Here is a 57,671-nt window from a genome sequence, read left to right as displayed (position 1 = left end):
GCCGTGAAGCCAACGATCGGGGCTATCACCACATCTTATCCTAGCTGCGTTGCGGCGCAGACAGGAAGCTGGTGCGCAGCGAACCTTCCAGCTGCCCACCGGCCGACGGCCCATGTCTCGAGATGCGAGGTGCCTGCGCGACCACACCTCCTTCGTTTAAGCGATGACTCTGCGGTGGCTTCCAGCGCCAATGGAGAACCGCTAGAGCATCCGTGTTGGTCAAGTAAGGGATGGCGCCCATTTCCGGTCGTCCCTGAGGAGCACGTTTGCGAGAATAATCAGCTTTCGCATGATGGGGGTGATAGCGACCTTCGCGGCTTTGCGGACGGCTTTGATGCGGTCGTATTTTGCCGTGAGATCGGGATTGCACCGCATGGCAACGAGAGCCGGCATGTAGAGTGCCTAGCGGACATTGGCCCGGCCGCCGCGGATGAAGGCGCGTCCGGTCCGCTTCCCGGAGCAGCAAGCTCGTGTTCCACGATTTGCGCTGACATTGCATGGCGAAAAGATCTATGCATGCGCATTGGACACGTCGTTCGCTCCACGCCGGCCGGGTAGCTGGGCGCGCCACATGGCTTCGGGTCCCGTCCACGAACGGCTGCTGGAGGATTGAAGGGTTTGCATAGGCTATCTTGTTGTGCAATCGAGGCGAACAACGACTGCAAACCCAACGAAGTCGGATGCATTTTGCGGAGCATTCCAAATGGGGACGAATGAGCTGAGCTGGAATCTCCTGCGCAGTTTTTGCATCATCGCTGAAGAGAGGAGCATCACCGGCGCCGCGAAACGTCTTCGAATGAGCCAGCCCTCCGTGAGCCTTGCGCTGCAAAAACTCGAGGATCAACTCGACTGCAAGCTCGTCTTCCGCGACCCTCGCCATTTTGCGCTGACATTACGTGGCGAACAGATTTATCAGGAATGTTCGGAGATGTCCCGGTGCGTTGACCGAATCGGCATTCTCTCTCGGGACGGGAGCAATGACGAATTCGGGGAGCTGAAACTCAGCATGGTTACTCGGCTACAGTCCACGCTTGTAGACGAAGCACTCCGGCTGTATCACCAGCGATACCCGTCGGTCACATGGCATATCGACATCAAAACCTCGCTCGACATCGTGCGACAGATTTCAATGGACAAGGCTGGCATCGGCATCTGTCTTTTGACAAAAAAAATGCCGACGCTGCGATGCCGCCACTTATTCCGCGAAGATTTTGGCATATTTTGTGGCGCCGAACACCCTCTATTCGGAGTTCAGGAGGTGGATGTCCGCAGGCTTCAACAAGAGCCCTTCATTGCCTTCGATTGCACCAATGATGGGAGCGGATTCGAGCCGATGATCTTTCTGCGAGAAGGCCTTGGTCTTGGACGTCGGGTTAGCGGATGGAGCCACGAGCTCGACGAGGTGCGCCGAATGCTGATATCGGGTCTGGGCATAGGCCTTCTGCCCGTTCTCACCGCCCACGACGACGTGGCCCAGGGGCGACTGTGGCCGTTGCGGCTGTTCGATGAGCCGCTCGGCGCGGATGTCTACCTCATCTCCTCCAACTTGAGCGCGCTGACCCCTCCGGAACAAAAATTTGCTGACCTGATTGACGAGCTTCTGGGCCTTTATCCCGAGATGTCCTGAAAGTGTGGCACCCAGCATTGCATCATCGAGCGTCCCATCAATCGGCTAGATGCCGTAATGGGCCGGCCTTCGCGAGCATAGCCAGGTTGGGTGGCTGTCCCTCAGAATGATGGTGTTGAAACGGAGTCCGAGCGATCGGCTCCAAGCATCATGAGAGGAACAGCCAGGAACATATGTGGGAATCGATGTCTCTCTGGAAGAGAGCAGCGTGTGCATTGTGGACACGACCGGAACGATCGTGCGCGAGATCAACATCGCCAGCGAGCCCGAGGCACTGGTCGCTATTTCGACGAACTGGAATTATCTGTCGGCCGCATTGGGCTCGAGGCCGGGCAATTGTCGCAATGGCTACATGCCGGACTTGTGGCCGCCGGACACGATGCGGTTTTGCTCGAGACGCGGCACGTGAAGGCGGCGCTCTCGGCAATGACGGTGAAGACCGACCGGAAGATGCACGCGGGATCGCCCAACTGCTGCGGATGGGATGGTACCGCCCGGTTCATGCCAAATCGGTGACTTGCAAGGATACCCGAGCCCTTCTTGTTGGACGCAAGCTTCTGCAAGGCAAGCTCCTCGACGTTGAACTGAGCATCCGTGGGATCTTGTGCGGTTACGGGCTGAAGGTCGGAGAGGTCAGTCGTGGAAAGTTTGAGGCGCGCATCCGGGAACTGACAGCAGGGCACGTCGCTCTGGAGATTGTGATCGGTGCGATGCTGGCGGCGCGGACGGCGTTGTGGGGGAGCGGGAAAAAAGCCCCCAGCTTTTTCCCGCTCCCTCCGGAACGGGAGAGCGCGACAGGTTTCTGGTAGGTCGGCTCATTGCAGCATTTCGTGTGGATCTTCTCCGCTCCGCCGTCCGAAATCTCTTCGTCTTGTATGGACGGCCCCTCTTAGGCAAGAGGCAATTAGCAGATACGGCGCAAGTCTGGAGCGGTCATGTATTCGGCCTTTTGATGCGGTCGCGTTGTTGACCGCTGGCCCTCAAGGGTTACGCGGATCGGGTTCCAATCATCCCAGCGCGCTTTTGGTATCGCGATGACGAAGGCGGAGTGTCCCGACCCAGGTCCTGACCATTTTGCCGTACTGCCTTTTGCTCCTACGCTGTTAAGGGCCTTCGATTGCGGCTTAAGCCGCAGCCGGTGCCCTGTATTCCTGTTCCGAGCTCAGCATCGCCCAGATGATGCGGGCGGTCTTGGCCGCCTGGGCGACGACCGCGACCCTGACCGGCCGCCTGGCCAATAGGCCACGGATCCAGGGCGAGCCTTTGTCGGGCTTGGCCCTGACCTGACGCAGCCAGGAACTGGCGCCGAGAATGAGCAGTCGTCGCAAGCTCGCATCGCCGGCGCGGCTGATATGGCCTGTCAATTTGTGCTTGCCGCCCGTGTCATGGTTCTTGCGGGTCAGGCCCACCCAGGCGGTGAAGTCTCTGGCCGAGGCGAACTGACAGCCATCGCCGATGGCCGCGATGGTCGCATGTGCCGTGATCGGGCCGACGCTCGGAACCTTGATCAGCCGCAGGGCTGCCCGATTTTGCCGGACCTGAGCCAGGATCTGCTTGTCCAGCTTGCCGATCTCGCCATCCAGCGCCCGCCATTGTCCGGCCAGAGGCACCAGGCAGGCCAACAACGCCGCGGGGATGGCTTCTCCTGCGTCTCAATGCGCTGCAGCAGGTTCTCGATGCCCGCAGCTCCCTTGGCGCTCATCAGACCCATCTCGTAGAGCAGCCCGCGAATGGCGTTGACCAGTTGCGTGCGCTGGCGCACCAGAAGGTCACGCGTGCGATGCAGGGCTCGGGCACATTGCTGTTCGACCGTCTTGACCGGCACGAAACGCATGCTCGGCCGGCTCACCGCCTCGCAACAGCCTTCCGCGTCGCGGGCATCGTTCTTGTTGCGCCTGACATAGGGCTTTACATAGGCCGGCGGCATCAGCTTGACCTCATGGCCGACCGCGCTGAGCGTGCGGGCCCAATAATGGGCCGAGCCACAGGCCTCCATGCCGATCAGCGCCGGCGGCTGGGCGGCGAAAAACTTCACCACTTGCGCACGCTGCAATTGGCGCTGTACCACCACCCGCCCAGTCGTATCCACCCCGTGCACCTGGAACACATTCTTGGCCAAATCGATTCCAAATCTGATAGCTTGCATGTCGGACGGTCTCCTCCGCTGGGGTTAATCACAGCCCAGTTTGGCACATTCGATGCCGCAAGGGGCCGTCCACCCATCATCCCAGACCAACCGCTCGGCAGCACAAATTCGGATCCGTCGACGCCAAGCCATGGCCGTCTGAAAAGTGCGGTATCGGCCTCGCGCGGCCCCATCATGCGTAAGCCTGATGCTGCAAATGCGGCATAGTGACGCTATATCAATGCAAAGATTGAAGCTTCGACCAATATCTGATCATCACCTTTAGCGAGCAGAAGCTGCGTGCTCGGCGCTCTAATACTTTTCAAACGCGACCATTTTCATGACCCAGCGGCTGACGCCGCCTTTGTCGTTGCGATGGATGAACATCTTTCGGATCGACGTCTCGAGGTTTCTGCGCTCGATGGGGGACAGGAAGGCAATGTCGAGCTGGCGCGAGTGCTCGAACGTCTCGACTACGGCAGCGGTCGGGTTACAGGAAGGCAATCTTGCGGCAGTTAGGGGCGTGAAATGCAGATCCTCGATGATGTAAAAGCCGCCCGGTTCGACGATAGGAAAAAGCTTTGCTAGAGCAAGCTGCTGATGGTAGGCGGCGTGCGAGGCATCATCGATGATGATCCTTACGGGCGGCAGTGAGCCGGCAAGGCGTTCCAGAGCTGCCGGATCCCCCATGTCCAGCTGCTCGAAACGAAAGCGTTCTATCTTGAAAGCACTGAAATCTGAAATGTCGCAGCCGACGATGTTAGCTTTCGGAAAGAACTCCAACCACGTCTTGATCGACGGTATGTCTTCCACCTTGCGAGTAAGCAGTTCTTTGGGATCGTCACAGTCGTCGCGCTGCAGTCCAATCTCGACCATCGTGAAAGGTTCGTGCCGGAATTCCTCGAACAGAAATGAGTAAAAGCTGGTGTAGCCATGGGCGTGGTAAACCTCATCGCCCTTGTCAGTTCCGAGCGTATTGGCCAGTTTCGTCAAATTTCGAATGTTCATTGTAAATCGCCTTTTCTGCACCACCGCCGCACGGAACCAATATTGTCGGCTGGCACTGTCGTTACGAAGATTCGACGGAGCGAGCCATGGCGCTGACCCTTGACCAGGTGACGCGTTCAAAACGCGTGCCAAACGCCCAGTGCTGATTTGTCTTGGTTATCCCGTCTGGCACGTGTCGCGTGCCGGACAGAATGTCGTAGCTCCGACATCGGATAGCAGGCGTTCCATCTGGATGTCGTACTGCTTAAGCCTGCAGCCGATCTGGCGCCCGACGACAGGCCATGGTGCTTATGACCATCCGCAACGGCCGCGAACAAACATGTCAGCCGACCTTCAGCGCCGCGCCGTCAGCTTAACTTGTGCCATTTCTCCCGAGACAGCATTGCCTCGGCAGAGACCGGCGGCTGGTCCGGGATGTGATATTGGCGGCGCCTGCCGGTGGTCGCGACCCGGAAGATCAGATCAACATCGGCCCGATAGACCTCACCATCGGCCGCATCGATCAGAACAGGAGTTCGCTGATTGTACGGAATGATCGAAAAGCTGCGAGCCTGTTGGGGGTTTAGCCCGACCGTCGATAGGAACGTCGCCCTGGTCGAAGCCTTTGTGAATGCTCCACCGCCTTTCTTGATATACTCCATCCACATCTCGTCCGTTACGTTGCCGCTCGTGGTAACCCAATAGCCCCTCGCCCACAGATGCTGGCCCCAGTAGCGCCTACGCAATATCGCAAACTCGCTCAGCAGCTTGTGCGAGCTGCGCCCTTTCAGGTGCTGCACGGCGCGCGCCACCGACAGGCTCGGCGGGATCGACACGAGCATATGTACATGGTCTCGGTTGATCGACCCGGCATGAACAACCATCTAGTTGTGAGCTTTCGGGAGGTTGTCCATTCGGACCGGACCGAGGAGACTGGAGTTGCCAGGCTTCAGCATCCACCGGAGGGTCCGAATGAACATCCACAAGAATGCCCGTCTCACGCCGCTGCGTCGAGAGGAGATGGCGCTGTTGGTGATAGAAGGCGCTTTTTCCAAAGCCCATGCGGCGCGCGTCTATGGCGTGTCGGCGAAGATCGTGGCGCGCTAGGTCGGAGCGTTATAAGACCGAAGGGCGGGCCGGCATGGTCGACCGCTCGTCTCGGCCCATCGTCATGCCGGGCCTGACCGAACAGGCCGTGGCCGAGCGCTTCGTCGACCTGGCGCCGGAACATGGCTTGTCGATAACGAGGGTCCCCCAAATCATCGAGAGGGCCGATCGGCTCGTGGGCGGCGGCATCGTGCGGTTTCGTACAGCCCTTGTGGCACATGGTCTGGACAAGACCCTGTTCGACGAGATCACCCGCCAGCTCAAGGTCAAAGCGATCCGTGTGAAGACCGGCACGCTTGTCGATGCGACGATCATCGCCTCGGCCAGTGAGGATGATGCAGAGGGCCATTGGGTCCAGCATAAGGGCCGGCCAGCGGTTCATGGCTTCAAAGCCCATGTCGGCGCCGACGCTGACACGGCTCTGGTCGAGGAGATCGCAGTCACGCCTGCCAACATCAACGATGGCAAGGCCGGTCCTGATGCTCTGCCGGACGATCCCGGCGAGGTGTTTGCCGATAGCGCTTATCGAGGCAACCATTTCGGCCATCTGGCGCAGGAGCCGATAATCCTGGATGTGCCGCAACAGCTCGTCGGCCCATCACGGCGCTGACGAAGGAGGAGTTTGTAACAGCAGCGTGGGACGTCGTCGGCCGCAAAGTCAGCAAGACACAGATCCTAACGGACATTTACGTGCTTGCCGGGGTCGGAAAGGCACGGAGGAAGGCGAAAAGCCAATCGCTGCGGCTGTTCCCCCGGAAGCGATCTATGTCGGGAAAATGCATCGGCAGGTAGTGCATCAGGATATGGTCCTGGATCTCGGTCTCGGCCCTGGCGATCGCTTCATGGGTCTTCGACGGCTCTTGCAGGTCGTTGATGCCGGCGCTCAGCGGATCAGGGTAGGCCTGTGTCGCCTGGATCCTGAGCATGTTCAGGATCGCCTGGCATCCTTTGGATCGTTCTTGTCCCAGCCGTTGTGCAACGCTTCTCGTGTTCGGGCCAGCGCCAGCGACGACACGAGCCGCACCTCAAAACCGGCTTCAGCCAGGCGCCATGCTATCGGCCGGTGACAGTTCCCGTCGCGTCAAAGGCGCAGACCACAGGGCGGCGCACGCCTGCAGCATTTCGATCAGATGGTCGTGCTCAGCAACGGGTGTTGAGGACCAAAAGCCGACGCCGGCGCTTGTGGCTTGGTGCTTCGATCAGACTTCATTGCGCACCTTGGCAATGTCGATCGCCACCAGCACCGCGGCGGCGGGTGTAGAATCTAAAGTGGGCATGGTCGGTACCTCCGGAATGGGTTGTGTACATTCACATTCTAGAGAAACTTTGACTAGCCATGGCCGTCTCAACAGCCGTGCGTGCGCGCCTGCAGCGAAAAGCTGCGCGCACCGCTCTCTTGGTCGCCGCCGATCCTTCATCCGTAGGCGCTATGGCAGAGAGTTCACCTCGAACGCCCTTCTCGCCTGGGCCGACCGGAAGGGCGTTGGAAGCTGCCGAAATCATCAAACGCTGGGCGAAAAGCTTGAATATGGTTTGGTGGCCGCCTTCATCGGTGCCGGCCTGTGGCGGCGCGCCGGCTATGCCGATGGCGTACGCTGCTGGCATCGCCAAGGAACTGCGGGTCAGTTCCTTGGCGAGGGCGAAATGACACGCCATACGAATGCCCCAGTCGGTGGCAGACATACTCCAAAACCCGCCGTGCTTGGCGTCTGAGTTGGTAACGGTGTGCCGTGCCGTGGCGGACGACCACATCATCAGGTGATTTCTACATAAACTTAACGCACGCAACGCTGCTGCGATTTGCCGATGTGCCATGGCGGTCGGACCAGGCCCCGACTCTGTCAGGTTTGTCGGATTCGGCACAAAAGAGCTATTTAACCATTCTCTTGTGCCGCTCAGCCTAAACGTCTGAAAAGCAACGAAAAAAGTCTTCCTTGACTCGATCAGCCGGCTGGCATGAATTTTGGAACGTTCATTGATGTGTTGCGCGACGCCAGTGCTTGCACATCAAGTGAGAAGTTCTCCCCCAGGAAGATTACGCTCGCGCGAAGGAGATACCATATGCAGCATATACTGGAGCGATTAACCGCCAAGATAAGGCAAACCAATGGTGACCAACAGTCTTCCGACAAGTTCCGTTTGGAAAATCTGTTGGGTCATGACCCGTTTGGCGAGATCTTGACGCGTCTTCCCGGAGACGACCTCTACCCTGACGCGATGGTAGGCGGGGGTAGTCTGACAGGAAAGACCACCCAACGGCGCAAACCGGAGGATTGCCTGCTCCCGAGCAACATGCGTGATACTCACCACAGGACGAAAATCAATGTTCACGAGATTCTCACAATTCTTGACGATTTTGGGGATTCAGTAAAGGTACTCTCGCTTGACTGTTTCGATACGTTGCTATGGCGCAAGACAGCGACACCTAAGGACGTTTTTGCCGTGCTGGCCGATAATCCCGTCGCGCGAAGGTTAGGGATAGCTCCTCACCAACGCGTTAGCGCTGCTGCGCGTGCGTATCGAGCGAAGCCATTAGAGAACGGATCGAGGGAGATCGATCTCGGTGATATCTATCGGTTTTTTACATCGCTTTCTGGTGAGGAACGGGAGCTATTGGCCGAGGCGGAAATCCGAACTGAAATGGATGTTTGTTTTGCATTCTCACCGTACGTAGAACTGATCAGGCTGGCAAACGCCCGTGGTATCAAAATTATCATCGTGAGCGATACGTATTTGCGCGAAGATGAGTTACGGCGCCTCTTGGCTCGGCATTTGCCTGAGGACGTTATGCAGTCAATTAGCAAGATTTACTGCTCTGTCGATTATGGGACGTCGAAGAGCGATGCCCTTTTTCCAATTGTAATCAAGGATTGTGGCGTGCCCGCATCGCAACTACTCCACATCGGCGATAATGATGTAGCCGATGCGCAAGCGCCACGGAAATTGGGAGTACGTGCGCTGCATTTCCTGCAGTTTGATCGTGAGGTCGAAAACTTCTTGCGCCTACAGCACGCGGCATCATCGTTGATTGTACTCGATCAGGCAGCACCGGAATCAGTTGTTCTGCCATGCTATAGTCCATTTCGACCAATTTTTTCTGTAGCGAACCTGAAGCCGTACTCGCCTGAGACGCTGATCGGCTACATGTCGTTTGGCCCGGTGCTATACGCCTATGCCCGTTTTCTTATGGACGAGGTGGAGGCACTAAAACAGCAGGGCAAGCGAGTAAAAGTCTTCTTTCTGTTGCGTGACGCTTATCTTCTTTCGGCTGCGTGTGAGGCCTATGCGCGCGAGCCCGTCGGCAAACTGGTACGAATCCGCAAATTTCTTGCTATTGCGGCCTCTTTCAAAACCCGCGCCGATGTCGATTATTACATCAGCGATATCGAACACCAAGTTGACGATTTCCATACCACTGCAAAACAGCTTCTGCTTCCGCCGGAAGTGACTGAATTATTAATACGGATCGCCAATCAATCTGCCGAGCCGAAAACGGCATTCCATCAGTTGCTGCGCGACGACGATGTGTTGGAGTTGATATTCAAGAACTCCTCTGATTTGCGTGCCCGCTTAATGCGATATATATCAAAGGAGCTGGAGGTAGAGGAAGGCGATACCATTATTTTGGCGGACCAAGGCATTTACGGCAGAACGCAGGAATATTTGACTCGGACATTCAAAGAAGAATTGAAGGTGGAAATACTTGGACGCTATCTGGTGGGTTCCGACGAACCTTACCGCCCTGCGAACGGAAAAGCACTTATTACTACGTCTTGTTGGAAATATGATCTATTTGAGCAATGTTGCATCCTAAAGGAAGGAATGGTTGTAGACTATGATTTGGACGGCGAGCCAGTTCTCGATGAGATCAAACTTAGCGAGAGGCAGTACGATAAGGTTGCCAAAGTTCAAGATGAATGCTTGCGGTTCATCAACGATGCGAGATTGTTTTTTACGAAGTCTGGTGTGACGCACGAGTTGTCTATTTTGCAGCGGGCCGCCCACGCAGCTCTATTTCGTCATGGCTACATGCCTACCGAAGCGGAGTTGGAATATTTCAAGGGCTTCCAGAACGACAAGTTTATGGGGCCTGATGGCACGAAGACGCTCTATGATCTAGACAGTGCTTGGAAGAATGTAAGGTGCCTGCCCTCACCTTATCGGCTGGGTGCATTTGAAGCGCGCAGCTTGGGGCTTGACTTCGCCTTCAGCGGTCTGGTGCAAAAACGATTTCAACTTGATCTAAGACCAGAAGATATGAATGTGCGGTTTTCACCTCTGAAAGTCTCGATAGGGAGCATACGAGAGTCCAAGGTCTTCTTGCTTAGAGCGCACCATCTGCATGACGGATATTTCTCCATTATGCTGCCATATGAAAGCGGCACCAGTTTGAAAATGCTTCTGGGAGAGCGCTACGTATGGTTGCAGATAGAGGGTATACGACTTTTAGATAACGCAAGAAGGGTGTGTAGTGATGTGTCGAGCTCTCTCGATCTGGAAGAAATCAACCGGGAGGGAGAGATTTACCAGTGCCTGTCACAGGCAAGTGTCGCGACAATATGTCCCGTTGATTTGCAGCAGTTCAAAACGCCTCATTACTATCATGTGATCTTTCGCCCATTGGTTTTGAGGGCATCTGATCCGCCGCGAAGGCTAGGCGCCTCGCAGTAACGCGGAAAGATGGTGCCGCCGGCGCGCGAGGCCGGCATTGTTGCGGGTCGCCGTCATGCCGTAGTGGCCACACAGTTCCTCGTAGCGGCGGGTCAGGTCTTCCCGGGCGTGAGCGGATGCGCCGCTCCAGTGTCCGGCGAATGCCGGCCCCAAGTTCGGGATGACGCCGGATCATCTCGTCGAAGATGGCGACGGATCGAAGGTTGGGCGCCGCTTGCAACATCGGCACGACCTCGGCACCGAAAATATCGCCGAGCGGATCAGGACGGCGTCGTTCCCGCGGCGTCTTCCTTTGTGACGGCCGCCTCGAATCCTTCTCGAGGCGATAGGCCGTGGCGATGCTGATCGACGCCTTCGCCGCCGCGACGGCCGTCGTATTGGTCTGACGGAACTTCATGAAAAGCCTCATCTGGTGATCGGTTACGTGGCGGCCGGGCACAAAGTGATTCCTCCCCAATAGGAAAAACCACCGGCATACCCGGCCGACCGTGATCACCAGACAAACGCCCCCCGAAAGGAACGTGCCGCCGGCGGATTGAAACTCCAGTCGGGCTACGCCCTCCCTGCGTTCCAATCCGCCGGCATTCTCATCCTGATTGGGATCTTCCGCATATTTGGTGCAGGGGCGGCGTTCCCTTGGTTGCCCCGTCTGTTTCTACGGTCGTTAGGCGGCTGCCAGCAGCCTGTTTCTCAGCAGCGCATACCCGGAGCGCCCATACATCTGGCGTTTGATGGTCTTGAGACGGTTGATATGTCCCTCGACGGGACTGGTGCTCCAGGGCTGAGTGATGGCGGCCCGAACAGCCGCAATGTCACGGCCGATGCCTGCTGCAAGGGAAGCCAGTTCGCTGTCCGTGGCTTCCTCGATCCATTGCTCGAGGACAGCATCATCGTTACCGCGTATCAGTGCAGCGAAACGTCGAGCCAGGTCACCCGCCTTCAAGAGCTCCGGCGCGCAGTCATAGAGATGGCCCAAGAATTGCTCGGTCTGCTCATCGAGCAAAGTCGGGTCTTCGCTCAGCAGCCATGCACAGTTTCGGCGCGACGGCGACCGCCATCGCGCATTTGGCGGAGCGGCCGATGAGCACTGGTGGCGGGCGGCCGTCCACCTGTAGACGGTCGCCTTGCTGCCTGCAAAGCCGCGGCGCTTGATTTCGCTCCACAGGTGCAACCCGTTGCGTTGGCCTTCCTGCCAGCGTCCTTCGAGATACTCCTGGAAAGGATCCATGAGAACCGAGCGCGCGGGCGGGCGCCGGTGCTCGGGCTCCCCGCCCGCTGCAAGCCAGCGCTCGACCGTTCTCACGCTCATGCCGGTCCGGGGCGCGATCTGTCGTGGCGACATGCCGGTCGTCCGCAAATCAAGGACTTCAGCATAGAGTTCACTGCGCTGATGCGGCGCGACCGGCGCAGGCCATCAAGCTTCGGGGAAGTCTCCACTGATGGTTCCGGATTGGCGTCGTCATCGCCACTCATCTCGGCCATCATCGCCTTTCCGGCGGCACTGACCGCTTTGCGATGGCGGCCGAGGGCCAGACGCAACGCTTCGCCCAGGTTCTGGAGAAGATGCCAGCGGTCGGCGACCTGCGTTGCATCGGGAGCATCGCGACGGGCGCCGTCAGCATAAACGCCGGCGCGATCGCGAGCGATGACTTCGATGCCAGGATGACGTTTCAGCCATGACGCGACCGTGTTGGCATTTCGGTCCGGCAACAGATCGAGCACGCGGTTGCGCTCCAGATCGCAGATGATCGTTCCGTAGCGCTGCCCCTTGCGCCAGGCCCAGTCGTCGATGCCGACCACCCGCGGCGCGGCCGGCGGCTCGAACCCGGCTGCGCGGATCATCCGCAGCAGCGTGTCGCCGCTTACCGGCATGGCCAGTTTGCGCGACAGGCGCGAGCCGGATTCGCCACCGACCGCGAAGCCAATCGCCAGATGGCTCTCGCCGAGGCGGGCGGTGCGTCTCGCTCTCGGCTGCACCGTTTCCGGCAATCGTTCCGTAAAGATCCGCTGACCGCATTGCGGATCGGCGCAACGGAACCGCCTGGCGTGAAGCCGGATTTCGACAACCCGTCCCTGCCACGGCAGATCAGCCACCCGGCGCATGTAGTGGCTGTGGACGCGGCCGGTTCGGCAGCCGCAGGAGGGACAGCACGATTCTGTCGCCTTCGGCCGGGCTACAAGCACCACCTTGTCGGCCCGTGGAGGAAATTGGACAATCGAAAGCTCGGTCGAGACCAGAGAGCGGAAGGCATGGAGCACGGGCGAATCACCGGCGTCGACTGCGATTCCGACTCTATGGACTCATTCGCACCGCCCGTGAATCCCGGCACCTGCACCAAATATGCGGAAGATCCCCAGATTGATGGTGTGGAACGGCCCCGCTACCGACAGCATCTAAGTGCTAAACGTGGTCGTTGCGAGCAACGCCACAAGGAAGGGAGCCGTTCCGTGAAGCAGGTTAGCACCATCGGCCTGGATTTGGCCAAGAACGTTTTTCAAATTCATGGCGCCGACGCCGAAGGCGCGCCGATTTTCAATCGCAAACTGCGTCGAGCCGAGCTGCTGGGCTTTTTCGAAAAGCTTCCGCCGTGTTTGGTTGGTTTGGAGGCGTGCGGCGGTTCGCATTATTGGGCGCGCGAGATCGCGGCGCTCGGTCACGACGTGCGTTTGATCCCGCCGATTTATGATGTCGCGCTACAAATGCCCTTGCGCGGCGCGCCGCGGTGGCCGGCCGAGGCGGCGCTGATTGGCCATGAACTCCTCCCAGTCAATATAACCAGGGTGTGCGTCTTTGATGCAAACCTCCCAGTCGTCAATGGCCACCTTCGAGGTTGCGCGGTGCGAACCCGGACCTTGGCGGACCGCATTTATTCGGCGCCGGCCGTAGATATATGCGCCGGCATAGGCTGGGTTGTGCAAAATATGATGGACGCGGGCGATGGTGGCGTCTCGCCATACCAACTCATGGGGTCCCGGCCCGCGGAGCGGCCGCACAGGTATGCGTAGGTCGTGCGTGCGCAGATAACGGATGACGCGCCGTGCGGTCTGAAGCTCCGTAAATTTGTCGAAGACCAGACACAGTCGAGCCTGCACCTCTTCATCAGGATTGAGAACGATCTGGCCTGAGCGGTTGTACGCCAAGCCACCTGGCAGCGGTATGCGAAGCTCGCCTTGCGCCGCCTTCTGCCGCTCCCCTTGATGCAGGCGGATGCGGATCTGGTGCAACTCTGCTTCGCTCATGATCCCCGAGAGCCCTAACAGCAGCCGGTCGTGATAAGCGCAGGGATCGTAGAGGCGCTCGCCATCAGCGATGATAACGCCGAACAATGAACACAACTCGAGGAGTTGATGCCAATCTCGGTTATTGCGTGCCAATCGAGATGCATCGAGGCTGACCACCAGACCCGCGTTGCCGAGCCCGATCTAGGCGATGAGCCGTTGGAAGGCGCTCGACTTGGCCGTTTCCCGATTTTCCAAGATCCTCATCGATGACGACGACACGATCCGGCGGCCAGCCCAATCTGACGGCTCGGTCTGCCAAGCTGTACTGAAGTTCGGTGCTTTCCTGATGGTGGCGCACTTGGTTTATCGAGGATTGGCGTACATAAACGTAAGCGAACTTTGAACGCCGGACGGCCGTGAGCCGCTCGTCAGAATTACCCGGGACGGCCAACATCAAACCGTTCCCTCACCGCCGGCGCGGTCGGCGGCATCCGGCGGATCAGAGTCGCAAGCATCTGCGCAAGTTGGTGCTGACATACCGGTGGGAGATCGTTCCAAAGGCTGGGCGAGTCTCGCTTGATCCTTACCAGTGGAACGCTGGCCTCCGGAAGAGATACCGCCATCCGAAGTGCTAATGCATGAGCAACCATTGCAACTCGCTATTGAGTTACCGAAGGTGATTCGCACATAATACACTAAAGCAACCAAAGTTCTAACGGATATTAACTTTTCAGTCGCGCCACGATGTTCATCATCATCGATAGCGCGCGACAAATCCGTCGCTGATCGGCGGATATTGCGTAACCGCCCATCCGGCAGGCGGATGACAACAAAGGCAGGTCCGCGCCCCGACCGAAGTGATGCCACCTCAAACCGCTGTCCACAGAGCGCGTGTCGACGGTCAACCACCGTGATGTGAGACACCAGCCAATCAATGACAGGGGCATCCTGCTCTGCTTGGGTCGCCGACAACATCGTGCCAGGCGGTGGAGGATGACCGCAAGCTTGCGGGCGACCGCCACTTTGGCCTTCTTCATTCCGGCGCGTCGGGCGATCCGCATCGCCCAGCTTTTGAGCTGTGTGCAGCCCTTGAGCGGCTTCACCAGCATGATGTGGGCGGCCTCATAGAGCGCCGTCGTACCGCAGCATCGCCGATCTTGCTGATGCGATGAGCGCGACGATCGGACCGACCCCCCGGCGTCGACATCAACCGCCTGGCTCTGGCATCGAGGCGCACCAGCGCGCGAACCTTTTTCTCGAAAGCCTGGAACCCGCGCAAGATCACGGCGTGCACCGAAAGCAGTCCCGCGGCGACCATCTTCAGGTTCGCATGGCCGACCACCAGCTCGTTGATGCTTCGGGCAAAGCCGCGCGGCGTCGTCTTGCCGCCCTTTAGCCCGAAGCCACGCAAAATGCTGCGCACACTGTTCTCGACGTCTCTCAGCTTCGATTGGATGAGCTTGCGCCCGCACCTCTTGTGCTGCCAGCGCCGCGTAGAGCCATGCGACAGCGGGCCGGCCTCCAGCCCGATCCGCACAAGGTCAAAGCCGAGCGAGGCAAACCAGGCGATCAATGCCTCCGGCTCGCTGGCCACCTTGCTCTCGCGAACGATCTTGCCGCTTGCATCGACAACGCACACGCTAATTTGCCCCACTGGTTAGGTGGGGTATAGCGGGAATCTCTCCGCCAGCGTCAACACTCGTTCGGCAATGTTTACGTCGATTTCCAGCCCTTGGCCTGGATTCGCTGCAAGTCGATCTAAAACGTTGGCAATGATCTCTGCCAGTTCAGATGCTTCCGGATCAGCCATTCCACGAGCTGCAATTGCGGACGTTCCCATCCGGAGCCCCGAGGTGACATTCGGTGGCTCCCTGTCTTGTGGCACAAGATTGCGGTTCGTTGTCACGCCATGAGCTTCCAATGCCTTCTGCGCGGCATCGCCTGTCAGCCCACGCGTTCTGAGGTCAACCATCGTGAATGGCGTATCTGTCCCCCCTGTGACGATTTTGAACCCACGTGCGCTCAAGCCGTTCGCCAGAGTTCGCGCGCAGCTCAGTACCCGTCTAGCGTATTCGGTAAACTCGGGCTTAAGGGCCTCACCGAAACAGACGGCCTTGCCAGCAATAACGTCGGGCAACGGCCCGCCTTGAATGCCGGGGAATACCGCTGAATCGATTTTCTTACCAAAAGCCGCGTCGCGAGACATTATCAGGCCTCCCCTCGGCCCGCGTAGATTTTTGTTGGTCGTTGTGGTTACCAGGTCGATGTGAGGAAACGGGCTCGGATACTCTTTTGCAGCTATCAATCCGGAAAAGTGGGATACATCGGCGAGTGTGACTGCGCCAACCTCCGCAGCGATTCTTGATACCTTAGGAAAATCGATAGCACGAGGATAGGATGAGCCGCCTACAATAATCAGCTTGGGACGGTGCTCGCGAGCGAGCTGTTCCATCGTATCGTAGTCGATGAACCCCTCAGGTGTTGTCCCGTATGATATTGTCTTGAACCAGCGACCGGACAAGTTGGACTTGAACCCGTGGCTCAAGTGCCCCCCCGAGGAGAGGTCCATACTCAACACTGTGTCTCCGGGTGTGAGTAAAGCAAAGTACACTGCCTGGTTAGCTTGGCTACCGGAATGGGGCTGCACATTTGCATGTCCTGCACCGAACATCGCCTTGGCTCGCTCTATGGCAAGGCGTTCGATGGCATCGACGTTTTCGACACCAGCATGATACCGTTTTCCCGGATAGCCCTCAACGGTGGTGAATACCACCATCGATGCCATCGCTTCACGGACCGCGTTACTCATGTAATTCTTCGGGGCGATCAATTCTACCTGACTTCGTTGCCTCGACTCGTCTGCTGAGATTAAAGGTGCCAGTTCAGGATCTGCCTGGGCCAGGGGCTCCTCAAAAAACCATCTCTTTGCTTTCATGCAGAAGTCTCCTTTGGACCTGGTAAGGACGCGCCAATGTTGTAGTAGGGCGAATTCCGCAGATTTTCCTTGGACAGCGGGTACAGATCGCTTGGAAGCAGGTAATCAATCAGCGCCTGCTCGTTCCGGTCAGGCGATCCGGGCTGCCCATAGGCGCAAAGCGCCATTACCTTGCCGGCGTCTTCGAAGCGCAAGTGTTCTTTGGGAAAGGTGAATTTCTGATCGGCGGCCAACGCATAGAGAAGAGCATACCCGCTACCTGGAGCCGTTATTACCCTTCCCAAACGAGCTACCTACAGTCGCTCATCGACCTCATAGAAATCGCCGATGTCACCTTCGCAAATCAGGGCATAACAAGGCATTCCCAGGGGAACGGCGACATGCCGTAGGATCCCCAGAGATGGGAGCGTTCGTGCGTTGAGGAATAGAAATGCACCTTCCTGCCGAAGATAGATGTCTCGCCGACAATCCCCGATCCGTTGCCAAGGCCATAGTAGCCTGCCGCAACGGGGCTGTGGCCCGGGATTTCCGTGATCGACCAGCCACTCACGGCAATCACATCCGGAATGGCGTGCAAGCGGCCAGCGGCGTCGAGGACCGCTGATGGAGTGATGGTCGAATATCTGGGAAGCTATCCTTCTCAGCCTCGTATGAATAGATGAGTTCGGCTGCTGACGCATCCAGTGCTGCAATTGCGCCGTCATGGCCCGGCTTAAACGACATTATTCTCATGTTGGATGAGCTCCTACAGAATGAAGACTACCGGAGATATTGCGGGAAAACTTTGACCAAGCCAGGCGCTTTTCGCCTCTTGCGGCACCAACGCCTCAAGGCAGGCTAGCAAATTGATCGCCAGAAGATCGCCGTATATAAAAACGCTTCTTCCTTGCAATAACTCTCTCGCATCCGTGTAGCAAGTTCGGTCTTATCTTGAAACCCCGGCGATAGTAAATTTTTGCGATTGTAGGCAAAATACTTGTAAAGATATATGACATTAATATTTCCATTCAATGGAACGTTGCGTCAACTGCTTCTGGCGAGCACGTTTCACTCTGTTGGTGGTCTGGGGCCGCCGCGATCGTGGTAGTCAGCCAGTCGAAGATCGGGCGTGTGGCGGCGCGGGAACGGCGTCATTAACAATTTGCTGCGCGACAAGACATGCCCGAGCATTGCACCACTTCAGTTTGCGCCGGTCGAGAAGCTCGTGGAGGGGACGCTCGCCGATCACACGAGACGACTCACTGACTCACTGGGCAGTCCGCGCGGCTGTGAAGGCGGGCGGGCATCGCGGGCGTAAGGTGGTGAATATCTGACACAACCATACTTCGCGTGTCGCTTTCGCCAAGTCATGCCCAATGAGCGCGAGGAGAGCGCTGTCGATGGCTCCGCCGCTGTAATGGCATAGACGACGTGGCAGTATCGGCTCAAAACCAGTCGGCATCGAGCACCCAGTATGCAGGGCTTCAACGTCGCTACCGGCCACAGCCGGTGCGGCGGGTCCCCGTCAGTTGACTTGAACTGGCCGAGGACGACACCGCAGAGTGGAAACGGTGCCTGACCCAGCTGTAATACATGGTTCCCCAGCCGATCGCTTTCGAACCCGGGCTTGCAATTAATCAGTCCTAACTCTTGAAGATCGCAGTGCAGAGGGCACATTCAAGTATCGTCTTGCGCACCCGGCGGCGACGCGCATCAGCACTTCCGGAGCATAAGCGTCAGCGGCCGCCGCGAGATCATTCACGGTGAAACTCTCACCCAGCAATTCGACCGAGACGGTCGGAAGACAAACTGCCTCAGGAACGTCCGTTATGTCAATCGCGGTGGAGTCCATCGACGTTCTTCCGACCAGAGGAGCCGAATATCCAGCAAACCGGACGGATATCTTGTTTCCGCAGGCCCATGGAAGGCCATGCTTGTAACCGATACCCAAGATCGCTATGCGGCTGTCTCGAACCGTACGAAATGTCGCGCCATAACCGACCGCCTCACCCTTGGGCACATTGCGCACATCGAGTATATTTGCCTGAAGTTTTACGACGGGCATAAGAGGGTTCGGTTGAACGCCGGCGTTGTTGAGACCAAAAAGCGCTGAACCCACCCGGACGATATCGAAATGAAAATTCTTTCCGAGCCAAACACCGGCGGATGCGGCTAGACTGCAACGGGCAGGTTTAAGCAGATTGGAGATCGCCCGAAAGCGATTACTCTGCAACACATTCATTGCGTCGGCAACGCGATCGCTACAAGCGAGGTGACTGAGGACGACTGAGGGGGGGTGCCGCTTAAAAGTGCCGGAAAGATAATTTCTGCGTACGTCGTCAAAAGTAAGCCCGAAGCGAGAGAAGCCGGTTTCGACATTGAGAAAATATGTTTGCGCCTCGCCCGCAGCGCTAATAGCACCCAGTTCACCGGAGTTATTCACTACAGGTGTAATCCGGCTGGATCTATAGTGTTTCCTCAACGTCGTAAATTGATCGCAGAGAACCGCAACCGTCGCGCCTATCTTGGAACTTCTTATGGCCATCGCTTCGTGGAGATCTCCAACAAAAAAAAGATCGCATCCGGCGGCGGCCAACGTCCTTGTGACCTCGATAATACCAAGCCCGTAGGCGTCATTTTTAACGACTGCTGCCACCCTTACATGTGGTCCGACCATGGCCGACACAGTCTGGAAATTTGCCTGAACTGCCGCCAGATTGACTTCTAGCACAGCATCCGCGCGCTGCGGGATGGACAACATCTTTTACCCCCTTCTGCAGGTTGATCGAGAAGCATCGCATTCTTTTATTGGTTTTATTGGTTGCGATCCGAAGTAGAACACGGGCGAGCAACAACTTTTGCGGCGCCCGCTTGGCCAATGTATTAAAAGTTCGCCTTCCGCAGTGCGGCTGGTGACTAGGAAGGGGATCGTCATTGCGAGTACTTCCCTCTAGCTGGGATCGCGTGCTAGCGGGCAAGTCATGCAACGGCCGCCACCTCGTCCACGGCTGAGTTCTGCGCCCTCGACCGTTATCACTTCAACGCCAGCGCGACTCAGCAATGAATTCGTGTTGACGTTGCGGTCGTAGGTAACGACAACGCCCGGCTCGACCGCAATTACGTTATTTGCGTCGGACCATTGCTCTCGCTCCGCTTCATAGTGATCGCCGCCGGTAGGCACTATTCGGAGAGCCTTAATTCCTAGGGCCTTGGCCACCACAGACAAGAAGGGTTCATCCTCTTCGGTGACATCGACCGTATCCTCAGAATTGCCCGGGCGGAGAGTGAACGTTCGCAGCCCCTCCACCACGGGCGGGTAAATCGTCACCAGGTCTCGGTCGCAGAAGGTGAAGATGGTGTCGAGATGCATGAAGCTACGGTCCCGGGGCATCAGAGCCGCAATAACGCGAGTGATTTTGTCGACCTTGAACAAAGCGCGCGCCAATGCCTCGACGGCCTGCGGCGTGGTCCTCTCACCCATACCGATTAGAACAACACCGTCACCAATTGGCATCACATCCCCCCCTCAAGACTGAGCGCACCGTTGGTTCGATCAGGCAACAGGCGTGTGAAGCTAGCGTCGCGAAATCGAGGATGGAAGCGATAGACTGCCTCAACGTTTTCTGCCTCAGGCCGTCTAGCGCGCCAATACAGGGGGTTGATTGAGACGCCGCCATAGATCCAGCATGAACTGTCACGCGTAAAAAGCTGGTTCGGTAAAGGAGGTAGAACGAAATCCTCGGGCTTTAATGTTCGCCCAGTCAGCCCGTGCGGCTTAAAGTCAAGATCCTCACGCGCGATCCCGCCAATGAGCAAGGCTGCGAGTTGACTTGGCGGCATCTCGTCAAGCCAGCTCCGCAACTCATTGGCGAAATCCAGGCCGACGGCTGAAGGACAGACGCGTCGATTTAGGAGCCAGCCGCGGGCGTCGGACAACGCCAAAGTTTCCGACAGCAGGTCGCCCAAAGAACGAACGACGACACCGCGCTCACGAAATTTTTCCACGAAGGCATCGTGCTCCTGTTGCGCACGCTCGACCCAAATCACATCATCGAAGAGGAAGCCCTTGCAGTTCTTCGGTGTAAGGCGGCGGAGGCTAAGGTCTGGTCGATGAACAAGGACCTCGCGTAGCCGGCCAACTTCTGAATGAACCCCTAAGGTCGTCATATGGCCGTCCTGACTGCCAGTGGCCAGCGAATAGCTTTCAAATGAAATCGTTTGCGTGGACATAGGCGGCTCCGTTGATGTGCGAATGAGTAATCCTCCGCCTGCAACAAGTATGCCGACCAAAGACGACTTATGATCAAGAGGTTGACTGTCGCGTCCGGCAGGTAGGCTCACAGGTTTGTCCGACTCCCTACAAAGGGTAAGACCGTATGTCCGCTTCTGCCGGTGAGGTGGCTCGCATTGCACTGCGCGTCCGAGGGTTGCTTCTAGATTCGGTAAGTCAAGCGCTTCTCGAGCTTTCCGCTTCGCCGGCTTCTGAGGTCTTTCGCAGGGCCTCGTTTCTCTGCGGGATCGGCGCTCGGCCGTCGCCTTGATGGAGATCAGAAGAATTGGCGTCCTGATCGTTGTGATGTGACCGGTACTGCAACCCTCGCGAACTCACCTCATTCATCGTCCCGCGAAGGACGCTTTTCCACCGACTGGTGGAACCTTATGGGGTAATCCTTGTCACGCTCGCTCTGCGGTCATGTTTCATCTCCGTGTTCTACCGTCGCCGACATGGTTTCGGCTTGGCCGGCGCGCATATGGTCGGGGCGTACGACCAAGGCTTTCAGCATGATATCTTGTCGCGTCCAACGAAACTCGTGCCGTCGCGCCAAATGCGACGCGTGATCACCGCCAGCCGGCGAGCCAACCCGACAATGGCCTTCTGTCGGCCGCGCTGCCTGGCAACGTTCATCGCGCGAGCCCTCACCCACGACCATTTCGTCACGCGCGTCACCAGTGTCTGCGTGGCTTCATAAAGCAGCGTTCGCATCATGCCGTAGCCGCAGCGGGATATCCGGACGATGCGGCGGGCGCGTGGCTGAGGGAGGGATCGCACCTCGATACGGCTACGATCACTGGGGCGCGGGTGTTCGTCGACGGGCGCGCGGCGGCTGTTCTGGCGGGCGATCTGGCGCAGCCGATCGCCGAGGGCGCATTCTTCACAGAAGACATCGTAGCGGATCTGACGGAGCTTGCGCAGGGCCACCCGGGCAGCCTAAACGAGATCGGCCGGACCGTTTTCAAATCCACCGGCCTTTCGCAAGAAGACCTAGAGCACGTCCTGTGATCGATGAATCGATTGTGATGTGACGGCGGCCTTGGCAGATGATTCAACATCCACTTTGGTGAGGTGGATGATGGGAAGATCACTGAGCGAGGATCTCCGGCTGCGGGTCCTGAAGGCGTCTGACGCGGCATGTCGGCCCGGCAGGCTGCGGCGCGGTTTGGGGTCGGGATATCAGTGCGATCCGCTGGATCGCGCGGGCGAAGATCGGCGAACTGGCGCCGCGGCCGCAAGGCCGCCGCCGCGCGTCCAGCCTCGATGCGCATGAAGCCTTCATCGTCGGGCTGATCAATGAGCGCAAGGACATCACGTTGAACGAGATGGTAGAGCGGCTGGAAGGCGAGCGGTCGGGTGCGGATCAGCCGCAGCGCCTTGAGCGCATGGCTTCGCGGCCACGGATGGACGTTCAAAAAAGTCCGCACACGCACTGGAGCAGGACCGCCCCGACATCCTGAAGCGCCGCCGCGCCTGGTTCGACGGCCAACTCGATCTCGATCCGGCGAAGCTCGTCTTCATTGACGAGAGTGTGCTGCAGAGCAGCAGAAGGAGTTCAATATGAACTAAGACCGTAGTGTAAAGCTGCGTGGATGATGGGACGGCCCTCCGAGATCGGCTTTCAGGAGCAGGTCTCAAACCAGTCCAAGCTGCTGCGGTAAAGAGCCGTGGTGGTGAGCGTTGGATGAAAAGTTCGGACGAGATCCGAGCAGGTGGGTGTCCGAAAGACGAACGAAAGTGAACCCTTCGAAGACGCGTCGTTATGAACGTAAGTGTCGCCGAAACCAGGACCGTTTCGTCATCCTGGGACAAGTCCGCCAGATGCCTGATGACTGGGCGGGCGGCGACCGGCGTAGAGGGGGCGTGAGTCGGACACAGGCATTTGCGCGGAACTGCAGGAACCAGGCTCCTGATGCAAAGGGAGAAGCTCAAGCGGGCCAAACCCGTAAGGCGAGAGTACCGATGCAGGAGACTGGGGCGGACCGACCCGTATGAGCGTTGAGGGCCCTGTAATGGAGCCGGAGCAAAGGGGTCGGATCAGGTGGTCGTATTGTTTGAAACAACTGGAAACAGGATGACTTCGATAGGTACGACAGACAAGCCGTTTCGAATTGCGAAACGACAAGTGTACGAAGCTTACAAAGCGGTCAAAGCCAACCATGGTGCAGCCGGGGTGGACGGGCAGACCTTGGAGATGTTCGAGAAGGACCTTGCAAGGAAACCTCTACAAGGTCTGGAATCGGATGTCCTCAGGGACGTACTTCCCACCGCCGGTTCGCGCTGTCTCCATTCCGAAGAAGAGTGGAGGTGAAAGGGTTTTGGGTGTGCCCACCGTCAGCGACCGGATCGCGCAGATGGTGGTCAAGCAGATGATTGAGCCGGATTTGGACCCCCTCTTTCTTCCAGACTCCTACGGCTACAGGCCGGGAAAATCGGCTCTGGATGCAGTTGGCGTCACGCGTCAGCGATGCTGGAAGCATGACTGGGTTCTGGAATTCGACGTCAAAGGGCTGTTTGACAATCTTCCGCACGATCTCCTGCTGAAGGCGGTCAGAAAGCACGTCACATGCAAGTGGGCTCTGCTCTACATCGAAAGATGGCTGGCAGCGCCGATGCAGAAGAACGGGGAAGTCGTGGAGCGCACACGCGGTACCCCGCAAGGGGGCGTTGTTGGCCCGATCTTGTCGAATCTCTTCATGCACTATGCATTTGATCTGTGGATGACCCGGACGCATCCTGACCTTCCATGGTGTCGATATGCGGACGATGGCCTTGTGCATTGCCGCAATGAGCAGCAGGCAGAAGCCCTCAAGGCGGAGCTTGGTGCTCGACTGGCAGCATGCGGGCTTCAAATGCATCCGACAAAGACCAAAATCGTCTACTGCAAAGACCAAAGGCGCAGGGGGGAATACCCGAATGTCGTGTTCGACTTCCTCGGGTATCAGTTCCGGCCGCGACGCGTGGCGAACACACGGCGAGATGAGTTCTTCTGTGGTTACACGCCTGCGGCCAGCCCAACGGCAATTAAGTCGATGCGGGCCACGATCAAAAGCTTGAACATCCCGCGGCAGACGCCGGGGACGCTGGCTGAAATCGCCCAACGGCTCAATCCACTCCTTCGCGGATGGATAGCCTATTATGGCCGCTACAGCCGTTCGGCCCTGTCCACTCTGGCTGATTACGTCAACCGGAAGCTCAGGGCGTGGATCATGCGTAAGTTCAAGCGCTTTCAGTCCCATAAGACGCGTGCCAGCCTCTTCGTGAGAAAGCTGGCGTGGGAAAATCCAGGACTGTTTGTGCACTGGAAGGCGATCGGAACGAATACGTTTGCCTGATGGGAGCGGTGTGAACCGAGAGGTTCACGCACCGTTCTGCGAGAGGCCGGCAGGTGAAATCCCTCCGGCCTACTCACCCGGGCTGTCGACCAAGATGGCCCGTCTGCGGGGACGTGCGCCATGCGGTGAGCGCTGCCGGGCCGGCGTGCCGCACGGCCATTGGAAGACGACCACCTTCACCGGCGCGCTGAGGTTGGCGGGTATGACCGCACCATTCGTCTACGACGGTGCCATGAACGGCAGTGTGTTCCTTGCCTATGTCGATCAGGTCCTGGTCCCGACCCTGGCGCCGGGCGACGTCGTCGTGATGGACAACCTGCCGGCGCACAAGGCGGCAGGCGTGCGAGAGGCAATCGAACAGGTCGGCGCCAAGCTCTTGTTCCTGCCGCCATACTCGCCCGACTTCAATCCGATCGAAAACGCCTTCTCAAAACTCAAGGCTCTCATGCGCGCCAAAGCCGAGAGAACCATCAACGCCCTGTGGGACGCCGTCGGTTCGATCCTCGACCAGTTCACACCAGCTGAATGCGCAAACTACTTCAAGGCCGCAGGATATGACCCAGATTAAACAGGATGTGCTCTAGCCGCCGCGATGAAGGTCATTCGACGTTGATGAGACGCTCGATGATGCATTGCTGGGTGCCACACCTTCAGGTCATCCCCGGATGAAGGCCCAGCAGCTCGTCAATCAGGTCAGCAAATTTTTGTTCCGGAGGGGTCAGCGCGCTCAAGTTGGAGGAGATGAGGTAGACATCCGCGCCGAGCGGCTCATCGAACAGCCGCAACGGCCACAGTCGCCCCTGGGCCACGTCGTCGTGGGCGGTGAGAACGGGCAAAAGGCCTATGCCCAGACCCGATATCAGCATTCGGCGCACCTCGTTGAGCTCGCGGCTCCATCCGCTAACCCGACGTCCAAGACCAAGGCCTTCTCGCAGAAAGATCATCGGCTCGAATCCGCTCCCATCATTGGCGCAATCGAAGGCGATGAAGGGCTCTTGTTGAAGCCTGCGGACATCCACCTCCTGAACTCCGAATAGAGGGTGTTCGGCGCCACAAAATATGCCAAAATCTTCGCGGAATAAGTGGCGGCATCGCAGCGTCGGCATTTTTTTTGTCAAAAGACAGATGCCGATGCCAGCCTTGTCCATTGAAATCTGTCGCACGATGTCGAGCGAGGTTTTGATGTCGATATGCCATGTGACCGACGGGTATCGCTGGTGATACAGCCGGAGTGCTTCGTCTACAAGCGTGGACTGTAGCCGAGTAACCATGCTGAGTTTCAGCTCCCCGAATTCGTCATTGCTCCCGTCCCGAGAGAGAATGCCGATTCGGTCAACGCACCGGGACATCTCCGAACATTCCTGATAAATCTGTTCGCCACGTAATGTCAGCGCAAAATGGCGAGGGTCGCGGAAGACGAGCTTGCAGTCGAGTTGATCCTCGAGTTTTTTCAACTCAAGGCTCACGGAGGGCAGGCTCATGTGAAGACGTTTTGCGGCGCCGGTGATGCTCCTCTCTTCAGCGATGATGCAAAAACTGCGCAAGAGGTTCCAGCTCAGGTTTTGGCCGCCCAGATTGCCCAAGAGGGCGCCTGGTTTGTCTCCTGGGCGTTCACACCCACCCCGCCATTGAGACAATTTCAAGATGTCCAACATGGCCGGGGGATGCCAATTCCGAAGCAGCGCAGGTGGGCGACATGGAGGATTTGATTTATCAGGCTTGAGTAACTGTGTCCGGCGGTCATTGCGGCTGTAGCAAAAGTAGAGTGGATGTTGAGCCCCGGCAGCGGGTTAATCTCCAGGACGAACGGCTGGCCCGCGCGATCGATCCGGACGTCGACGCGGGCATAGTCCCGGCACTGGCACGCACGGAAGGATGCAACCGAAATATCCTGCACCAAAGTCGCAAGGCCGCTCCCAATTTCCGCCGGGCAAACTTTCGGCCGGCTCGCGGCCGCCTGGTACTTCGCTTCCCAAGTATAAATACCAGTTTCGCCGAGCTCGATCTCCACCGAGGGAAATACCTCGAGCTCTCCGTTTCCAAGCAGCGCAACGCAGATTTCACGACCGTCAATGTATTCTTCCACGAGCGCATCCTGCGCATACTGCGTGACGACCGCTTCCACAGCCTGACCCAACTGAGCGGGCTCATGTACGAGCTGTAATCCGAAGCTGTTGTCTTCGTGGTGACACGGTGCTCGCCATGAGTGCCCTCCGGTGGCATGAATCGCTCGAGCGTAGCGAGCAGTGTTTTGTCGCCTTCGCACAGCAGCGTCTCGTGGCCGACCTCGTGCAGTGCCGACCGCCACGCTACTAATTGTGCCCGAGACCACGCTTCTAGTTGTGCCCCAATTCGGCCATGGCTGCGGCGGCTTCGGACAAGGCTGACCGAAGCGGTTGATCACGTCCGTAGAATCAACGTCCGTCACCATGGCTACCCGCATGAGCTACTCCTTGGATTTGTCCGCTATCAGTTCATTGGCTCGGAACATCTGATTGATGGAGGTTGATGGCTAAACTCCGCGCCTTCTCGGTGCAATGCAATCGGCGTGCCACCGTGTTAAAACAAAGAGGAAGCCTGTTTTTCGCGCCGGGCTGTCGCGGCTCAGTGTGTCGTGTCTCAGACAAGACCTCTTCAATCGGATATGGCTGAACATGACAGGAAGTGGCCGGCTGAGGCGACTTCTTGGACGACATGCGAACCTGGATGACGGCAAGTGCCATAACGATCAGGGCCGCTACAAAATCTCAGCATCGATCGCCGGGATCAATTGGCGGTCGAAGTTATGATCCGAGCCGTGATGCGGCAGGACGTACTGGCGATTCCGTGCCCTACTGGGTCTACCCTGGGCACGCTAAAATCGTGCGCATGATCCTGATCCGTCCGTTTAGTCGGGAGGTAGAGCGCTACGAGAATCTGAAAAAGTCTCTGGCTACCTATCGGCTGGCCTTTGGCCAGCCCCGGCAAGATGACTTGATTGACCTGTTTTCTACGTTCGGATCTGACGTGGTGGCGGAGCTAGCTGACTTGCAAATCTCGCTCAAACCATCGAAGCTTCGCTCCTTCCCTGTTGATGCAGTGTTTGGAATAGCCATCGTCGTGGTCGGATCGCGCAACTGGCAGCTTGGTGCGCGCTCGTTTAACGGACCCAGGCCGGTTGGCGCCAAGGCGGGGCAGAGGCATGTGGGCGCAAACCACGAGGTCGGATCGGGTCTGCTTTCAGATGTCGGACTCCGGACCGTCATCCTGATCGCAATCTGAAAACCCCGGTGTGATGTCGCCCGCCAGCAGCTTTTCTTTCGACAGCAGCCCCGGCGTCCTCAAGCGCCTCGAAATCCGGGCAGCTGGCGCAGCGTGTCGAGCCCGAACTGCGACAGAAAATTCTTCGTCGTCACATAGGTGTAGGGCGCGCCTGGCTGCGGGCTGCGCGGCCCCGAAGCGATCAGCTCCTGCGCGCGCAGCACGCCGATCAGATCGCGCGACACCTCCTTGCCGAAGAAGGAACACAGTTCTGCGCGCGTGATCGGCTGGAAATAGGCAATGCACATCAGCACAAGCGCCTCCGACTGCGACAGTTCTTTTGACCGGCGGCGCCCTGCTGGCCGAAGGCGTCGTGGATGATGTCGCCAAAGGCTTTTTTCGTGCGGTGCTGCCAGCCGCTGGCGACAGAAACCAGCTCATAGGGGCGGCCGGCGAGCTCGGCGTGGATGTCGTCGATGACCAGCTCGAGATTGCAGCTTTTGCCTACCACCCGCGCCAGCACCTCGCGTGATACCGGCTCACTGGCGGCAAAGATCACCGCTTCGACCCGGCCCATCCACTCGCGCCAGCGCAGCTCCGGCGGCAGGTGCTCGAGCTCGGTGTCGAGCAGCGCCGGCTGCTCGTCTATCTTGCGGCGAACGCAGGCTTGGCTCATCGTTACAGCCAAACAACCGGAAGCTGGTGCGGCCCGACAGCTCGCGCACGGCCTCGAGCTGTTGCAGTCGCTCGAACAGCCGCCGCGCCGCAAAGCGCGACAGCCCTTTGTCACCAGCGATCCAGAGACAGCATCTTCATTCAGGAGCAAGAAATCACGTCGCCGGCGCCCTTGGCGCGCAGTTTCGGCGCCACCGCCAGGAGTTTTTCGGCGCGGCGCGACAGGTCGCTGGCCAGCCGGCAGGCGTCGGCCGCTGCCGCAACCAGCGCGACGCAGACCACGCGCTCAAAACTTTTCTCCCCGGGTCGGATGCGTTTGCCACCGGCGTCGGCGCGGAAGGCCGGAGCAAATGCCTGGGCGATGAGCAGCGGTAGCGGTCGCGGCCAGCGCAAATTTTGAGCCAGCACCAGGTCGGCGAGCCACCAGGCGAACAGTTCGGCATCGGGGCGCATGGCGACGACACGGGCGGCAATCGCCGCGGCGGCAAACGGCGCCGGCCAACCCGCGCGGACCTGATAGTCGATCGCCGCGCACAGGTCGGCGAGCGCCTCATCGTCCCAGGCGAACCCGAGCATCTCGGTCACTTTTGCCAGCGGATCGGCGCTGACCCCCGGCGGCTGCAGCGCCAGCTGGCGCCAAGCCCCAAAAATGGCGCCGGCGAGACCGGGATCGGCGCCGGTCGGGCAAAGCTGCCGGGCGTCGCGCAGGGCGGCCTCGTCTTCGGCGCGGCCAGCGAGCCGCATGCTGGCGGTGGCGTATTTGAGCGCCAACCGCTGGCGCCAGGCGCCGACCCAGGCAGGTTGCGCGGGCAAGCGTGTCAAGATTCCATGGGGCTAGATGGCGGCCATCGTTTTTGCAGAATGAGTGCCGTCCCACCAACCCCTTATTCCGAGGCCCCCGATGTTCAAGATCGAAAGTTCCGCGACCGCGATCCACACTAATCTTGCGGCAATCTTCATTTCGATGGAACTCAGCCAATCCACCTGGCTGATCACATCGCTGTCGCCGGGAAATGGCGAGAAGATGTGGCGTCCTCGCAGTATTGCTTGCTCTCCGGGGCGTCGATGCCGTTGAAACGGATCCTCTGCCCATGGACTTCGATCGTGTCGCCGTCGATGACGGAGGCGACGCCGGTGATCGGCCGCGGCTTCGGCCCAACCCAGTTAGACGCATTGATTTCCAGCAAGCTGTCGCTGTGCTGAATTGCCGTTTGGGCGGCAAGCGCACCAGCCGCGGCGACAGTGACGAAAATCAGGCGCCCCGGCGCGCTTGCCCAACGTCGGGCGCGGGAGCGCCTGGCGCCGCGCTTTCGCCATTGCTCAGATCGATTGTAGTGTCGAGATTTGTCCAAACCCATCCCCCACCAGGGAGGATGCCCTTGAGGACGATTAAAGTCCAGCGGCACTCTTAGCGCAACTATGTTGCGCAGCGCTGAAAATGCACCAAAAGACTTATAAAGGTCGACGGCCCAGTTCGCATCATGGTTGGAGAAGTGCGCCACCGTATTGCGCCCAAAGATGTTCGCAATCCCACACCCTCAAGCTCGGCGTTCCTGGTTCCCCATATACGACCATTGCACCACGAACATCGTACCCAAGCACCGATGCATTCGCAACGAACTGAATAGCGCGCCCTAGGCTGATGGCGCCGATCCTAGTTTCAACTTTGCTGGGGAGATCGATCACGCCGAAGATTTCGGCGTCTCCGCCTCTGCCGGCCAAAACGGCAGTCGATACCGCGTCGTTCACAGCAAGCAGCATCGCATTTGTCCCTGTAAGCAGCGCCTGCTAACTTCGATGTGCGAATTTCGTTCCGCGTCCCAAGAAACAATCTGAGATACCGTATCCGGTCAAGCGGCTCGTGCTTCGCGGTGCCGGAGATTCACCGGAAACGGGGCCGGCCGACGGTTATCGGTATTTCTTGCAATCGTTGAAGTACCTGCGTTTTCCGGGGGTCGGCAGCTGGTGATCGTCGGCCAATGTCCGAAAGTTTGTCACCCGCGCAACTTCCTAGCCTCCCGTTCCAAGGTTTTGCGGTCGTTGCCATGCTTGCCGATCAGTTCCCGAACCTCTTCGGTCGTAAGCCGGTGCTGCTTGGCGAAATAGCGCACCTCATAGTCCTCATCGGCTGAGACGCGATCGCGGTCCCGGAAATCACGCTTGGTTTTGTCATCGGCCGTGGCGGTTCCTCCTGAGAGAAGGAAGAACAGCGGCCACGCGCGATTGTTCTCTTTGCTTTTCAGCAATCGCTAACGGAACGCTTGCGGCTGTGCGATATTGAATCAAATTCGGGATCGCGCGTGGGTTTTCGATGCGTAAGCCTGCCGGCAGCGTCCGGCTATCTTTCATTCGTCCGATGGAGCCCTTGCTCGTCGAGCAGCCGCCTAAAGGCGAAGGCTGGAGCCACGAGGTCAAATTCGACGGCTGCCGCACCCAGGTCGTCAAGGATGCCGGCGGAATTCGCTTCTTCACGAAATCCGGGATCGACTGGACCGCGAAATACCGGTCGCTCGCCGATGATGCCAGGTCGATCGGGTCAGAGAGTTTCATCCTCGACGGCGAGGTGATCGTGACGAACGAAGCCGGGCTTTCCGACTTCCACGCGCTGCGCACGGCAATTACCAGGCGCCCCCAAGACCTCTATCTGGTTGCGTTCGATCTGCTGCACCTGAACGGCCACGATCTGCGCGACATGGCGCTGAGCGACCGGCGCGAGATCCTACAGGCGCTTGTTCCGGCCGGCGGTCATATCCAGTTTAGCGAGGCGCTGCCAGGCACCGGTGACGCGGTCTACTACCTGGCTTGCGAAGCGGGGTGGGAGGGTATCGTGTCCAAGCGGCTGGACAGTGTCTACCGCAGTGGGTCGACGATGAACTGGCGTAAGATCAAGTGCTACATCGAGAAAGTTATGGACGTCATCGGCGTGAAGCGCGAGACTGGCAAACCGGCGATGGTGCTGCTGGCGGAGAACGGCCGATACATGGGTGCCGCCTTCGTGACGTTCAAAGCCGACAAGCGACAGCGATTTTGGGAACGCGTCCAGGCCAAGGCCGGCGCTCCTCCGCCGCAGGGACTGGTGAAAGAGAACGCTGAATGGCTGAAGCCGGGTCTGGTGGGCCGGGTGAAGTGCCTCAAGGGCGAGGAGAAGCTTCGCCACGCCTCACTGATAGACTTTTGGGCCGAATAGGCCTGGTCTGTTCGGTCGGCTTTGAAAGCCGCTCAAAATTGACCCTGACCCTGCGGCCCACAGGCTTAACTGCGGCCGTGACGGCTTTTTCTAATGCATCGCCGTTTACGAGCGAAGGGCTTCGACCCGATAAAATCTCCGGCCAGAACCGTAGAGCTGAACTGAGCATAGCCGCTTGCGCAGCCGCCGCTCCCTGGGCGAAGGCTATCGTCTTCTCTGTCACCGCCAATATCGCCTCGGCCCGTTTCGGGGCCTTGCTACTTGCATCTAAGGCAATGATGGGAAGGCGCATAGCCACGACCGCAGGTGCCAACAGCAAGTCGCCGTAAGGGAAGGCTGCCTTTCGGATGCGACTTCTTTTGCGAACTGCCATCAGCCACCCCATTCGGCCTGCGCCGGAACCCTAGATCCAATACGCGCAGAGGGAGGCTTTGTTCCTGTTGGCGAAAACCGAGGTCCACTTCGTACGATACGCGACGTGCCACACATCAGATCGTGGCAGATCAGGGTTGAACCCGGTGCGCCGATAATGTGAGCGGCGAAGCCGAAAAGCCCCAGCGCCGAGGGGGGATCAGCGCTAGGGCCTTAGCCATGTACGCGGTACTCAGCATGTCCGCTCATTAGCCTAATCTAATATCCTGAACGAATGGTGAATCGGCGGATTGAGCTGTCATAATGATTCATAATCGCCTTTTTCGAAGGCTTTTTGGGGTTTCGCCTTAAATGGTTGAAGGGCAGACCTCACAAATCGTCACCAGTGGGCAAACCTCGAGCACCGAGGAGCCCTCCCGGACGGCTACAACCTCAATATCGCAGCCGGGAGGGAGGGCTGATCCGCTTGGCGCGAACGTAGGATATTCCAGCCAGTGTCGCTGATTTTCATGTGCTGGTTACGGCGGCATCGCGCCACATGCGGATCATCTTCGCCCTACAAAGCGCATTCATGACTCGGGTAACGGATACGTCCCCCTGCCACCAAGGGGTGCTGGCAAGACGAACTTGGGCGAACTGGCCCCTCGCTCCTGCGCCATCTGGCGCAGGAGCGTGAGTTGTCGATTAGGGAGGTGCCCATAAGCACCACCCCTCTTCGCCGCGCCGTTCGAGTTCATCGGCGATCATTTCAAGGCCGACGTCGCCGTCCGGCAACTCATCATAGAGGCGCTTCAGCCGCCAGGAGTCCACCAAATGGATGCTCAGGTATTTGCTGCGGTCCGTGCCGGGGATGCCTTCTTCGCCATACATTGCCGTGTCTCCATTTTCTAGGGCTGCCGAACATTCGAACGACGAAACTTGGCTACGGTCGCGAGGCGATCACGGTTTAAGCCGAGTCCTATCAAACCCAAGATCCTGTCCGGCATATTCCAGGACCTTGGGAAGTCGGACGATCGGCCGACGCGTCGGATCACAAACGAGACCCACCGCGGCGGCCTGCCCGTTGCAATCCACCTGCTTCTCCGACGGGCGCAGTGCTGCGCCCGATACGCGTCAGAGATCCAGATAGGCCTCCATCGCGTAACCACGGTTGATTACGCGGTATTGCCAGGAAGCGATGGAGGGTTTCAGATCATGCTTGGTTGCATGCTGGATGCTTGGTCGGCTTGATCATCCGTTGCCTTCCACCGTGCTATCTTCGTCCAGCGCACGCGGCACCGGCAGATAGGCATTGGCCACAAGCCACTCGCTCACGATCATTTCCACCAGGGCCGGCTTCGGCTTGCCCATTTCGGCGGCCAGGCCGGTCAGTACCTCGTCGGTGTAAGGATCGAGGCTAAGCCCGCCAAGATTTCTGAGCATCAGCGCGGCCCTCCGCAGCATAACCTGCAGATCGGCCCGCGACGCGTCCGCGATATGGTTGGCGGTGCTTTCCAGTTCATAGACGAATTGATGGCGGGACATTACTCATGCTCCTACAGCAATTTCTCCCTTTGCCGCGAGGCTTGAAGCGCGGCGCGCTCGCTTCGGCTTGGAGAGGACACCCAGCCGCCGTCATTGATGAGAGCCCGTCATGCTCGCAAGCCGCGCGCGCGACGGCATGCCCGTCAGTCGGGCCTGGGAGTTTCTTCGCTCATGGACAATTGTGAACAAAATGAGAACGAAAAGTCAAGCAGGGGCCTTGACCGGACAGGAATATGTTCTCAATTCCAATCCATGCCCGAGCAACCGGAAAAGTGGCCAAGAGGCGCCGCCTGGACCCTGTCGCATGCCCACGATGCCGGGCAAGTGGCCGGGATCCGCTGCGCCCGGTGCAACGTCAGGCGCTACTACAAGCCGGCCGAGCTGCGGGAGGTTATCGGCAACGTCACAATCGATCAGGTGCGGGATAGCGTCCGGTGCCAGCAATGTGGAAGCCGGGAGTGGATGAGCGCCCAGCTATTCCACCCGACCGGCGAGCAGGCCCACACCATCCGCTTCCGGCGGCTGGTGCAGATCCGTTGGGAAAAGCGTGTGATTTGGCGCGATGAGTAAATAAACAAGAGGTGCTGCGGCCCAGCCTAGGATCGCCACCGGTCGGTGCTGAAGCCGCTGCAAAAAAATGGCCGGTCGAGCAAACTGCGACCTCCGCGCAGTCTGACCTACCAGCCTGACAAACGGTTACGCTCGCGCCTTCCGTTTCGCAGACCCTTTGGCGGCCGGCTTGGCCGCAGCCTTGCGGCCGAGACCGCTGGCTTTCGCCAACTGCGATCGCGAGGCCGAATAGTTCGGCGCGACCATCGGATAGTCCGCGGCCAGCCCCCACTTCGACCTGTATTCGTCGGGGGTCAGTCCATAATGGACGTCGAGATGGCGCTTCAGCGACTTGAACTTCTTGCCGTCCTCAAGACAGACGATGTGGTCCGGAAATATCGACCGTTTCGGATTGACAGCTGGAGCCTGGGCCGGTTTCTCGGGCTCGGACGGCTGCCCGATTTTCGAAAGCGATTGATTTACACTCTGAATAAGGTCCGGCAGAGCCGAAATCGGCAAGGCATTCTTGCTCACATAAGCCGACACAATGTCAGTGGTCAGCCCGATCAGGTTGGTCATTTCATCAGCCAAAATAGCTTCTCCTTTTTAGCACATCAGCCTTACTAACTTGCGAATAAAGATTAATCAATGCCAGAAATGGCCCATTTATTGTAAATCAGTTGTAGCATCTGGTGTAAGGAGCCTATTTCATGCAACTGGCGATGGAAACATTCGGCGCCGGAAGGCGGGTCTGCATTCCTCCAGAATAACGTACGCATCCGAGCATCATCAGCGTGACAACGCCAAATCTCGCTCCACTCTAGTGGGCCAGGCTATCCAATCGATACGGCTGATTGGGGTTCGGTTTCTGGACGAAATGGTCCATGACAATGTCTCATCTCTTACGTCCTGCATTGCAAATGCACTATTCACCTCGGACGGCGCCATGGGTGCAAGCGGGCCGGCCGTTGAGAATGGATCAGTGAGCTCTATTGTTCAGCGGCACTTCGCTATGCCATTGGTTTTTCTCGCGGAAATAGCGTGCCGCTAGAATGATCATCGTCACATCTATTTCCATCCTGGGACATTGACTATCTCACGCGATGCCTCGGCAATTAGTTCGCAACTCCTGGAATAGTTGGATCGGGCTCGACTTGAGCTTGGCCGTCGAACTTGCAGGTAATTCAAGGCCAGTAAAGACGATCACACTGCTTTTGTCGTGATGGTTGGATTTGTGCCAATTACACGGCAAGAATTCAGCCGGCCTGCAACAGATGCACCCTGATCACTCTGATCGCGTTGAAGCATGGACCGGCGGTTCTGCATGCAATGGCATCGTCTTCACGCTTGTGGGGCAAAATTTGTGTTTCACGCGCCAGAGCTTTGTGCGAGCGACATTCCGGGGTGCTTCGCTCGGCTCGCGACGCCGCTGTGCCCGGTGCCCTCGGAGAGTTGCGCGATCCGACTTAGCTTTCCTCTGCCAACGGGTCGCGCGCCTTCTTAGCATATTCCTCAAGATAGAGACGCGACGTTTGGTCCGACATTCTTTCCGAAAGCTTTTGCACCATCAGGTCAACGTCGGCGTTCAAGTCGGTGACCTCCACCTCGCTGGCTGCATTCACACTATCGAAAATCATCTGATTAAAGGCGTCGCCGTCGGAATCGAATGCCTTGCGGACCTCCTGGCGCAGAAGCACCGGTGAACGTGCGACCTGAATGCCGGGCTCATCTTCACGCGCCAGATGCCGATCCCTGTCAGGATCCTTCCTTTTAAGGATGCCCGCGTATTTGTTCTGCTCGAGCTTCTCTAGATCGACGTCGAGGGAGTCATCATCGGCCTTGTCGATCTCGTAAGCCTCCTGGTTTGCGCGCTGCGCCGCCGCCGCCCCACGGCGCTCGCCGGCAATCTCGTCGTTCAGAGCGCGCCGTTTCCGGTTCGTGCGCTTATCGCTCTCCCCATCGTCGGCTTTAAGACTGAGTGATGCCGAATTGACGTTCGCGATGTGCTGAGGCGGTTGTTCCTTCTGCCGGTCTTTCCTCAAATCGTCTTCAGTCACTCCCGCGGCCCGTTTCTCGTCCAGGTCAAGACGCTGGCGCAGTTCATCGAGGGACGAGATGAACACCAGCCGGACACCGTCCTTCACCTTGAACCGAACATCTTGCGCATGCTTGGGGCGCCGAGCCCCTCCTCTACCGGCCCTACCCTCTCGGCCACCGCCATTGTGACCGTTATCCAACGAGCCCTTCGGGTTCGGCCGCGCTGCATTGAATTTTTCAGTGTCCGCGGTGGTCCACTCGACCGGTTCCATACGTGGTTTGGGTAAGGCCTTGAAGTTGCGAACCTTCGAGAACATGCGCTCCCCGCCCGAATCCAGCTTCATGATGCGCATGAGCGGCATGCCGGTCACTTGCAGGATCGCTTCTTCGGGCTTCATCATCATCAGCGTGTTGACAGGAAGAAGGTCAACCGACACCGGAACTTTTGAAACCGAGCGGTCCCGGCGACCATGACGGTGGGTGTAAGACGACTGCTCGATCCATTCCGTCGTCTTACCAGCCGCCATGGACACCGCCGAGGCGTCTTCCTGGTTCTGGAAATTCATGAAAAGCTTGATGGTAGAAGACCCCATGAGGATTTTCTGTCCGGACTTTTGGTAAAGTCGCTCAAGTTGGGCACCGTCCTGTAGAATGAAGACGAAGCGCACACCGTTTTTTCGGATCAGCGGCGCCAACGTCAGAACCGTGTCGATGCGGCCACTATTTCCGAACTCGTCGAGCATCATCAGGACTTCGTGTTCGCCATCCCGCAACTTGCCCATCTGGACTAGCTTGTCTGCCATCTGCTGGATGAAAATCGAGATCAGCCGCTCATAGATCTGGATGGCGTTCCAGTCGGCCTGCACGAAGATCACCATCTTGCGCTTGCGGATCAGGTCAATCGGAATCGTCGTTATCGAGGTCAAAGCTTCGACGAGAGGATTCTGCAGGAAATTGAGCTTGGCGACGATCTCGGCCGCGATACCTTCGCCAAGCTTTTCATGTCGTCCTGCGAATTTGGTCAGCTGCATGCGGGTCTGGTCGGAAAGAACGCTTTCATAGTTCTCGAGCAGCTGCACGATAGCCTTGCGCTCGTCCGACATCGAGTTGAGGATTCGATAGAGCTCGCTCAATGATTTCCGCGTATCCGGGCATTCGAGAACGAAGCCCAACATCGCCGTCATCAGGATACGAGCACTTTCCTCCCAAAAGTCGGATGAATCGGAGCGAAGGCGCTCCGGAAGCAGCATCTGCGTCAGCTTCTGAAGATCGGTGATCCGCTGATTGGGGTCCTTGCTGATAAGATCGAGGGGATTATAGCCGTCGGTTTCCTTCGAGCCCGGCGCCAGCAGAAAGACTTCGTACCCCTTGTCTTTCATGTAGCCGGAGGTCTCCTCGAACAACTCGCCACTCAAATCGAGGACGAACTGCGAGCCCTGAAAACTCATCATGGTCGGGATCACGAAGCTGCGCGACTTGCCCTGCCCTGGCGAACCGATGACCATGACATGTTGGTCACCGTCATTGCGCAAAAGCAGCCCCTGCTTCAGTCCGAGCACGATCCCGTGCTTGTCACGCAGCCGGAAATCAGACGCATCTTTCAGCGTCGCCAACCGAGCCTTCCCCATAATCATCCGCTGACGCTTTTGGATCGCTGCACCGATCGGAAAGCCGACCAAAAGCCCAGCAGCCGCAAGGCCGGCTAAAGCTGCCAGAACCATCTGGCGCGCCGGGCGCTGATAGACGCCTGCTGCGTCGATCGCACCGAAGGGAGCCTGATACATCGCGAAAAGATGATTGCCGTAATACCCAGCCGCGGCGGCGTTGTTGCCAAATTTCGTCGCTACCAGATAGAAGGCGATGCCGTAAGCAACCGCGCCGACATAGGCACCCACAAAAATAAGGCCGGTGTTTGCGATCAGGCTGAACATTGATCGCACATGTAAGAGATAGAGAATCTTGCGCGAAAACGCTCTTCCTCCCTTCAGCATCCACAAGCAAAGCCACGCGAAGAGGAACGGCGCGGCCAGAACGAACGCTAGAACGGACAAACCGAAGGTGTTTCGGATACCGATGATTGACCAGATGTATCGAACACCGTCGAGAAGCGGGGCTCGTGAGAGATAGTCGAAGAGTGAGGCCGTGCCGAATGACGTCACATAGAGATCGTAGATGAACGTGAAGAAGGCAAGCCACATCACAATCGCGGCGACAAGCACCACCGGGAAGGTGAAGAAGGATACTTTCTGAAGGCCCGTCCACTTCGGGCGGTCAGTCTCCTCGTCCGTGAACACGCTTGCCATCTTCGTCTACCTCATCGGCGAAATAAATTTCGCTGACGCCGCGGCCGCCGGCGGCATCACTCTTCTTCAACTGAACCACAATCGGAATGATCGACCGGATGTAGCGAACGATATCGTCACGCTCCATGCGAACATTGCTGTTCAGGACGAGCGTCGACAGCCGGTTAAAAGCGTGATGTGGCGAGTTGGCGTGAATGGTCGACATCGATCCCGGGTGGCCGGTGTTGATCGCATTCAAAAAGTCGAACGCCTCGTCGCCACGCAACTCGCCCATGAAAATCCGGTCTGGGCGCAAACGCAGCGCGGTGGCCAGAAGATCAGTCATGGTCACGCGCGCTTCTCCCTGCCCGCCTTTTGATACGAGCAGCGAGACGACATTTTCCTGGCGCGGCTCGAGCTCGGCCGTGTCCTGCATCAAGACAAAACGCTCATTGTCTGGAATCGCGGTCAGCATCGTGTTGAGAAACGTCGTCTTGCCCGTCGACGTGCCACCGGAGATCAGCATGCTTCGATGATTTTTGGCCGCAATCTCGAGAAAGTCTCTCACCTTCCCTGCGCGCAACAGCTTGGACAACTCGACGTCCATGTCGTCGATGTAGTCGTCCCCTGTTCGCTTCGTGAATCGAAAAGCCCCCGCTTTTTCATAATCGTTCAGGTCGAAGTGACGGATGAACTGCTTTCTGATCGAAAAGGCGTGCCCGGTTGCAGAGGTGGGGTTCAAGACAAACTGAACGCGTTCGCCATTTTCAAGCGTGGCCGACAAAAGCGGGCTCTCGGCATTTACGTTTTGCTTGGTGAAGGATGCAGCGCGAGAAGCCATATGGCGTATGGCCTCTTGCTCCAGACCCTGCACGCTCACCTTTTCCATGGCGAGCTTGCCGATCCGCTCCAGCCACACTGCGTTGCTCCGCTGGCATGAAATCTCCACGATGCCGGGATCATCGAGAAATTGCCTTATCGGCTCCAGCGCCTCGGAGAGAAAGTGCTGCTCTGGCGATATCGTCGGTCGTGCATTCATTTATAGACGAGCCCGCCTGAATGAGGGGCAGCGTAGGCTGGCGGCGGGGCTGCACTTGGCCGCTGTCTCCTGTTATGCAGAAGCCGCTCGAACTCTTCACGAACGGGATCCGGGTAGAGATCCGAAAAATCGAGATCGCGAGTGACGAAAACCGTGATGTCGGAGCCTTGGGCAATATGGATGGTGGGCCGAACGTTTCGGGTGTCCTGGAAGGCTTCAGTAGCCATCTGCTGGATACCGGAAGCGATCGTTTCAGCCGCAATCTGTCGCGCACGGTCCTGAGAATTGTTGCCATTATCCTGCGGAACCCGCGCGACCGATCCGTCCGAGTTGACGACGGTAATGTACTGTGTGTCCTTCTGACCGAGCGACGCGACATATTGAGCCGCACCCCCGATCATCGTCATCAGCGCAGGCGGCCCGAAACGTTCCCAGTATTTCTTGTCCACCTTGCCGGTCATGCCCGACCGGCCGAGACGGTCAGTGCCATATGAACCCAATTGCACCGATACGCCGTCCCCACGGATCATTCGGGTCCACACGATGAACACACGTTCCTGCCCGCGCTCGACACCAGACTTATAGTCCCCGATCAAGGACGAGCCGGCCGGGATCAGAATGCGACGACCATCGAACGAATAAACGTCCTCGCGCACGTTCCCCTTCACCATGCCCGCAAGATCGGAGTTTATGGCCGTTTCAAGCGTGCCGCGGATCATCGTTCCTTGTGGGATCCACGCATCGGTTCTGCGATTTTGGGTCGCCGTGGAGACTTCTACCCCCTGTGCGCCCATCGCCTTGAGGAACGCTCGATCATTATCCACTGCGCCAGCGCCACCTGGATCCTGCCCTCCAGTTGCAGAAGGATCGCCGCCGCCAATCATGCCGCCGCCGGCTTGATCATTCGCCGTTGCCTGTGCAGCGATCCTGGTTTGATCCGACTGATCAAAGACCATGGAACTCGAACGCACCCGCTCGAGCAGCTTGGCTTGGCGAGCAAGTTCAACGCACTTCGGATGTTCCGGGTTGTTACCGTTCGAGCAATCGACATCAACGGGTGGAGCTGACGGCGTCGCTGCCGGGATCACAGCTGCCGGAGGTGGTGGCGGCGGTGGCGGCGGAGCCTCTGGCACCTGCACCGTTGGCAAAGGTGGCGGTGCCGGTGCGGTGAAGCCTTCATTGCTTGGTGCTGACAGCGGCCGGAACTCTTCGCGAGGTGTGGTGTCGACGGCGGGGGCTTCTTCGCCACCAGATAAAAGGAAATAGAGCACGATACCGACACCAGCTATCGCGGCCGCAACGGCGACCGGACGCATGATGCCGACGCCCGCCTTCCTGACCTGTCCACCGATCGCTATGTCGCCTTCGATTGGGTGATAGTGAGAATCTGACATATCGCCCTTACCTTGATCAATTTTCGGGTTGGATGAGGCTGTTACGGGGGCCGCCCGAACCTATCCTCTTCGGACCGACTACGCCCTCGATCGGAGCTGGCGCATCGGCCGGAGCAGTCCTTAAATTGAAGAGGCACGTCTCCTCCTCCGTGCCGTAGCGCAGTGTCCATTGCCGGGAGACCGTATCAATCACGATATAGTCCTCTTCCCGGCGATAATTGACGAGGCTTTCCCGCCGCTTCCGGTCAACGATGAAAATCGCAGGTATGTCGCCGGTGAACTTCATGAAGGTTTTCAGCCCATCGTCGAACACCCACAAAGGCTTGGCTGAATCACCACCCTTGAAACCATAGTCGTAGTTGACCTTGTCCCGGCGGATGTTCTTGATATTAGGGTTTTTTTGGGCGTCCTGTGCCTGCTTCCACAGCTCTGCTGTGCCCTTCAAGCCCGCATCCTCTGGATAAGTGAAGCGCAGCTTATAGGTCTGATTTTGCATCGAGCGGCTGTCATTGACGCGGAGATCGAAGGAATAGGTCCGCTTCGTTGTCACGACCGACAAGTTCGTTGGCGCATCCTTCTCCATTGGCTTCAAGGTCAGCGACCGCCGATCGGCAGATGTGAGAATCTGCCATGACACTGTGTCGCCCGCCACGACCTGAGTGATTTCCTCATCGGCACCGAACAGGATGGTCGTCACCATCCCGTAGGTTCCTGTCACCAAAAAAACTTGCTCCGACGAATAGGGCAATGTCCGCACGCGAGGATCAAAACGGCCAGGCCGTGCAACCAGTTCTGCCTGAGCCACTGTTGTCGTTAAAAGCAGGCTCAAGAGGATAGCCGCAGATCTCTTCATTGAACCAACCCGGTGGGCATATTTTCCGGCACTTTCACATACTCGGTCACGACAAAGCCGAGCGGGTTGAAGAGCCGCACCCTATTGCTTGCCGGCAAGTTGATCTGCTTGTACCGCACGGTCGCAGACCATCTGTTCACCACCTCGCCACCGCGTTGCCGTTCCCTTGTCTCGAAGCGCACTGACATAGTGGTCGCGTTGAGAGGATTGACCGAAAGGATTACCGGTCGAATTTCGCCGGTTGATCCAAGTGTCTTGACCGGCCCCTGCGGATTCGACGGATTCATCGAGTCCTCGTAGTCCTTGAAGGCCTTCGAGCCCGGTTCGGACCAAACCGCGATCATGTCGAAATTGTCGGAGAGGTAGCGCGGATCGTAGGTCTCGCGACGAATGACATAATTGCCCACGAAAGCGGCGCGGACCGCCTGCATTTCGGCGACGTTCGTCCGATCCTTCTCAAGCGTCGTCACCGTCTCCATGTAGCCGGTGTTCTTGTCCACTATCAAAGGGACAACCTCGGTACGCACCAGTGGGAACAATTGCGCCACAGAGAAGGACAAGATGCCCGCGACAGCCCATCCAGCGATAGCGAAGAACAACAAGATGAGTCCGATCAAAGTCCTCAACGACCTGTTCTTTTCGCCCCATGAAAGATGCTGCTTATATGTCTCTTGCGGACCTGGCAGCTGACTGCTTGGCCCTTCAAAGTGTCGCGTTTTAGAAAATGCCACCGGCCAACCTCATAGGTCCGAAATCGACGCAAACTTTATGGCGTGTGAATCAATCACATGCATCCTGGATTATACTCCAGTGTAAGAAAAGGGATTTGTGATGCCCAATGGCAACAGCAGCAGTTAGCCGTTAGCCGCCGCCGCTACGCCGTCTTTTCGTCAACATGCGCCCTAACGCACCGGCGCCAGCGCCAACACCACGTCCAGCAGCCATGGCTGCCAAAGCTGCGCCTTTCGGTCCTGCCCCGATAATACCGAGAGCGTTTGCCGCTGCCTGTGCAGATTTGCTGTTGTTGGAGGCAAGATTGCCCCTCAGCGCATTATAGGGAGCACCCACGCCACCGTCGTTCGGGCCAACTCCGAGGTGTGATCCGTACGCGAAAGCTTTCGAAAATTCTGGCACTTGCATGATAAAATATGAGATGAGACACAGATAAAGCACCATCGCCAACACGATAGCTAGGGCATTTTCACTTGTAGCCATCTGTCCCCCGATCGTATCCATCATCCCGACCAAGAAGCCAAATGAGAGGCCTGCCATGACGTATGTAAACAGAAGCATGAACATGCCATAAGCAATACCTTTCACCCAAGAATCGAAAATGAATCTCGTTATTCCGAAGAAATAACTGAGTATTGCGATGGGACCAATCGCCAACATTACGGCAGTAATCATCTTAGCATAGATGGTTACCCCGGTTAGAACAAGCAGCATAGGAAGAAGACCAAAAACAAGGACGATAAAAACCACGACGGCGCCAGTGACGTTTGGCAACCAGCCTGATTCGTACGAACGGAACAATTCCATCGCAAAGTTATATACTTTGCGAGCCATACTGGCGACCTGTTGGGAAAGATCGGTACCTGCGACGTCTCCTCCCATGGCTGAGGAAATCGCAGAGCCAAGGTCCTGTGGCGTGTTTAAAACAAACTGTGCGATATTATCATAAAAAAGCGCCCAAGACATAATGAGCGCATAGGCAAGCGTAACCTTGCATCCGGTTATGGCGATGTCCTGTAAGGACACGCCGGACAGCCCAAGCGCTCCCCACATAAAATAAAGGATCAAAAAAAGTGCTAAGATCGTTGAGATCAGGTTACCGTTCTCTGCGAACAAACCCCAAGCCCGTTCTAGCGACGCCTCATTCACCTTGTCAAAATACCTTAGTGCATCTCCATAAAAATTTATAGCGTAACCGACTGGATCCATCACTCACCTAAAACTGATTGACCGGCCTCATCGGACCACAATCATCTTTCACTACTCCCGCCAAGGCGGCGGATGCGCCGTTGTTATCGTGTCGTGGGCCCAGCGCTAACGGCGGGACCGGGTTCTCATCGTCGGAACATTTTGCCAACTGCTCGTATTTATTGTTGCCTGCGCAGCCGCCGATAGTTGTGCAGGCAACGATGGTGATTACGACCAATTTCACTGGTTCTGATCCTGGAAAGCTTTCAGCTGATCACGCACTGACCGCCCTTGATGACCTTGATTGCCAGTGCGGATCACGCTGTCCGGAAGGGGTGCAAAAGTTCGCAAATTCTGCGAGGATGTCGCCAGTGCCGCCTTGTATTGCTGGTTGAGCAACATGACCTGGTTGTTCAACGAGCCGACTGTTTCATTGGCGGTCTGGTTGCCCTGCAGCACCATTTGTGTGTTCTGCTCGAGCGCGCCTTTGAGGTCTTTTGCCGTTCCGATCTGCTGCGTAGCCTGCTGGAACGAATTCTGACGATCCTTCGACGCAGCATTCATCGCATCGGTTAGGGCTGTCATCGTTGTGAGTGCGCTAATGCCCTGCGAATAGGCCTGATTAGCACCTGACAGACTTCCCCCATTGACGCTGTTTGTGACCATCTTCACCAGATTGAGCCCATTGATGAGCTTCGCGGCGGCATTCTGAAACTGCCCACCGATCCCACCGAAGACAGCTGAATTGCCCGAGAGGATGCTGTCGAAACCCGGCGCCTGGCCCATACTGAACCCATTGCCCGTCGCAAGGGAAGCAAACTGGCTGGCGTCTTGGCTGCGATCACCGGTAATTGCCTGCAGGGTCTTCGTCGTGTTGTCCTTGACGACGGAAGTATCTTGTTGGATCTGCGCCGACAGACGCTGGATCTCCTGGTTGATCTTGATGTTAGTAGCGTCCGTAACAGGGACCTGCGCATATGCCGACGACATCGCCAGAACGCTCAATGCGCCTGTTATGATGAGCTTATTCATTTTGCCTATCCTCTTTTTGCAACTGTTACTGCGCGATCGGTCGATTATCGACCACTGTTATGAGGCCCAATGCAGGATCTTCCATTGCTGAGAACGTCGCCAATTGCCCCTTCAAGCGAGCTTGCTCCTGAAGGCTCGACAACCAACCCTGAATGTCTTTGGTCGACGCGGTCGATGGGACGGCATAGCAGACCGTCCCTCCCGTATTGAAAACTGACGGTGGGCACTGGACTTGCGCCATCACCAGAGATCCATCACCAAATCCCTTATCATTGCCCGCGCCACTTGATCGCAATCCCGCCGACGCTGCCATCAGACCAGCCTGCAAACGCTGAAGATATTGTTCGTTAGAGGCTGCCGATTTTTCAACGAATTCGTTCCACACCTTGGCGCGCTCAAGCTGAGCTTCGGTATTGCGATCAAGAGCCTTCTTCAGTTGCTCGCCGCAGCCTTGATTGTAGTCCACAGTTTCGGCCGGTGGCGTGTTCGCAGGCGTCTGATCGCCATTCTGCGATTTGTTACGATTGTAATAGCCAGAGACCTTCTTCACATAATCCTGCGTCTCTGGAATCTGCGGAACTTGACCATTGGCGAGCGACTGCCGGTACGGGCCGGCATTGTAGCCTGCGGCCACGAGATCATAACGATCGCCGAACATGCCTTGCAGCTTTTTGATGTATTTCACACCGCCCCGGATGTTATCCCGGGTGTCGTACGGATTGACCTCCAACTCTGCTGCTGTGCCAGGCATAAGCTGCATGACGCCAACAGCGCCAACACCGGATCGTGCGGACTGCCGAAATCGGGATTCCTGCTCGGCAATGGCCATTGCGAAATTCGGATCTACGCCCTGCCGGATCGCCTCCTCTCGCACCATGTTGGCGATTTCTTGCTGGCTATGTGTTTGTTTCGACGCTGGCGCCTGGGCAGTGCCTCCCGACATGCCTTCGGCGGAGCAATCCAGCGGCGACCCCGATCCCTGCCCCGGCGCAACACTGTCAGTCGTTCCGCCTGTTGCCCCTTTTACTTTCCCGGTGTCAGCTTCATAGGTCGTATACCAACCCATCGTCTGCGTCTGGATGTTCACGCGTGCCCCGTCAATAACCGGGACCTGCGCCAATGCGGCCGAGGACAGTGCGGTTGCCATTGCCACGGCTGCCGACAAGGGCTTCCCGGATGACATTGCTCTAATCATCCCCTTCTCCACGGTTCCAGTCACAGAATCTCGAGAGCCAGTTCTTCGGATCCTCGCCAAACTCGTGGCGAAGCATCTCAGCCTCGCGTACGGTTTCTTCACGACCCGACAAAACCTTGATGAATTGCGGCATATGGGACATATCCACGCGGGCGATGACGCTGTCCTTCGCATGCTTGATCAGCATGAAACGCGACTTCGGATCGCCGTTCTTCACCCAATCGAATTCGGCCTGTGAAAGCCCGAAATGGTCCATGTAGGAGTTTTCATCAGCCTTCGGATTGGCGAAGAAAATGTTGGTGGAGGTCTGCTCGATGATGGTTCGGCTTACACTCGATTGCACCACGTCGTCAGCTGACTGCGTTCCGAAAATCACAAGGCCATTACGCTTACGAATGGTCTTAAAGTAATCCTTCATGGTGCGCTTGAATTCGTCGTCGTCGAGCAGCTTCCACGCCTCATCCATCAGATTGATGATTGGCGATTTGCCGTCGTAAATGCCATCCAGCCGGTGGAACATGTACAGAAGCGCCGCCGTGCGAACTGTCGGATCGTCGAGGATCGATGTCATATCGAAACCGATCATCGGCTTCGTAACGTCCAGATTGTCTTCGGCATTGTCGAAGAGCCAGGCATACGGGCCTTGATCGACCCACTTGTCCAGCCGGGCGATGAGGCTGCCTTCAGTGCGCTCGCTGCCAGCCAGCAAAGCACGCAACGACGACAGACGCCGATACGATTTATCCTTAGTTTTCAGGACAGACTTAATCGCATTGCGGATGATGGCCTCTTCCTGAGGCGTAAGGTTCTCGCCTTCCTTGGCAGGCCTGAGCATGAAGCTCAGCAGCCGGTAGAGGAACACGCGGTTCTCTTCCGTATCCTCGAGAAGGAGCGGATTCCAGCCCGACGGTTCACCCGGCTCCAGCGTCATATACGTTCCGCCAGCCGCCCGGACCATGATGTCGAGACCACGATCCTTGTCGAACACAACAGTCTTGAGCCGCGGACTGACGCGATAGGCTTGCAGGATCATGAAGGCCATGATCACGGTCTTACCGGAACCGGTCGGGCCAAAAACGGTCGTATGCCCGACGTCGCCCTGGTGGAAGTTGAAAAAGAACGGCGTGCCTGACGTTGTTTCAAAAATGGTAATTGCCGGCCCCCAATGATTCCCGTCCGGCTTGCCGTAGGGGTAGGCGTGGAAGCTGCTCAATCCAGCAAAATTCAGCGTGGAAATTAACGCCCGACGCGCGATATAGGCCTGATTGCCGGGCAGTTGCGCCCAATAGGCAGGCTCAGCATTCAGATCCTCACGCACATATGATGCGCCAAGGGCGCCCAATTCGTTGCCGACAAGGGCCACAGCATCGTCAAGCTGCATGGTGTTCTTCCCGATCGGCATAACGGTCAGATGATGCTCGGCAAAAGCCACGCGCTTTCGCGCCAGTTCATCGCGGGCAATATCGAGGTTCCCCTGTACACTCGAGCCACCCTCGTCCGCTTTGGAGAGTTGCCGATCCAAACGCTCGATCCGGTTGCGGGCGGCGATGTCGTCGATGAAAGACATCGACTGCGTGACGACCATCTCAAAGGGGAGCTTCAAAACGTAGTCGAGCATGCCCGCGCCGGTCTCCGGAGGGTACTCCTTAAGCGAGACCATAGCTGCAAAGCGGTCTTCGTCGGTCGTGTCGCCCTGCAGATGAATAATGCGATTGCCGATCGAAGTTCGCCGCGCTGGCAGCAACTCGTCGATTGGAATCTCGCCCAGTCGGATAGGCCGTACACGTCCCCCGTTCAGCAGCGTGTAGAGGAATTCGCACTGCTCCGAGAACCACACCTTCCGGGCATCCTCTTCGAGGACCATATCCTCGGGGGTATCGCGATAAATCCGCTTGCCGTTGCCAAGATCGACCTCGAGGCGTTGCACGTCGCGTAGCACTTTCGGCCCATAGGCCTCCAAGGACTTTTCCAGCGCCCTGGTCGCCTCGACGAGCTTGTCGCGCATGACGCGAAACTGCTCTTTGCGGACAACATTGCCGCCGATACCCATAATGCGCGAGAGCGCAGATCCTTTCTTGAAGAAGGGCCGGACGACGAGCGACACATAGGTGTCGTTCACGAACATTTCGTTCGTCGAAATGTTCGCCTGATAGACGTCGTCCATCTTTTGCATGAAAGGATCGGCAAAATTCGATGGCAACGACGGCGCCACCTTGTGGCGAATGACGTGTGTGTAGAATGAGAAATTTCCGATCGACGAGATCGCGCGGAACGCGGAATTGCGTTGCCGCTGAAGCATGTTGATTGTTTCGATGTCGGCGGTCTCAAAGGAAAAACCGTTCAGTCGGATCGTGCTGACGAGGCAGTCATTTTTCAGCCGAATGATGCCGTTCTCAGTTGGCACGTAGAAGGGAACGTGGCTGGAGATGCTCTTGTCGGCAAAAATCTCCCAACCTTTTGTCAGGGACCCCTTCAAGGAACGCGCCATCGTATTCATTCGATCAAACCCCGTACGTCCGAACCCCGCCTCCGAGCTTGCGGCCCAGTGGGTTCACTCCGCACTTGCTGAGACGCCCCACAATGTCAAAAAACCAAAGATCGAGCTTCACCGTCAGCACATACAAGATACTGTGGCAGACAACGAAAGAAATCGGGAACCAAAGAATGGAACCAAGGATCATAAAAAGCATCAGAGAGATGAAACATTCCGCAAGAAAGTAAGTGTAGGGAATGCCCATCACTGTTGGCGGTCGGGTCAAGGCCAATATGACGGGGTAAGATTCGATATATTCGTCTTCCCCGCCATGGCTGGTGCTTCCAGCCGACATGGATCAATTTCCGCTGCCGGCCAGGAAATCGACCAGTTCAGCAGCAGCGAACATGCCTGCAAGGCTGCCGCCAACACGAAGAAGAGCACCCCACGACCAGTAGCCGAACGCTGCAGCCAGGAACATACCAATGAACGCGATGGCGCCAACCGAACGGCCGAACCGGCCCGTAAAGAACTGCACGAGACGATCCGCCGCTTGCTGCAGAGCATCAAGGTTCTGCGCCGCGGCCGGTTCGTGTTGACTGATCAGCAGGATCATAGTGGATACGGCGAGCATCGCGCCGTGAACCATCCATTTACGACCTCTTGTCGAGTACCAGGCCGACCGGGCATATACGGCAAGCACGTGTAGCGTCCCCGCAAACATATTCATTGAAGCGCCTCTTCTTCCTTTTTGATCTTCACAGGGCCCCCGACGGGGGCCTGTCTACTCTCCTGTTCCACACGGCCGCTTGCTTCACTCGTGTTTCCGATGGAAAAGACGAGCATGGACGACTTCGCCCGTTCTGCTTGGCCCGATCGATCATCCTCTTTCCGCGCCGCCGGCGCAGCGCCGACACTCCGGCCGATCATGAAAACTTCGCCGGTTGAATTCATGTTCGTATAAAGCCCAACCACGCGCGTTACGTAGTCCGCAGTTTCCCGGATCAACGGCAAAGAGCGGCGAGCATCTACCCTTGGTTCGCCTGCGTTATAGGCTGAGGCGATCAGCACAGGATTTTTGTACTTGTCGACGAGCTCGCGAAGAAACCGCGCGCCTGCTCGTATATTTTGCGCCGGATCCGTGAGATCTATCGCGCCAAACGCATCCCCTACCTTTGGCATGACCTGCATCAACCCAATCGCACCAGCAGGACTCAAAGCTTGCGGATCGAACCCGGCGTTCTCAACCCTCATGATAGACAGCATCAGGTTTGGGTCGACGCCTTCTTCTGCGGCGATTGTCGTCACCAGTTTTGCGTATTCGCCAGGAACGCCGCTGAGTAGATCCGGCCTTGTTTCCGTCGACGACGCTATGGCCCCTTTCGGCGCGAAGGCATCGGCGTGATTTCCCCCGTCCGCCATTTGATCTTGCATCGCGCCATATGAGAACACGTCCATCGATGAGCGAACCGACAGCTCACGCTGCCCAATCTCCGCTTCAGGCGAATAAGCGACAACGATGGGATATTCCCTTGCCGGATCAGGATTGGCGGGAGAAGTATTTTCAACTATATCGAAGCCGCTCCGGCTCTCACCAAACCGCTCATTGAACCGATCTCTTTCAAGTGGCAGGGGCGCCGTCTTGGCCGTCTGCGCAACTTTCCCGAGAGAGATGAATGCTATTTCCTCCGGTGAAACCTTCACGTTCACGGGGCGGTCGGCCAGCGTCATCACTGGCTGAACGGCTCCATCGTCACGACGAGCTGCTATTGCGGAATCGGCAACATTTGAAACTGCGCCGAAGCTTGCCAGGACAAACATAGAGGTACCCGCGGCGAGCCTAACGCTTCGCGACCCCCCTTTCCGCCATGCTTCTCCATGCACTAACAAGATGCGGCTCATCGACTGCGCAACCATGAGTTCTTATAGCGTAGTATAATATTTTGAATCGCATTCCAAGCCAAAAATCAACCCTGCCCTTGGCTTTCCAGCGCTTAGAGCGATCAACCACTAATTTTGAATCATCTAATAAAATCAGCCAGCTACCCGTGACCAGACGTCGCGTTTCCACCGATAGCGAAGCTGTTCATGATCACCAAGGACCTTAGAGAGACGTACGGCGGTGCCTCCTTTAATGAACACGGAACCCGCATTCACTCCCGATCTAACGTCGTAGATTTCGCACAAATAAATCGGCAACTGATTCTGAACCCGCTGCATGGGCAGGCACGAGGAAACCTGATACGGATAATCGCCCCGGCCGGCCACATAAGGTCTTGAATTTTGTTGGACGGGCCCCAGCCGTTGCCAACCGTATTCGCTTCCATATTCCAGCTGGCATTCAACGATGTTGCTGCCGTAGGCCTCGCAAGAATTCAATCGGAGATAGGTGTACGGTGCTGCTGGCGCCGGTCGCATATGCTGCACTCCGCTCGCACACGCCGTCAAAGCCAGTGCTACTCCGATTCCGCCAATAAATGTCCGTTTAGTAATCAATGAAATATCGATCCCTTATTCAGCTCGTTGATATCCTGCGCGGCTCAATTCGCCAAGAAAGAGACTTCTGGCGACATCACAATACGGTGATTCGGCTTGAGCAAGATGCAACTGTGTAAGAACAAGTCCTAGCGAGGTCACATCGCTGACGAGCTGCCCAAGATCATCGCTGAAGCCTCGCCGCAGCATCTCGCGATCGCCGTGTCCCTTTAGAACCATGGCATAGTCGTTACGCTCGACGCTGTGCCAGATCTCGATCACGCCCGTGCGGCCGTTCCTATCCTCAGCATCGCATAACAACAGGAGCGCATAGCCGCCGTCCTCGATCCCACTTTCTTGTATCCACGTACCGCCGTGAAACTGCGTCAGCACCACATTGGACGAGAAGACCATCAGCCGCTCATTTTTTAGGAGCCGCCGCTGTCCCAGGCGAACGAAACTGTCCATTGCAGCTAGCCGAATGAGCTCGCTTGGGAGGCTGTCACTGCAATGCTCGCACACAGCTTTCAGCCCATCATCCTGCATCGAGAAAGCGCTGTGATAGCGATTTGCCACGAAGCGTTCGACATTCTCTGTCCGCCCTCCCAGCCTCTCGATCAGACCGAAGGCCTCCAGCTGCTCCCATGGCTTTTGCAAGACATCGGTGTCCAGGTCGAAATCAGCGGCATTGGTCAAACTGGTTGGACCGACGATGATGCCGGCTGAACGCGTCTGCGCTCCACAGCCGGCGCAATCGACCGAGACCGGAACTACGTACCATTCGTTGGTCAGTAACGACCGTTCATGCTTTGCCACAGATCCTTCCCCCCTGAGCTGATCACTTGCTTCGGACCCGCTGTCCTCTCGCCCCGGATAAACGCTCAGCGCGCCTCTCGTCATTCCGACTGACGAGTGATACCGTCACGTCAACAGCATGTTCACGCATGAGGACCGATGCCGAGGCGTAATTCCCTTGCTGATATTCAACCAAGCACTGGCCACCTCCAGAATCTCTGGCACAACGCCCTGAGCCCTGATCTGCCAGATTGTCTCGGGCCATCTTCGGCTTCATCTCCTTGTGAATGTCTGTGGTCCGGCGCTATCGAAACCGCCTAAAAAATATCACTGCAGTGTAATTGTCTACTGGTGTACAATCCAAAACTCAAGCAGCAAAGGGTTCAAAACCAGTGATGGCTGATCAGTCGAGCATAACGCCCGCAATCAGCGCGGCCGCAGCCGGAAGCATCCGTGCCGGCCGTCGACGATCAGCCTCGAGCCATTCCTTCTCGACGAGCACCAGCATCATCCAAAGGCGCAGTTGCGCATACTTCTTTGGCGCGCGGGCGCTGCATACTTTCGAGGTTGAACTCGGAGGCCGTCGCCATTTGGTTTGACACGATGCTCAGGCCGACGGCCCCTATTGGACAGCCATGGTTCGGCTCAAAAAGTCGCAGTGTCTCGCTGACCGCGCGTGGCGTTCGCCGACGGCAACAAGGATCAATTCGATGACGATGCGTCGCCCTTTGGTCTCGATCCCGTCATAACCATGTCTGAACTCGCGGAGTCGACTTCTTGCGTTCAACCAATCGCCGTCCCGCATATGCCGAGGATCGGATGAGGGTCTTGATCTCGCTATCGTTGGCGAGAAGCCGACCATTATTTCCTAGAATACTGAGCACGAATGATCATGTATTTCTCGTTAATGCCCCCCTCCTCGCATCGCCGCGCGCTATAGCAACGCCAACGAGTCTCGGATTGATCGGCCTGGCTCAGCTCTTACCATCCGTTTGAAGCGGTTATTCAAATAGGGTCTTGCACGCCTGAAGGCGGCTCAAAATTCCTGGGATGCCCGCCTCTCCGTCGCGCGTTCCTGCTCTCGCGCAGCGATCAAATCTTCAGTGGCACGGCGATCCTTTTCCTCTCTTTTTTTTCGATCTTCTTCAGACTCGCTCGGCCAAAACAGCAGGGGCAGGCAAAGAAGCGTAAAAGCGGTGATCGTCGCTGCCTTGAACCACAGGTGTTCCGCATAAAGTTCTGAAGCCCAGGCCCACATCCCATCCGCCCACGCTTCCGGCAGGAAGAGATACGACAAGGATAGCGCTATCCAATAGGTCACGAAGGCGATGACCAGCAGAAACAGCGGCGCGAACGCTAAAAAGTTCACGATCAGGAGCGCACCCCACAGAACGCGGAATGGGAGCTTTGCAAGCCAGATGGCCCGTTCTAAGGCGGACATATCGCTGTTCTCCTTCGCTGTTTCAGTCGTCATTCAACCCAGCATGTCACAACAGCCGAATTTCCGAAACTTGCACTGCGCTATCATTTCGTGCATTTTCGCCGCGGTCAACGGATGACGATTGCGATCATGGGCTACACCATCGGGCGGCCGGGCCGCCTCCGTTATCTGGCGCTTGCAAGCTGCCTCACAATCCCGCCAGCCATGGCTCAGGACGATGCCGTCTCCAAATTCGTCTCCTATTACCAGAACGCCTATGCGCAAGGCCGGGATCTGATCCCTGGGCCACAAGTCGCACTGAGCACGTCATCCATCGCCACCAGGCTCAAGCTGGAAACAGTCAAACCCCTAAGCGCTCTCACCGGTAATGCGTTTCTCGATTCCACCAATGCGGTCATCAAATTGGCGGGCGTTCAGGGCTGCCTTTCAACCGAACTGGTCCAATTCATGGGTAAACGGGTGTCATGCGCTACCGTTTCTCTGGCAGGCCTCGTCTCGAGCCTCGATCAGGCCAAGGCCGACGCCGGCGATGCCTTTCCGTGTCATTTCGTGGGCCAAAATCCAGGAAGTCCGACCGTCCGTTTTGCTGAGTGCTTTTTCACCCAGGACAACACCGTTCGCTCTCTTTCGGAAGTCCTTATCAAGAGAGGGCTTGCCTTTGCCGCACGCGATCGCAGCGGCAAACCTATTTTTCCTGAGTATGCGAGAGCCGAAGACCAAGCGCGTCAAGCGAAAGCCGGGATTTGGGGCAACGCCTATTTTAGGCATCCCTACGGGGAACGATTTCTGACCAATCCTTCGACAGAATAATGCGGATCAAGCTGTTCATGTTTCTAGCCACGATTGCAGTTTCCGGAATTTACGCTGGCATGTACATCATACCAGAACTGCCTGCTGAAAAGTCGCTGAGAACCGCCCCTCCCTCTGCTCCAGTGGTAAAAGTGCAGGCGTCACCACATCAGGCGTCACCGGCCCCGACGCGAGGTGGAACTGGTCAGCAGGCAAATTTTACTCCATTCCCGGCAACCGCTCAGTTCGAGACCGGTGACACGTGGATCTCCGACGGGCGCCGATATCGCCTATACGGACTGCAAACCTGCCTCCGCGGAACCAATGTCACCCTATCCGCTGGCGTCGTGCGGGATTGCGGGGAACTCAATCTGATTATGGCCCAGGCTCTCATTCGCGATACCAAGCCGGTCTGCACCACTGTCAAGGATCTCGACGAGAACAACGCCCTCGTCGTCTGCCAGACAACGACCGGCGAGAGAGGATACGACTTGGCCACCTATATGATTGCCCAAGGATGGGGTTTCGCCGCCGTCGACGGAGTGGGCCAGCTGATCGTTCCTGGCTATCGCGTGGCGGAAGAAAGTGCACGAGCGGCGCGCACAGGTCTATGGGCATATTCCGACATGCCGCATCCCATCTCAGTTCTGATACAGCAACAGAAGGCGCAGCAGGGACAATGATACGCCCGTCAGTCATACCTCTCGCCTTTCTTGCTGGCGTCCCAAATCTTTCATGGGCGCAGAGCCGACCGGCTGATGTTCCACGTCAAATCTACGGCAAAGTGCAAGTGATCGACGGTACGACACTTGACTTCAAAGACCGGAGTCAGATTGTCCGGCTTGCCGGGTATGAGGCACCTCGTCTCGAACAGACTGCAGTCAGCGATGGCGTCGAATGGCCAGCAGGGCAGGTTGCCAAGGCATGGATGATCCTCCGCACCCTCAAACGGGACGTCAACTGTGCGCCGGTCGCCCGGGATTCCAACAAAAATCTCATCGCTCATTGCTTCGTTGGCGAAACCAATTTGGCAGCAACGGCAATCGCTGAAGGCATTGGTTACGCCTTCAATTACAAGAACGAGCCACAGGTCCCAGCCTATTTCGACATTGAGAGGAAAGCTCGAGGCCTAGGCTTCGGTGTCTGGTCTTCGCAGGATCTCGTTCCGCCGTGGCTCTATGTTGCGGTAACTGCGCAGGAAAAAAAGCAGGAAGGACAGGCACCTGACACTTTCGAACCTGGCCTCCCCTTACCGCCGCCGGTCGCTCCTGACGCCCGCGACCCGTCTAAAAAATCTAACGGAGGCTAACATGAATCGTTGTCTCGCCTATGCTCTTGCCGCGGAAGTTCTATTCCACTTTGTCAGTCCGGTCCCTGCTATGCCGCAGACTGCAACGCAGGACGGCGCCACTCAAAAGCAGATTGAAGAACGTGATCCCAACTACTGCGGGGCCGCTGGAGCAGGTTGCGACCCCCAAGAGGTTCAGCAATGGAAAGCGATCGGCAACAAGCTTGCCGATCTGTCGTCGGCTGACCTCAGTCAATATGCCTATGGATGCGTCAAGCATCCCGACTGGAAAAAGGATTGCGAAAAAGATCCCGTCATCATTCTCAAGCGGCTTGGCATTGACGGATACTGAGGAAGCATCATGACCAATCCTTACGCTTCAGCAGGTATGGCCGCTGCCATCGCAACTCTTGTCGGTTTCGGAGCTGGCTACCAAGTCAATAGGATATCCACGAACACAAAGGTCACCAAGCTCGAAGCGAAGATCACCGAACTTGAGACGAAAGCGGCTGAGGCGGAGAAACTTGAGGTTCCCACGGACGATGAGGCCACAGCCGCGCTTCAAAAAACGACGTTCAAAGGGAGTTCAATGCGGATTTCCGAGTGTCAAGCAAACTCTGGTTTTCCAGGAGTGGTTTGTTTTGGCAAGGTAACAACGACCGGAGATTTTGGGGGCTCACGTCCGGCAACTCTTCCTTTCGCCAAGATTGATGGCGTTTGGACTTATGCCCGATAATTCCAGGAGTAGGGGAGAGTGGATGAGACCATTCAGCATCATTTCAGCGTCGTTGGCCGCTGCAAGCACAGTTTGGGCAGCCCAGGCAGTTCGGGCGCAGGACGCCTCGTGGGGCTGCCAGGTTCTTTTGTGCGCTGCATCGCAGAACCCATCCTGGCACGGTGTATCCTATTGCGTTCCGCCAATGACAAAGCTGATTTCCGAAATGGCCAAGCCCGGCTTCAACTGGCCTATCTGCAAGGAGGGCAAGGCGGGCAAGCCTGGCTTTGAGAGATACGAAAACTGCCCGGAGGGATACAAGCCGGCCAGCGACAATAACGATCGTCGCAGCGGCTCCAACGGCGTGGCCAACCGGTGCGAGAAGGTGGTCAATGTTTGCCGGAACCCAAAAGGACGGCAAACAGAGCTGAACTATCGGGACGTGCAGTATCGACAGGTCGGCGGTGGAGATCATGGCAACACCTGCACTCAGGTCGTTTCCATTGCCCGTCCGATGCGCAAAGATCCATATTTTTTCGATATTTCAAACGATCAGGGCGCGAAACAGCGCGTCTGGTTCAATCTCGACCGTTGATTTTTTAACGAAGCGTGCCCGGGAAAATTCCCGGGCAACGCTCATTCATGCGCATGGGCAAGATGACGTTCAGCCATCTTTTTTTTTGATCTACGACGCCCACTCTCTTCTCGCAGAGGCCGCCGGAGGTCGTCTTCGCTGACATTAAACAGATCGGAGGTCGTGACTCGAAATTGCCTTGTCATCTTGTCGAGCATCGTCAACTTGACGTCCCGCTTTCCGCGGATCACCTGTGACATATATCCTTCCGTGACGCCAAGCATCGCTGCGAGATCCTTGTTCTTCAGGCCCCGCTCTGCCTTGATCCTTTCAAGGCCAATTACGAGTCGTTCCTGGTGCGTCAGTTCTGCCAAGTCTTTGATTGTTGTTTCGTCGCCCTTGTTCTTATCGGTAAACCGAGGCATGTACTGTCTTTATTTCACCTTCTCGCGGGTTGTTTTGTTTGGCCCGTACGAATGATTCGCACAGCTGTCTCTGTCTCCAATTTTGGAGGAATCATCAGTCCTGTCGTGGCATGCCTCGCCGCCACTTTGTTGTTACCCCACATGCAATTTGAAATTGCCCGACGCTTCCCGTCAGGCGCTTGTCCCAGTTCTGAACAGCTCGTTCCCCGCGAGCTGCTGTTTAAGTCCGTGCTCATATTATAGACTCCGAACGCCACGGACTTCAAGAGAGGTTTCGCCTAGCTAATTGAAGTGGCTCAGCTTTTCGCAATGCCGATAACTACCGTCTAACTTATTAGGACTGTTGAATATTCTGGGAAAAGATGGATGGAGAGGTTGAATCTTTGACGTTTGCCATCAGACGCTGGATCAACCGGGTCGAGGACGCCGTCGGCTTTCGAGTTCTGAGGGTGGAAGCAGCGCCGAGCCAGGGCGCGGATCGTCGAGGCCTATCAGGCGATGCGCGGCGCCGCAGTTCCTGGTCGCAGTGATCTTTGCGGCCGAAATTGGGGACGTGCGCGGCTTCGATACGTCTCAATTGATGGCCTTTCTCGGCCTGCTCCCGGGGGAAAATGGCAGGAAAGCGATGGATGGATCCGATCAGGCACTGAACCGCGCTCAAAACGTCCACCCTTGACCGCTCGCGTGGTTAGAGTCGTCGCCGCGCAGAAGAGCGGGGCCATGAGCGCCAAACCGACGCCGATCAGCCAATTTCTATCCGTCTGCATGTCCCCGATCTTCGGCAGGATGGGGAGGATTAGGCCGGCGAAGGCGAGGCATATCCAGCCGATCTTGTGTCGGGACAGCGCCTCTTTCCGGAGCCAGCACGATCCAGAAGGGTTGGAGATGATAAATGATCATCGCGAAGCCGATCGAGGTACGGTGGAACGCCTCAAACAGCATCAGCCAATTGACGACCAAACCAAACCGCTCACCAGCACGAGTGGCCTCAGTTGCGCTCGATAAAGAAGAAGCTTACGGCCTTCCCATCAATCGTATCGAGTGCCAGGCTGGCCCGGAGGGAACGCCCCCATCTAGCGCCGAAGAGACCGGAGGGCCGTCCAGTGACAATGCCCCGGCGTGAGCGCCGGGACCTT

Annotated in this window: 49 protein-coding genes and 13 pseudogenes; 20 read left to right on the top strand and 42 right to left on the bottom strand. The window is 57.3% G+C overall.

All coding sequences use genetic code 11. The features are described 5' to 3' along the window. Positions 1 to 219 precede the first annotated feature (219 nt). Positions 220 to 459 (bottom strand): annotated as a pseudogene (locus EJ071_RS39955) (transposase); the annotation flags it as partial. A 244-nt stretch (positions 460 to 703) separates the two neighbouring features. Between EJ071_RS39955 and EJ071_RS37680 the strand changes: the two are divergent. Next, positions 704 to 1,627 carry a LysR family transcriptional regulator gene (locus EJ071_RS37680; protein WP_126102340.1) on the top strand — a complete coding sequence of 308 codons (924 nt, stop codon included), beginning with the start codon at positions 704 to 706 and terminating at the stop codon, positions 1,625 to 1,627. 106 nt (positions 1,628 to 1,733) lie between these two features. Next, positions 1,734 to 2,361: pseudogene (locus tag EJ071_RS39950) on the top strand (transposase); the annotation flags it as partial. Between the two features lie 390 nt (positions 2,362 to 2,751). Here the strand turns inward: EJ071_RS39950 and EJ071_RS37670 are convergent. From EJ071_RS37670 to tnpA, 3 genes and pseudogenes are all read right to left on the bottom strand, one after another. Beyond that, positions 2,752 to 3,773: pseudogene (locus tag EJ071_RS37670) on the bottom strand (IS110 family transposase). Between the two features lie 291 nt (positions 3,774 to 4,064). Then, the gene (locus EJ071_RS37665) at positions 4,065 to 4,760 is read right to left on the bottom strand and encodes a hypothetical protein (RefSeq protein WP_126102339.1); all 696 of its coding nucleotides are present in this window, start codon (positions 4,758 to 4,760) and stop codon (positions 4,065 to 4,067) included. 347 nt (positions 4,761 to 5,107) lie between these two features. Continuing rightward, entirely contained in the window at positions 5,108 to 5,581 is a 474-nt protein-coding gene (gene tnpA, locus EJ071_RS39945; RefSeq protein ID WP_245460133.1) for an IS200/IS605 family transposase, read from the bottom strand. Between the two features lie 130 nt (positions 5,582 to 5,711). Here tnpA and EJ071_RS39940 point away from each other — a divergent pair. Next, a pseudogene (locus EJ071_RS39940) lies at positions 5,712 to 6,012 on the top strand (leucine zipper domain-containing protein); the annotation flags it as partial. Positions 6,013 to 6,021: 9 nt separating this feature from the next. After that, on the top strand, positions 6,022 to 6,456 hold the full coding sequence (locus EJ071_RS37655; RefSeq protein WP_245460392.1) for a transposase: 435 nt from the start codon (positions 6,022 to 6,024) through the stop codon (positions 6,454 to 6,456). Here the strand turns inward: EJ071_RS37655 and EJ071_RS37650 are convergent. Both EJ071_RS37650 and EJ071_RS37645 read right to left on the bottom strand, forming a co-directional pair. Beyond that, positions 6,449 to 7,123 (bottom strand): annotated as a pseudogene (locus EJ071_RS37650) (transposase); the annotation flags it as partial. The gene EJ071_RS37655 and the pseudogene EJ071_RS37650 sit on opposite strands and share 8 nt — an antisense overlap. A gap of 31 nt (positions 7,124 to 7,154) precedes the next feature. Beyond that, positions 7,155 to 7,529: a hypothetical protein gene (locus tag EJ071_RS37645; protein WP_126102338.1), complete on the bottom strand. Its 375-nt coding sequence runs from the start codon at positions 7,527 to 7,529 to the stop codon at positions 7,155 to 7,157. Positions 7,530 to 7,907: 378 nt separating this feature from the next. Between EJ071_RS37645 and EJ071_RS37640 the strand changes: the two genes are divergently transcribed. Continuing rightward, a complete protein-coding gene (locus EJ071_RS37640; RefSeq protein WP_126102337.1) occupies positions 7,908 to 10,517 on the top strand; it encodes an HAD family hydrolase in 2,610 nt (869 codons plus the stop codon). Between the two features lie 109 nt (positions 10,518 to 10,626). On the opposite strand, the pseudogene EJ071_RS37635 reads toward EJ071_RS37640, so the two are convergent. From EJ071_RS37635 to EJ071_RS39115, 3 genes and pseudogenes are all read right to left on the bottom strand, one after another. After that, positions 10,627 to 10,926, bottom strand: a pseudogene (locus tag EJ071_RS37635) (IS21 family transposase); the annotation flags it as partial. A 255-nt stretch (positions 10,927 to 11,181) separates the two neighbouring features. Further along, positions 11,182 to 11,859, bottom strand: a complete 678-nt coding sequence (locus EJ071_RS39120) for a transposase (RefSeq protein ID WP_348628125.1) — start codon at positions 11,857 to 11,859, stop codon at positions 11,182 to 11,184. Then, on the bottom strand, positions 11,823 to 12,776 hold the full coding sequence (locus tag EJ071_RS39115) for an ISL3 family transposase (protein WP_210211904.1): 954 nt from the start codon (positions 12,774 to 12,776) through the stop codon (positions 11,823 to 11,825). Before EJ071_RS39115 ends, EJ071_RS39120 begins: the two co-directional genes overlap by 37 nt. Positions 12,777 to 12,965: 189 nt before the next feature. Here EJ071_RS39115 and EJ071_RS39935 point away from each other — a divergent pair. Next, positions 12,966 to 13,202, top strand: a pseudogene (locus tag EJ071_RS39935) (IS110 family transposase); the annotation flags it as partial. Between the two features lie 9 nt (positions 13,203 to 13,211). On the opposite strand, the gene EJ071_RS37615 reads toward EJ071_RS39935, so the two are convergent. Then, positions 13,212 to 13,916 (bottom strand): recombinase family protein, encoded by a 705-nt coding sequence (locus tag EJ071_RS37615; protein ID WP_210211903.1) that lies wholly within the window; start codon positions 13,914 to 13,916, stop codon positions 13,212 to 13,214. Between the two features lie 31 nt (positions 13,917 to 13,947). On the opposite strand from EJ071_RS37615, the gene EJ071_RS39110 reads away from it, so the two are divergent. Beyond that, positions 13,948 to 14,142: a hypothetical protein gene (locus EJ071_RS39110; RefSeq protein WP_210211902.1), complete on the top strand. Its 195-nt coding sequence runs from the start codon at positions 13,948 to 13,950 to the stop codon at positions 14,140 to 14,142. A 577-nt stretch (positions 14,143 to 14,719) separates the two neighbouring features. On the opposite strand, the pseudogene EJ071_RS37610 reads toward EJ071_RS39110, so the two are convergent. The 6 genes and pseudogenes from EJ071_RS37610 to EJ071_RS39930 form a co-directional block, all read right to left on the bottom strand. Further along, positions 14,720 to 15,393 (bottom strand): annotated as a pseudogene (locus EJ071_RS37610) (hypothetical protein); the annotation flags it as partial. Between the two features lie 3 nt (positions 15,394 to 15,396). Continuing rightward, the gene (gene glyA, locus EJ071_RS37605; protein WP_126102336.1) at positions 15,397 to 16,674 is read right to left on the bottom strand and encodes a serine hydroxymethyltransferase; all 1,278 of its coding nucleotides are present in this window, start codon (positions 16,672 to 16,674) and stop codon (positions 15,397 to 15,399) included. Further along, the gene (locus tag EJ071_RS37600; protein WP_126102335.1) at positions 16,671 to 16,907 is read right to left on the bottom strand and encodes a hypothetical protein; all 237 of its coding nucleotides are present in this window, start codon (positions 16,905 to 16,907) and stop codon (positions 16,671 to 16,673) included. The genes glyA and EJ071_RS37600 overlap by 4 nt, the downstream gene beginning before the upstream one ends. Positions 16,908 to 18,286: 1,379 nt before the next feature. Continuing rightward, positions 18,287 to 19,414, bottom strand: a complete 1,128-nt coding sequence (gene alr / locus EJ071_RS37595) for an alanine racemase (RefSeq protein ID WP_126102334.1) — start codon at positions 19,412 to 19,414, stop codon at positions 18,287 to 18,289. A gap of 189 nt (positions 19,415 to 19,603) precedes the next feature. Further along, positions 19,604 to 20,820, bottom strand: a pseudogene (locus EJ071_RS37590) (arginine deiminase). Between the two features lie 610 nt (positions 20,821 to 21,430). After that, positions 21,431 to 21,853, bottom strand: a complete 423-nt coding sequence (locus EJ071_RS39930) for a hypothetical protein (protein WP_245460132.1) — start codon at positions 21,851 to 21,853, stop codon at positions 21,431 to 21,433. A gap of 151 nt (positions 21,854 to 22,004) precedes the next feature. Here EJ071_RS39930 and EJ071_RS38945 point away from each other — a divergent pair. The 3 pseudogenes from EJ071_RS38945 to EJ071_RS37565 all read left to right on the top strand — a co-directional run. After that, positions 22,005 to 22,463 (top strand): annotated as a pseudogene (locus tag EJ071_RS38945) (transposase); the annotation flags it as partial. Between the two features lie 537 nt (positions 22,464 to 23,000). Beyond that, a pseudogene (ltrA, locus tag EJ071_RS37570) lies at positions 23,001 to 24,261 on the top strand (group II intron reverse transcriptase/maturase). Between the two features lie 79 nt (positions 24,262 to 24,340). After that, a pseudogene (locus tag EJ071_RS37565) lies at positions 24,341 to 24,829 on the top strand (IS630 family transposase); the annotation flags it as partial. A gap of 82 nt (positions 24,830 to 24,911) precedes the next feature. Here EJ071_RS37565 and EJ071_RS37560 read toward each other — a convergent pair. Continuing rightward, entirely contained in the window at positions 24,912 to 25,844 is a 933-nt protein-coding gene (locus tag EJ071_RS37560; RefSeq protein ID WP_245460131.1) for a LysR family transcriptional regulator, read from the bottom strand. 56 nt (positions 25,845 to 25,900) lie between these two features. Beyond that, on the bottom strand, positions 25,901 to 26,386 hold the full coding sequence (locus EJ071_RS39925; protein WP_245460130.1) for a hypothetical protein: 486 nt from the start codon (positions 26,384 to 26,386) through the stop codon (positions 25,901 to 25,903). A gap of 560 nt (positions 26,387 to 26,946) precedes the next feature. On the opposite strand from EJ071_RS39925, the gene EJ071_RS39920 reads away from it, so the two are divergent. Continuing rightward, positions 26,947 to 27,522 (top strand): hypothetical protein, encoded by a 576-nt coding sequence (locus EJ071_RS39920; protein ID WP_245460129.1) that lies wholly within the window; start codon positions 26,947 to 26,949, stop codon positions 27,520 to 27,522. A 59-nt stretch (positions 27,523 to 27,581) separates the two neighbouring features. Here the strand turns inward: EJ071_RS39920 and EJ071_RS40195 are convergent, their stop codons facing one another. The 4 genes from EJ071_RS40195 to EJ071_RS37540 form a co-directional block, all read right to left on the bottom strand. Beyond that, a complete protein-coding gene (locus EJ071_RS40195; protein ID WP_281058892.1) occupies positions 27,582 to 27,809 on the bottom strand; it encodes an SMC-Scp complex subunit ScpB in 228 nt (75 codons plus the stop codon). Further along, positions 27,809 to 28,132, bottom strand: coding sequence for an SMC-Scp complex subunit ScpB (locus EJ071_RS40190; protein WP_281058922.1), 324 nt, complete (start codon positions 28,130 to 28,132; stop codon positions 27,809 to 27,811). Before EJ071_RS40190 ends, EJ071_RS40195 begins: the two co-directional genes overlap by 1 nt. After that, on the bottom strand, positions 28,041 to 28,244 hold the full coding sequence (locus tag EJ071_RS40185; protein WP_281058921.1) for a hypothetical protein: 204 nt from the start codon (positions 28,242 to 28,244) through the stop codon (positions 28,041 to 28,043). Before EJ071_RS40185 ends, EJ071_RS40190 begins: the two co-directional genes overlap by 92 nt. 73 nt (positions 28,245 to 28,317) lie before the next feature. Next, positions 28,318 to 28,998, bottom strand: a complete 681-nt coding sequence (locus tag EJ071_RS37540) for a DUF1403 family protein (protein WP_281058891.1) — start codon at positions 28,996 to 28,998, stop codon at positions 28,318 to 28,320. A gap of 79 nt (positions 28,999 to 29,077) precedes the next feature. Here EJ071_RS37540 and EJ071_RS37535 point away from each other — a divergent pair. Further along, a pseudogene (locus EJ071_RS37535) lies at positions 29,078 to 29,203 on the top strand (IS110 family transposase); the annotation flags it as partial. Here the strand turns inward: EJ071_RS37535 and EJ071_RS40180 are convergent. Then, complete coding sequence (locus tag EJ071_RS40180) at positions 29,169 to 29,678, bottom strand: hypothetical protein (protein ID WP_281058925.1); 510 nt, start codon at positions 29,676 to 29,678, stop codon at positions 29,169 to 29,171. The pseudogene EJ071_RS37535 and the gene EJ071_RS40180 overlap by 35 nt on opposite strands. A gap of 492 nt (positions 29,679 to 30,170) precedes the next feature. Further along, positions 30,171 to 30,422: a DUF3606 domain-containing protein gene (locus EJ071_RS37520; RefSeq protein ID WP_348628124.1), complete on the bottom strand. Its 252-nt coding sequence runs from the start codon at positions 30,420 to 30,422 to the stop codon at positions 30,171 to 30,173. A 65-nt stretch (positions 30,423 to 30,487) separates the two neighbouring features. On the opposite strand from EJ071_RS37520, the gene EJ071_RS37515 reads away from it, so the two are divergent. Beyond that, a complete protein-coding gene (locus tag EJ071_RS37515; RefSeq protein WP_126102331.1) occupies positions 30,488 to 31,363 on the top strand; it encodes an RNA ligase family protein in 876 nt (291 codons plus the stop codon). A 1,056-nt stretch (positions 31,364 to 32,419) separates the two neighbouring features. Here the strand turns inward: EJ071_RS37515 and EJ071_RS37505 are convergent. From EJ071_RS37505 to EJ071_RS37420, 17 genes are all read right to left on the bottom strand, one after another. Continuing rightward, positions 32,420 to 32,605: a hypothetical protein gene (locus EJ071_RS37505; protein WP_126102330.1), complete on the bottom strand. Its 186-nt coding sequence runs from the start codon at positions 32,603 to 32,605 to the stop codon at positions 32,420 to 32,422. Between the two features lie 360 nt (positions 32,606 to 32,965). Further along, positions 32,966 to 33,259, bottom strand: coding sequence for a hypothetical protein (locus EJ071_RS37500; RefSeq protein WP_126102329.1), 294 nt, complete (start codon positions 33,257 to 33,259; stop codon positions 32,966 to 32,968). Between the two features lie 696 nt (positions 33,260 to 33,955). Beyond that, the gene (locus EJ071_RS37495; RefSeq protein WP_126102887.1) at positions 33,956 to 34,387 is read right to left on the bottom strand and encodes a MucR family transcriptional regulator; all 432 of its coding nucleotides are present in this window, start codon (positions 34,385 to 34,387) and stop codon (positions 33,956 to 33,958) included. Positions 34,388 to 35,274: 887 nt separating this feature from the next. Further along, positions 35,275 to 38,148: a type IV secretory system conjugative DNA transfer family protein gene (locus tag EJ071_RS37490; protein ID WP_126102328.1), complete on the bottom strand. Its 2,874-nt coding sequence runs from the start codon at positions 38,146 to 38,148 to the stop codon at positions 35,275 to 35,277. Further along, a complete protein-coding gene (gene virB11, locus EJ071_RS37485) occupies positions 38,117 to 39,166 on the bottom strand; it encodes a P-type DNA transfer ATPase VirB11 (protein ID WP_126102327.1) in 1,050 nt (349 codons plus the stop codon). The genes EJ071_RS37490 and virB11 overlap by 32 nt, the downstream gene beginning before the upstream one ends. Beyond that, positions 39,163 to 40,560, bottom strand: coding sequence for a type IV secretion system protein VirB10 (gene virB10, locus EJ071_RS37480; RefSeq protein WP_126102326.1), 1,398 nt, complete (start codon positions 40,558 to 40,560; stop codon positions 39,163 to 39,165). Before virB10 ends, virB11 begins: the two co-directional genes overlap by 4 nt. A gap of 16 nt (positions 40,561 to 40,576) precedes the next feature. Then, the gene (gene virB9, locus EJ071_RS37475; RefSeq protein ID WP_126102325.1) at positions 40,577 to 41,413 is read right to left on the bottom strand and encodes a P-type conjugative transfer protein VirB9; all 837 of its coding nucleotides are present in this window, start codon (positions 41,411 to 41,413) and stop codon (positions 40,577 to 40,579) included. Beyond that, complete coding sequence (locus EJ071_RS37470) at positions 41,410 to 42,039, bottom strand: type IV secretion system protein (protein ID WP_245460128.1); 630 nt, start codon at positions 42,037 to 42,039, stop codon at positions 41,410 to 41,412. Before EJ071_RS37470 ends, virB9 begins: the two co-directional genes overlap by 4 nt. Positions 42,040 to 42,274: 235 nt before the next feature. After that, positions 42,275 to 43,354: a type IV secretion system protein gene (locus EJ071_RS37465; protein ID WP_126102323.1), complete on the bottom strand. Its 1,080-nt coding sequence runs from the start codon at positions 43,352 to 43,354 to the stop codon at positions 42,275 to 42,277. Between the two features lie 219 nt (positions 43,355 to 43,573). Then, a complete protein-coding gene (locus EJ071_RS37455) occupies positions 43,574 to 44,365 on the bottom strand; it encodes a conjugal transfer protein (protein WP_126102321.1) in 792 nt (263 codons plus the stop codon). A 25-nt stretch (positions 44,366 to 44,390) separates the two neighbouring features. Next, the gene (locus tag EJ071_RS37450; RefSeq protein WP_245460127.1) at positions 44,391 to 45,512 is read right to left on the bottom strand and encodes a transglycosylase SLT domain-containing protein; all 1,122 of its coding nucleotides are present in this window, start codon (positions 45,510 to 45,512) and stop codon (positions 44,391 to 44,393) included. A 40-nt stretch (positions 45,513 to 45,552) separates the two neighbouring features. Next, positions 45,553 to 48,057, bottom strand: a complete 2,505-nt coding sequence (locus tag EJ071_RS37445) for a VirB4 family type IV secretion/conjugal transfer ATPase (RefSeq protein WP_126102319.1) — start codon at positions 48,055 to 48,057, stop codon at positions 45,553 to 45,555. 4 nt (positions 48,058 to 48,061) lie between these two features. Beyond that, complete coding sequence (locus EJ071_RS37440) at positions 48,062 to 48,388, bottom strand: VirB3 family type IV secretion system protein (RefSeq protein WP_126102318.1); 327 nt, start codon at positions 48,386 to 48,388, stop codon at positions 48,062 to 48,064. Positions 48,389 to 48,391: 3 nt separating this feature from the next. Then, positions 48,392 to 48,763 carry a TrbC/VirB2 family protein gene (locus tag EJ071_RS37435; RefSeq protein ID WP_126102317.1) on the bottom strand — a complete coding sequence of 124 codons (372 nt, stop codon included), beginning with the start codon at positions 48,761 to 48,763 and terminating at the stop codon, positions 48,392 to 48,394. Then, positions 48,760 to 49,854: a transglycosylase SLT domain-containing protein gene (locus tag EJ071_RS37430; RefSeq protein WP_189521370.1), complete on the bottom strand. Its 1,095-nt coding sequence runs from the start codon at positions 49,852 to 49,854 to the stop codon at positions 48,760 to 48,762. Before EJ071_RS37430 ends, EJ071_RS37435 begins: the two co-directional genes overlap by 4 nt. Before the next feature lie 690 nt (positions 49,855 to 50,544). After that, positions 50,545 to 51,324 (bottom strand): hypothetical protein, encoded by a 780-nt coding sequence (locus tag EJ071_RS37425; protein ID WP_126102315.1) that lies wholly within the window; start codon positions 51,322 to 51,324, stop codon positions 50,545 to 50,547. A 1,015-nt stretch (positions 51,325 to 52,339) separates the two neighbouring features. Next, the gene (locus EJ071_RS37420) at positions 52,340 to 52,777 is read right to left on the bottom strand and encodes a hypothetical protein (RefSeq protein WP_126102314.1); all 438 of its coding nucleotides are present in this window, start codon (positions 52,775 to 52,777) and stop codon (positions 52,340 to 52,342) included. A gap of 96 nt (positions 52,778 to 52,873) precedes the next feature. Between EJ071_RS37420 and EJ071_RS37415 the strand changes: the two genes are divergently transcribed. From EJ071_RS37415 to EJ071_RS37390, 6 genes are all read left to right on the top strand, one after another. Beyond that, a complete protein-coding gene (locus EJ071_RS37415; protein ID WP_126102313.1) occupies positions 52,874 to 53,554 on the top strand; it encodes a thermonuclease family protein in 681 nt (226 codons plus the stop codon). Beyond that, positions 53,554 to 54,216, top strand: a complete 663-nt coding sequence (locus tag EJ071_RS37410) for a thermonuclease family protein (RefSeq protein WP_245460126.1) — start codon at positions 53,554 to 53,556, stop codon at positions 54,214 to 54,216. The genes EJ071_RS37415 and EJ071_RS37410 overlap by 1 nt, the downstream gene beginning before the upstream one ends. A gap of 107 nt (positions 54,217 to 54,323) precedes the next feature. Next, positions 54,324 to 54,842, top strand: a complete 519-nt coding sequence (locus EJ071_RS37405; RefSeq protein WP_245460125.1) for a thermonuclease family protein — start codon at positions 54,324 to 54,326, stop codon at positions 54,840 to 54,842. Between the two features lies 1 nt (position 54,843). Beyond that, positions 54,844 to 55,173 carry a hypothetical protein gene (locus EJ071_RS37400; protein WP_245460124.1) on the top strand — a complete coding sequence of 110 codons (330 nt, stop codon included), beginning with the start codon at positions 54,844 to 54,846 and terminating at the stop codon, positions 55,171 to 55,173. A 9-nt stretch (positions 55,174 to 55,182) separates the two neighbouring features. Further along, on the top strand, positions 55,183 to 55,557 hold the full coding sequence (locus EJ071_RS37395) for a hypothetical protein (RefSeq protein ID WP_126102311.1): 375 nt from the start codon (positions 55,183 to 55,185) through the stop codon (positions 55,555 to 55,557). A gap of 184 nt (positions 55,558 to 55,741) precedes the next feature. After that, positions 55,742 to 56,131 (top strand): hypothetical protein, encoded by a 390-nt coding sequence (locus tag EJ071_RS37390; RefSeq protein ID WP_348628123.1) that lies wholly within the window; start codon positions 55,742 to 55,744, stop codon positions 56,129 to 56,131. Between the two features lie 41 nt (positions 56,132 to 56,172). On the opposite strand, the gene EJ071_RS37385 is transcribed toward EJ071_RS37390, so the two are convergent. Continuing rightward, positions 56,173 to 56,535 (bottom strand): helix-turn-helix transcriptional regulator, encoded by a 363-nt coding sequence (locus tag EJ071_RS37385; RefSeq protein ID WP_126102309.1) that lies wholly within the window; start codon positions 56,533 to 56,535, stop codon positions 56,173 to 56,175. An 892-nt stretch (positions 56,536 to 57,427) separates the two neighbouring features. On the opposite strand from EJ071_RS37385, the gene EJ071_RS37375 reads away from it, so the two are divergent. Continuing rightward, the gene (locus EJ071_RS37375; RefSeq protein ID WP_126102308.1) at positions 57,428 to 57,658 is read left to right on the top strand and encodes a hypothetical protein; all 231 of its coding nucleotides are present in this window, start codon (positions 57,428 to 57,430) and stop codon (positions 57,656 to 57,658) included. Positions 57,659 to 57,671: the final 13 nt, after the last annotated feature.

This window comes from Mesorhizobium sp. M1B.F.Ca.ET.045.04.1.1 (assembly GCF_003952465.1).
GTDB lineage: Bacteria > Pseudomonadota > Alphaproteobacteria > Rhizobiales > Rhizobiaceae > Mesorhizobium > Mesorhizobium shonense.
The sequence above is the reverse complement of the archived record's forward strand: the minus strand, read 5'-3'. Positions and strand labels throughout refer to the sequence as shown.

Coding starts and splice junctions, on each gene's coding strand:
- EJ071_RS40195 (WP_281058892.1), bottom strand. CDS start 27,809: ATGTGCATTGCCTATTTCCAGCCGATCACGCGCGCAGAACTGTGTTCC.
- EJ071_RS37410 (WP_245460126.1), top strand. CDS start 53,554: ATGCGGATCAAGCTGTTCATGTTTCTAGCCACGATTGCAGTTTCCGGA.
- EJ071_RS37500 (WP_126102329.1), bottom strand. CDS start 33,259: ATGTCCCGCCATCAATTCGTCTATGAACTGGAAAGCACCGCCAACCAT.
- alr (WP_126102334.1), bottom strand. CDS start 19,414: ATGTTGTCCATCCCGCAGCGCGCGGATGCTGTGCTAGAAGTCAATCTG.
- EJ071_RS37680 (WP_126102340.1), top strand. CDS start 704: ATGGGGACGAATGAGCTGAGCTGGAATCTCCTGCGCAGTTTTTGCATC.
- EJ071_RS37450 (WP_245460127.1), bottom strand. CDS start 45,512: ATGGCAACCGCACTGTCCTCGGCCGCATTGGCGCAGGTCCCGGTTATT.
- EJ071_RS37440 (WP_126102318.1), bottom strand. CDS start 48,388: ATGTCGGCTGGAAGCACCAGCCATGGCGGGGAAGACGAATATATCGAA.
- glyA (WP_126102336.1), bottom strand. CDS start 16,674: ATGAAAGCAAAGAGATGGTTTTTTGAGGAGCCCCTGGCCCAGGCAGAT.
- tnpA (WP_245460133.1), bottom strand. CDS start 5,581: ATGCTCGTGTCGATCCCGCCGAGCCTGTCGGTGGCGCGCGCCGTGCAG.
- EJ071_RS37445 (WP_126102319.1), bottom strand. CDS start 48,057: ATGAATACGATGGCGCGTTCCTTGAAGGGGTCCCTGACAAAAGGTTGG.
- EJ071_RS39110 (WP_210211902.1), top strand. CDS start 13,948: ATGAGCCGTTGGAAGGCGCTCGACTTGGCCGTTTCCCGATTTTCCAAG.
- EJ071_RS37495 (WP_126102887.1), bottom strand. CDS start 34,387: ATGACCAACCTGATCGGGCTGACCACTGACATTGTGTCGGCTTATGTG.
- virB9 (WP_126102325.1), bottom strand. CDS start 41,413: ATGAAGAGATCTGCGGCTATCCTCTTGAGCCTGCTTTTAACGACAACA.
- EJ071_RS37515 (WP_126102331.1), top strand. CDS start 30,488: ATGCGTAAGCCTGCCGGCAGCGTCCGGCTATCTTTCATTCGTCCGATG.
- virB10 (WP_126102326.1), bottom strand. CDS start 40,560: ATGTCAGATTCTCACTATCACCCAATCGAAGGCGACATAGCGATCGGT.
- EJ071_RS37385 (WP_126102309.1), bottom strand. CDS start 56,535: ATGCCTCGGTTTACCGATAAGAACAAGGGCGACGAAACAACAATCAAA.
- EJ071_RS37420 (WP_126102314.1), bottom strand. CDS start 52,777: ATGACGACTGAAACAGCGAAGGAGAACAGCGATATGTCCGCCTTAGAA.
- EJ071_RS37645 (WP_126102338.1), bottom strand. CDS start 7,529: ATGTCTGCCACCGACTGGGGCATTCGTATGGCGTGTCATTTCGCCCTC.
- EJ071_RS37400 (WP_245460124.1), top strand. CDS start 54,844: ATGAATCGTTGTCTCGCCTATGCTCTTGCCGCGGAAGTTCTATTCCAC.
- EJ071_RS39120 (WP_348628125.1), bottom strand. CDS start 11,859: ATGTCGCCACGACAGATCGCGCCCCGGACCGGCATGAGCGTGAGAACG.
- EJ071_RS37390 (WP_348628123.1), top strand. CDS start 55,742: ATGACAAAGCTGATTTCCGAAATGGCCAAGCCCGGCTTCAACTGGCCT.
- EJ071_RS37465 (WP_126102323.1), bottom strand. CDS start 43,354: ATGGATCCAGTCGGTTACGCTATAAATTTTTATGGAGATGCACTAAGG.
- EJ071_RS37505 (WP_126102330.1), bottom strand. CDS start 32,605: ATGTATGGCGAAGAAGGCATCCCCGGCACGGACCGCAGCAAATACCTG.
- EJ071_RS37640 (WP_126102337.1), top strand. CDS start 7,908: ATGCAGCATATACTGGAGCGATTAACCGCCAAGATAAGGCAAACCAAT.
- EJ071_RS37435 (WP_126102317.1), bottom strand. CDS start 48,763: ATGAATATGTTTGCGGGGACGCTACACGTGCTTGCCGTATATGCCCGG.
- EJ071_RS37490 (WP_126102328.1), bottom strand. CDS start 38,148: ATGGCAAGCGTGTTCACGGACGAGGAGACTGACCGCCCGAAGTGGACG.
- EJ071_RS37665 (WP_126102339.1), bottom strand. CDS start 4,760: ATGAACATTCGAAATTTGACGAAACTGGCCAATACGCTCGGAACTGAC.
- EJ071_RS37395 (WP_126102311.1), top strand. CDS start 55,183: ATGACCAATCCTTACGCTTCAGCAGGTATGGCCGCTGCCATCGCAACT.
- EJ071_RS37375 (WP_126102308.1), top strand. CDS start 57,428: ATGATCATCGCGAAGCCGATCGAGGTACGGTGGAACGCCTCAAACAGC.
- EJ071_RS37455 (WP_126102321.1), bottom strand. CDS start 44,365: ATGAATAAGCTCATCATAACAGGCGCATTGAGCGTTCTGGCGATGTCG.
- virB11 (WP_126102327.1), bottom strand. CDS start 39,166: ATGAATGCACGACCGACGATATCGCCAGAGCAGCACTTTCTCTCCGAG.
- EJ071_RS37430 (WP_189521370.1), bottom strand. CDS start 49,854: ATGTTTGTCCTGGCAAGCTTCGGCGCAGTTTCAAATGTTGCCGATTCC.
- EJ071_RS37415 (WP_126102313.1), top strand. CDS start 52,874: ATGGGCTACACCATCGGGCGGCCGGGCCGCCTCCGTTATCTGGCGCTT.